General features: G+C 64.3%; 39 protein-coding genes and 8 pseudogenes. 31 read left to right on the top strand and 16 right to left on the bottom strand.

Annotated features, from left to right (window positions below; all coding sequences use genetic code 11):
- Positions 1-720: 720 nt before the first annotated feature.
- From ACWEKR_RS24785 to ACWEKR_RS24765, 5 genes and pseudogenes are all read right to left on the bottom strand, one after another.
- On the bottom strand, positions 721-2,727 hold the full coding sequence (locus ACWEKR_RS24785; protein ID WP_452356493.1) for a hypothetical protein: 2,007 nt from the start codon (positions 2,725-2,727) through the stop codon (positions 721-723).
- Positions 2,728-4,590: 1,863 nt separating this feature from the next.
- Positions 4,591-5,940 carry a cytochrome P450 gene (locus ACWEKR_RS24780; protein ID WP_452356492.1) on the bottom strand — a complete coding sequence of 450 codons (1,350 nt, stop codon included), beginning with the start codon at positions 5,938-5,940 and terminating at the stop codon, positions 4,591-4,593.
- 284 nt (positions 5,941-6,224) lie between these two features.
- Positions 6,225-6,641, bottom strand: a complete 417-nt coding sequence (locus tag ACWEKR_RS24775; RefSeq protein ID WP_452356499.1) for a response regulator transcription factor — start codon at positions 6,639-6,641, stop codon at positions 6,225-6,227.
- A gap of 1,983 nt (positions 6,642-8,624) precedes the next feature.
- Positions 8,625-9,167, bottom strand: a pseudogene (locus ACWEKR_RS24770) (ATP-binding protein); the annotation flags it as partial.
- Positions 9,168-10,429: 1,262 nt separating this feature from the next.
- Positions 10,430-11,155, bottom strand: a complete 726-nt coding sequence (locus ACWEKR_RS24765; protein ID WP_452356491.1) for an SDR family NAD(P)-dependent oxidoreductase — start codon at positions 11,153-11,155, stop codon at positions 10,430-10,432.
- A 702-nt stretch (positions 11,156-11,857) separates the two neighbouring features.
- On the opposite strand from ACWEKR_RS24765, the gene ACWEKR_RS24760 reads away from it, so the two are divergent.
- Positions 11,858-13,159: a PPE domain-containing protein gene (locus ACWEKR_RS24760; RefSeq protein ID WP_452356490.1), complete on the top strand. Its 1,302-nt coding sequence runs from the start codon at positions 11,858-11,860 to the stop codon at positions 13,157-13,159.
- A gap of 235 nt (positions 13,160-13,394) precedes the next feature.
- Here ACWEKR_RS24760 and ACWEKR_RS24755 read toward each other — a convergent pair whose 3' ends face one another.
- Genes ACWEKR_RS24755 through ACWEKR_RS24745 form a run of 3 tightly spaced genes read right to left on the bottom strand, consistent with a single transcriptional unit; the run spans position 13,395 to position 15,493 of the window.
- The gene (locus ACWEKR_RS24755; RefSeq protein WP_452356489.1) at positions 13,395-14,033 is read right to left on the bottom strand and encodes an IS630 family transposase; all 639 of its coding nucleotides are present in this window, start codon (positions 14,031-14,033) and stop codon (positions 13,395-13,397) included.
- Positions 13,946-14,608, bottom strand: coding sequence for a helix-turn-helix domain-containing protein (locus ACWEKR_RS24750; protein ID WP_452356488.1), 663 nt, complete (start codon positions 14,606-14,608; stop codon positions 13,946-13,948). The genes ACWEKR_RS24755 and ACWEKR_RS24750 overlap by 88 nt, the downstream gene beginning before the upstream one ends.
- A 30-nt stretch (positions 14,609-14,638) precedes the next feature.
- A complete protein-coding gene (locus ACWEKR_RS24745) occupies positions 14,639-15,493 on the bottom strand; it encodes a glycosyltransferase family 2 protein (RefSeq protein ID WP_452356487.1) in 855 nt (284 codons plus the stop codon).
- Between the two features lie 1,977 nt (positions 15,494-17,470).
- Here ACWEKR_RS24745 and ACWEKR_RS24740 point away from each other — a divergent pair.
- The 17 genes and pseudogenes from ACWEKR_RS24740 to ACWEKR_RS24660 all read left to right on the top strand — a co-directional run bounded on the left by ACWEKR_RS24740 (position 17,471) and on the right by ACWEKR_RS24660 (position 33,013).
- Positions 17,471-18,175, top strand: coding sequence for a hypothetical protein (locus tag ACWEKR_RS24740; RefSeq protein ID WP_452356486.1), 705 nt, complete (start codon positions 17,471-17,473; stop codon positions 18,173-18,175).
- Positions 18,176-18,388: 213 nt separating this feature from the next.
- Positions 18,389-18,664, top strand: a pseudogene (locus ACWEKR_RS24735) (integrase core domain-containing protein); the annotation flags it as partial.
- Between the two features lie 502 nt (positions 18,665-19,166).
- Positions 19,167-19,541 carry a GFA family protein gene (locus ACWEKR_RS24730; protein WP_452356498.1) on the top strand — a complete coding sequence of 125 codons (375 nt, stop codon included), beginning with the start codon at positions 19,167-19,169 and terminating at the stop codon, positions 19,539-19,541.
- 435 nt (positions 19,542-19,976) lie between these two features.
- The gene (locus ACWEKR_RS24725) at positions 19,977-20,693 is read left to right on the top strand and encodes an MmyB family transcriptional regulator (RefSeq protein ID WP_452356485.1); all 717 of its coding nucleotides are present in this window, start codon (positions 19,977-19,979) and stop codon (positions 20,691-20,693) included.
- Between the two features lie 224 nt (positions 20,694-20,917).
- A complete protein-coding gene (locus ACWEKR_RS24720) occupies positions 20,918-21,733 on the top strand; it encodes an SDR family oxidoreductase (RefSeq protein ID WP_452356484.1) in 816 nt (271 codons plus the stop codon).
- Between the two features lie 93 nt (positions 21,734-21,826).
- Positions 21,827-23,053 carry an acyl-CoA dehydrogenase family protein gene (locus tag ACWEKR_RS24715; RefSeq protein ID WP_452356483.1) on the top strand — a complete coding sequence of 409 codons (1,227 nt, stop codon included), beginning with the start codon at positions 21,827-21,829 and terminating at the stop codon, positions 23,051-23,053.
- Positions 23,054-23,064: 11 nt separating this feature from the next.
- Positions 23,065-23,277 (top strand): annotated as a pseudogene (locus ACWEKR_RS24710) (SDR family NAD(P)-dependent oxidoreductase); the annotation flags it as partial.
- Positions 23,278-23,362: 85 nt separating this feature from the next.
- A complete protein-coding gene (locus tag ACWEKR_RS24705) occupies positions 23,363-24,406 on the top strand; it encodes a phosphotransferase family protein (RefSeq protein ID WP_452356482.1) in 1,044 nt (347 codons plus the stop codon).
- Between the two features lie 20 nt (positions 24,407-24,426).
- A pseudogene (locus tag ACWEKR_RS24700) lies at positions 24,427-24,782 on the top strand (alcohol dehydrogenase catalytic domain-containing protein); the annotation flags it as partial.
- Positions 24,783-24,895: 113 nt separating this feature from the next.
- Positions 24,896-25,585, top strand: a complete 690-nt coding sequence (locus ACWEKR_RS24695) for a TetR/AcrR family transcriptional regulator (RefSeq protein WP_452356481.1) — start codon at positions 24,896-24,898, stop codon at positions 25,583-25,585.
- Between the two features lie 550 nt (positions 25,586-26,135).
- Positions 26,136-27,020 carry an SCO6745 family protein gene (locus ACWEKR_RS24690; protein WP_452356480.1) on the top strand — a complete coding sequence of 295 codons (885 nt, stop codon included), beginning with the start codon at positions 26,136-26,138 and terminating at the stop codon, positions 27,018-27,020.
- 29 nt (positions 27,021-27,049) lie between these two features.
- Complete coding sequence (locus ACWEKR_RS24685; protein WP_452356479.1) at positions 27,050-27,979, top strand: alpha/beta fold hydrolase; 930 nt, start codon at positions 27,050-27,052, stop codon at positions 27,977-27,979.
- Between the two features lie 133 nt (positions 27,980-28,112).
- Positions 28,113-28,832 carry a hypothetical protein gene (locus ACWEKR_RS24680; protein ID WP_452356478.1) on the top strand — a complete coding sequence of 240 codons (720 nt, stop codon included), beginning with the start codon at positions 28,113-28,115 and terminating at the stop codon, positions 28,830-28,832.
- 200 nt (positions 28,833-29,032) lie between these two features.
- A pseudogene (locus ACWEKR_RS24675) lies at positions 29,033-29,258 on the top strand (TetR family transcriptional regulator); the annotation flags it as partial.
- Between the two features lie 345 nt (positions 29,259-29,603).
- Positions 29,604-31,133 (top strand): long-chain-fatty-acid--CoA ligase, encoded by a 1,530-nt coding sequence (locus ACWEKR_RS24670; RefSeq protein WP_452356477.1) that lies wholly within the window; start codon positions 29,604-29,606, stop codon positions 31,131-31,133.
- Positions 31,134-31,442: 309 nt separating this feature from the next.
- Complete coding sequence (locus ACWEKR_RS24665) at positions 31,443-31,610, top strand: hypothetical protein (RefSeq protein ID WP_452356476.1); 168 nt, start codon at positions 31,443-31,445, stop codon at positions 31,608-31,610.
- 47 nt (positions 31,611-31,657) lie between these two features.
- Positions 31,658-33,013, top strand: a complete 1,356-nt coding sequence (locus tag ACWEKR_RS24660) for an MFS transporter (RefSeq protein WP_452356475.1) — start codon at positions 31,658-31,660, stop codon at positions 33,011-33,013.
- A 347-nt stretch (positions 33,014-33,360) separates the two neighbouring features.
- Here ACWEKR_RS24660 and ACWEKR_RS24655 read toward each other — a convergent pair whose 3' ends face one another.
- Positions 33,361-33,888 carry an SRPBCC family protein gene (locus tag ACWEKR_RS24655; RefSeq protein ID WP_452356474.1) on the bottom strand — a complete coding sequence of 176 codons (528 nt, stop codon included), beginning with the start codon at positions 33,886-33,888 and terminating at the stop codon, positions 33,361-33,363.
- A complete protein-coding gene (locus ACWEKR_RS24650) occupies positions 33,885-34,670 on the bottom strand; it encodes an SDR family NAD(P)-dependent oxidoreductase (protein WP_452356473.1) in 786 nt (261 codons plus the stop codon). Before ACWEKR_RS24650 ends, ACWEKR_RS24655 begins: the two co-directional genes overlap by 4 nt.
- A gap of 79 nt (positions 34,671-34,749) precedes the next feature.
- Between ACWEKR_RS24650 and ACWEKR_RS24645 the strand changes: the two genes are divergently transcribed.
- Complete coding sequence (locus ACWEKR_RS24645; protein ID WP_452356472.1) at positions 34,750-35,328, top strand: TetR/AcrR family transcriptional regulator; 579 nt, start codon at positions 34,750-34,752, stop codon at positions 35,326-35,328.
- A 367-nt stretch (positions 35,329-35,695) separates the two neighbouring features.
- On the opposite strand, the gene ACWEKR_RS24640 is transcribed toward ACWEKR_RS24645, so the two are convergent.
- Both ACWEKR_RS24640 and ACWEKR_RS24635 read right to left on the bottom strand, forming a co-directional pair.
- Complete coding sequence (locus ACWEKR_RS24640; RefSeq protein WP_452356471.1) at positions 35,696-36,340, bottom strand: hypothetical protein; 645 nt, start codon at positions 36,338-36,340, stop codon at positions 35,696-35,698.
- Positions 36,341-36,778: 438 nt separating this feature from the next.
- Positions 36,779-36,946, bottom strand: a complete 168-nt coding sequence (locus tag ACWEKR_RS24635; RefSeq protein ID WP_452356470.1) for a hypothetical protein — start codon at positions 36,944-36,946, stop codon at positions 36,779-36,781.
- A gap of 165 nt (positions 36,947-37,111) precedes the next feature.
- Here ACWEKR_RS24635 and ACWEKR_RS24630 point away from each other — a divergent pair, with 165 nt between their 5' ends.
- Positions 37,112-38,380 (top strand): MFS transporter, encoded by a 1,269-nt coding sequence (locus ACWEKR_RS24630; protein WP_452356469.1) that lies wholly within the window; start codon positions 37,112-37,114, stop codon positions 38,378-38,380.
- A 241-nt stretch (positions 38,381-38,621) separates the two neighbouring features.
- A pseudogene (locus ACWEKR_RS24625) lies at positions 38,622-38,843 on the top strand (cytochrome P450); the annotation flags it as partial.
- A 150-nt stretch (positions 38,844-38,993) separates the two neighbouring features.
- Here ACWEKR_RS24625 and ACWEKR_RS24620 read toward each other — a convergent pair.
- On the bottom strand, positions 38,994-39,338 hold the full coding sequence (locus ACWEKR_RS24620; RefSeq protein WP_452356468.1) for an ArsR/SmtB family transcription factor: 345 nt from the start codon (positions 39,336-39,338) through the stop codon (positions 38,994-38,996).
- A 746-nt stretch (positions 39,339-40,084) separates the two neighbouring features.
- Between ACWEKR_RS24620 and ACWEKR_RS24615 the strand changes: the two genes are divergently transcribed.
- Entirely contained in the window at positions 40,085-40,393 is a 309-nt protein-coding gene (locus ACWEKR_RS24615) for a DUF6802 family protein (RefSeq protein ID WP_452356467.1), read from the top strand.
- 358 nt (positions 40,394-40,751) lie between these two features.
- On the opposite strand, the pseudogene ACWEKR_RS24610 reads toward ACWEKR_RS24615, so the two are convergent.
- Together ACWEKR_RS24610 and ACWEKR_RS24605 are read right to left on the bottom strand one after the other, a co-directional pair.
- Positions 40,752-41,521 (bottom strand): annotated as a pseudogene (locus ACWEKR_RS24610) (VOC family protein); the annotation flags it as partial.
- Between the two features lie 84 nt (positions 41,522-41,605).
- Positions 41,606-42,277 carry a TetR/AcrR family transcriptional regulator gene (locus ACWEKR_RS24605; protein ID WP_452356466.1) on the bottom strand — a complete coding sequence of 224 codons (672 nt, stop codon included), beginning with the start codon at positions 42,275-42,277 and terminating at the stop codon, positions 41,606-41,608.
- A 114-nt stretch (positions 42,278-42,391) separates the two neighbouring features.
- Between ACWEKR_RS24605 and ACWEKR_RS24600 the strand changes: the two genes are divergently transcribed.
- From ACWEKR_RS24600 to ACWEKR_RS24570, 7 genes are all read left to right on the top strand, one after another.
- Complete coding sequence (locus ACWEKR_RS24600) at positions 42,392-43,981, top strand: MFS transporter (RefSeq protein WP_452356465.1); 1,590 nt, start codon at positions 42,392-42,394, stop codon at positions 43,979-43,981.
- Positions 43,982-44,387: 406 nt separating this feature from the next.
- Positions 44,388-45,344: a hypothetical protein gene (locus ACWEKR_RS24595; RefSeq protein ID WP_452356464.1), complete on the top strand. Its 957-nt coding sequence runs from the start codon at positions 44,388-44,390 to the stop codon at positions 45,342-45,344.
- 229 nt (positions 45,345-45,573) lie between these two features.
- On the top strand, positions 45,574-46,011 hold the full coding sequence (locus ACWEKR_RS24590; protein WP_452356463.1) for a VOC family protein: 438 nt from the start codon (positions 45,574-45,576) through the stop codon (positions 46,009-46,011).
- A gap of 32 nt (positions 46,012-46,043) precedes the next feature.
- The gene (locus ACWEKR_RS24585; protein ID WP_452356462.1) at positions 46,044-46,364 is read left to right on the top strand and encodes a hypothetical protein; all 321 of its coding nucleotides are present in this window, start codon (positions 46,044-46,046) and stop codon (positions 46,362-46,364) included.
- A 64-nt stretch (positions 46,365-46,428) separates the two neighbouring features.
- Positions 46,429-47,961 (top strand): amino acid permease, encoded by a 1,533-nt coding sequence (locus ACWEKR_RS24580; RefSeq protein ID WP_452356461.1) that lies wholly within the window; start codon positions 46,429-46,431, stop codon positions 47,959-47,961.
- Positions 47,962-47,968: 7 nt separating this feature from the next.
- Entirely contained in the window at positions 47,969-49,375 is a 1,407-nt protein-coding gene (locus tag ACWEKR_RS24575) for an FAD-binding oxidoreductase (RefSeq protein WP_452356460.1), read from the top strand.
- A gap of 1,126 nt (positions 49,376-50,501) precedes the next feature.
- Positions 50,502-51,071, top strand: a complete 570-nt coding sequence (locus ACWEKR_RS24570; protein ID WP_452356459.1) for an HIT domain-containing protein — start codon at positions 50,502-50,504, stop codon at positions 51,069-51,071.
- 165 nt (positions 51,072-51,236) lie between these two features.
- Here ACWEKR_RS24570 and ACWEKR_RS24565 read toward each other — a convergent pair.
- Positions 51,237-51,458, bottom strand: a pseudogene (locus tag ACWEKR_RS24565) (transposase); the annotation flags it as partial.
- 75 nt (positions 51,459-51,533) lie between these two features.
- Between ACWEKR_RS24565 and ACWEKR_RS24560 the strand changes: the two are divergent.
- Both ACWEKR_RS24560 and ACWEKR_RS24555 read left to right on the top strand, forming a co-directional pair.
- The gene (locus ACWEKR_RS24560) at positions 51,534-52,157 is read left to right on the top strand and encodes an ABC transporter ATP-binding protein (RefSeq protein ID WP_452356497.1); all 624 of its coding nucleotides are present in this window, start codon (positions 51,534-51,536) and stop codon (positions 52,155-52,157) included.
- Positions 52,157-52,969: a hypothetical protein gene (locus ACWEKR_RS24555; RefSeq protein WP_452356458.1), complete on the top strand. Its 813-nt coding sequence runs from the start codon at positions 52,157-52,159 to the stop codon at positions 52,967-52,969. Before ACWEKR_RS24560 ends, ACWEKR_RS24555 begins: the two co-directional genes overlap by 1 nt.
- Positions 52,970-53,039 lie beyond the last annotated feature (70 nt).

The following is a 53,039-nucleotide window of genomic DNA, read 5'->3' as shown; positions in this document are numbered from 1 at the left end:
GCCGGCACAACTGAAGACTGAAACCACCAATCCAACCGGCCAGGTGGTCCAGATTGAACTGCCGTCAGATGGTCCGGATTGGCGTTCCGTTGACACGCTCGGGATCAGGCAGTGCACGCTCACCACCCGCCCGGGCTCGCGGACTTCGAGCACCACTGCGTCGGCAACGAACGTGTACGGACCTCGAGTCAGCGGGGGTGCGGAACGCCCGACTTGGGCGTCCAGATCGCTGAGACCCGGCCTGAAGGTCCTGGGTTATCCGAGGATTCAGCTCTTATTTACCCGCCACTCTGCCAGAGATGGCCTGTCGTTGCACTACTGAGGCGCGGATACGCTCGAACGCACTTCGGCTCCATACCGATGGGTCCGGAGCTGCGTTGGCTCCGGGTGGGCCCCATCATCGGTGTGGCGAATTCTGCACAAATAGTGCGCGCCTTGCCGTGACGCTGTGGCGAGGTGAAGTTCCCCCACTGCTGGATTCTTCGAATCGGCTGTCGAGGCGTGTCCGGATACTCCCAGCCAGAGGGTTCCAACTCTCGGGGCCGCTGCCCATTTTGCGCAGACCGGGCGAGGGGCCACGACTTCGGCTGGGTTCGACGACACCGGGCAACACGGCGACGTCGCCCGGATCGGTGGTACCGAGGGTCGAAGGGGCATCGGCTCGTCGCTGCGGGCTCAACGCCGAATGTGCGCACGGTGGCCTATCGCTGCCGAGCGTTTTCAAACCTGCCGTGGTGGTCCAACCGGTGGTGGGCCGGCGGGCGGTGCAGCACTCACCGTCGGAGGAGGTGGTGCCACAGCTTGGGGGCCGACGGTGTCGGGACCTGCATCCAAACCTGTCGGATGAAAGTAGTCGGTGAAATGGCCGTACTTCTCGGTCAGCGGCGGATTGTCGGCATCGAAGGGAACGAGTAGGCCATTGTCGAGGACGTTCAGTCCGTTCTCGTTCTTGACGATCAGCGCGCTGTGTTTTTCCCACTGCACGACATCGCCCGTCCTCAACAGGGCGAAATCCTCATGCTCGACCGTCTCCCACGGATGGCGTTCCGGTATCGACTCGCCCGCTGTTCCGGCGTACGCGCTTGCGGCATTCATGGCGGTGTTCTGCGTCTGCCGCTGCAAAGCCTCCGCGACCGGCTGCGACACCTGCACGGTCGAGTCGCCGATCCGGTAGTCCACCATTGAGCCCGGTGTCGTCACTGGCGGTGGAGTGCTCGCGTTCGCGGGCGACGTCACGCCCGGCGGGGTTGGCGGTGCCGCAGGATTGGCAGTGGTGCCGGGCTCGACGGTAGCAGCAGCGGCTCTGCGCTGCCGTTCCCCTTCCTCACGCCGTTCCCGATCCCTCTCGTAGGCTCTCTCATCGCTGGGTAGTTGATTCCCTTGATTCATCATCCCACTCAAGGCGTTCATCATCGCCATTTGCCCCAGCGCATTCGCGCCACTGTCACCGGCGCCGGCGGGTGGGGAGGAAGCGGCAGGCATGCCGCTTCCCATCAGCGCCGCCGCGGGGAAGGCGGAAGGAGCAGAACCGAGGCTCGACGGGAAACCGCTACCATTCCCGTCCAAGCCAGCGCTCGTCAACAGGTCTGAAGTGCTCGCCGCCCCGCCGAGTAGATCGTCGTACGTCGAGCTGAAGTCCTCGTTCTGGAAGTCGCCTGGCGGGGTGGAAGGGCCGGGCGTCGGGTATGGGTAGCCGCCGTTTCCGGTGCCACTGTCGTTCGCTCTCTGGTACTTGGGTTTTTTGTCGATCTTCGCAGCTAGTTCCTGGAATTCCTTGACCGCTTGCGCGTACGTCTTCTCCCATTTCTCTACCGCCGTTTCGATCCATCTGACGTAGTATCGCCGTTCGGCTTCTGGGGTCAAGAAGTATTTTCCGAATCCGTCGGTGTTCTGTTCTTTGTTTTTCTCGTAGACGGTGATCTGCACTTCAGAATTCGGTGGCCCGCCGGAGCCTTGGGTGAATTTGTCGCCGTCATATGTGAGATCCTCGGGCCCGTCTTGCAAGTATCCGTTGAGCTCGTCGATGATTTTAGTGAGGGTTTTGAAGGTTTGGGAGTTTGTCGCTGCGGAGTCGTAGGTGGTGTCGGCGACATCCTTCTGCGTGCTGTGGTACTCGGCCTGTTGCTTTTCCAGCGACTCCTTCAGTTTCTTGTGTGCGCTTCTCAGTTCTGACCAGCCTTCCGCTGTCGTGACCCGCGCGCTATCGAGCTCATCGATGAAGTCGGGGGCGGCCTTGGGTTTACCGCAACCGAGTGTGTCGATGTTGCACTGCATGGTGAGTTCGACGCTTTCGATCAGCAATCGCAGTGCCTCGTGGGCACCTTTGGGTTCGTACAGGTCCACTTTATATGCATGCTTTTTGCCGTCTGTGGACTTCTCGAAACCGTAATCCTCGAATTTCTTCTCTTCGGCCGCAATCTCTGCCGCCTTCTTGGCCTTGACGTAAGCTGTCGGATCGCCACCCTCAAGTGCTCGGAGGATGTCAGTATATTTCGGATCGTTCTTGAGATCGCCGGCATCCTGAGCGAGCTGTTTCCTTAAGTCGAAATCTCTTAACGATGAATGGCTGTAGAGCCTGTCGAATGCCTCTTTGAACTCGGTCGAATTCAATCCGGCCAGAGCATCCAACGCGTTCTTGGGTTCGTCGTCCCGGAAACCTAGGCCACCCCTCAACGAGAAATCCATGTCGTCCCAGATTCGATCTACGACATCGTCTACTCTGCTCATCGGGTTCTCCTTGGTCGCCCAAATTGTCGGCCGGTACGAGTTCGTTCTTATCGCTGATCAGGGAGTTCTATCAATCGCGATCGAACGGAAATTCGTTACCTCAAGCTGCTACAGGTGCTCGCCGCGGGAAGTGCGAACGCCTTGTTATTTCGGATGGATCGCATCGTGCGGTGCCTGTTGATCGCGCTTACTCAGACCGGGCGCAAGTCCACCCGGCTAGCGGAGTGAGGAGAACGCTGTCAGGCAACCTCCGGTAACCGCGCTCACGTGGTACGGGAGAGTCTTGACGAATGCTCGAATGTGACGGCAACTCACGTTACAAGGGCGAACACCTCGTAGTGATCTGGGAATGCCAAGCGAGCTCGTTGACGGGCACTGATCCATGTCGTGGCGGACCGCTTCGTTGAGGGAACCGACGGCCAGGTTGGCGCCGATTCGAGAACCATCGGATATTTGCGTCTATCCGGTATTCGTAGCCCGTCGCACCAGTGCGGCGGATGTTCGAGCTCCTGGCGCGGGTTCGCTGTACCGCCCATCTCGAATGTGCTTCCACTCGCTGATGCCTCACGACGCTTCCATCTGTGGGTCCGAATGAGCGTCGCCGGAAGCGGCAGCAAGCCGAATGCACCCGCAGTGGCGACTGCAGGTGTCAGCAAGGGGCGTTTCATTATTCGTTCCTCCGGAGGTCTTCCGCATCGCAACTACACAGTGGTCATGGATGCGATGGTCCTACGCCACGGAGACTGACGCTATGGGGGAATTGCCTACGCTCGAGCCCATTCCAGGCGACCTCGGCCTCGCGGAGGTTGCCGGCACGAGCCAGGCGCTCGCATCGGACTCCTGACATCTCCGCGGTCGAGTGGATCCGATTGGGCTGCTCGACCTGCTTGCGGGCCGCTCACGTGCACTGACACTCTGCTGGAATCGGCCAGGATCGGCCTGCGCTACATGATCGTTCGGATTACTGGCGATGGTTGCGCCACAATGTAGGGTATCACCCCATGGTTGAGAATCTACCGGAGTGGGAGAGTCGAATTCCGTCAGTGTAGACCATCCTGGAGGAAGAAGTGTTGAATCCCCGATACATTCTGGGCCGGAGTGGACTGGAGTTACTCTCGTGCGGCTTCCGGGATTGGTCTTCTTCGGCGCACTGCCGTGACCCTGACTGCCGCATGGTACGGGACCACATCGACGCTATCTGCGCTGCCTCGATGTGATCAATGCAGTGATTTCGGAATCCGTTGGCGGTGTGGTGATAATCGACGGATTTCTGTATGAGTGAAAAGAATTTTGATCCCGGGCACGGGTGGGATGCGGAGTTCAAGACGGCTCGTTTCATCGATAAGCGATGATGTTTGTGTCGTGATCGGCTCCGGCCGCCATCGCGCGGGAGTTGGGAAGCTCTGGACCTGTGTCAAAGGGTGCGAAATGCAATGGGCGAAACAAGCGGAACTGTTGAATGACTTCGAGTCCTGGGTAAGACTCATCGACTGGGCCGCGCATGCTGAAAACGAGGTCGAGCGGGAGAATCCGGCACTTCGCGCGGAGGAGCTGGCGCGAAAGTGGCGATCTGTCGCTGCGGAGGACTGGAACGCTCTGTGTGACCAGCATGAGCAATGGTGTGCGTGGGTGGCGGCGAAGGGTACGCGCGACCCGCGCACACCCTGCCGCCGTGTGGGTTGGATCGGGTGGAGTCAACTCAGCGCATGACAAGTCGAGGCCACTGGATTGGCGGCGGTGTGGGCGTGATCAAGTGGTTTCCGCTCGTCGGTGCGTCGCACGCCTGCATCCCCGCTGCTCCGCCGGCCGCGCCGAAATTCGGATCGTGCCCCCGACCCAGAGGGACGCCGATCTCCCCTGGCCCTATCGACGCTCCAGCCGTACGGTAAGCGCTCGGGCAGGCTCTAGAGTTATCAACGCAAGAGGCTCGATCACGGAATTGGACGTCGGGTACAGGCGGTAGCGTTGCATGATCATGGCAATCACGAGTTGAATCTCGACCATGGCGAAGTTGTTGCCGATGCATAGTCGAGGACCGGCGCCGAACGGTAGGTAACCGGGCCTGTCTCGCCTCTTGCAGTCTTCGTCGGCGAAGCGGTCCGGGTCGAAGCGGTCGGGCTCATCCCAGAACCGACGGTGGCGGTGCACGAAGTATGCACTCCAGAAGACCGTGGTACCGGCGGGAATTCGGTAGCCGTCGATCTCGTCGTCTTCCGCAGCTTGGCGGTACTGCTGCCAGCCGGGCGGGTACAGCCGCAGCGTTTCCTCCACGACGCGACGAGTGTAGGTCAGATTCGGCAGGTCGCTGATGGTGGGCGGGCGGTCACCCAGGACGCGGTCGACTTCCTCGCGTAGTCGTCCTTCGACCGAAGGATCGCGGACTATCAGGTACCACGCCCAAGTGAGCGTGCTGGCGGTGGTCTCATGTCCAGCGAACAGCAAGGTGAAGACTTCGTCTCGGAGCTGTTTGTCGTGCATCCCTTCCCCGGTATCGTGGTCCCGGGCAGACATCATGCTCGATAGCAGTGTGCCGCGGTTGTCGGTGCTATCGCGGTTCTTATGGATGATGTCGAAGGTGATTTCGTCGAGCACCCGTAAGGCGTTGTGGAATCGTCGGTGCCCCCGTGTCGGCACGTTGAGTGGGAGCAACGGAAATCGCATGTAGGCGGTCAGCTCGCGGGTCGACGTTGCCATCGCGGCCATGTAGCGATGGATAGTCGTGTTCTGCGGCTCTGTACCGAACAACGCGCGAATGAGAATCTGCAGCGTGAGCTGTTGCATCTCCGCGCGCACGTCGACAGTGGTTTTTGTTTCGTGTTTGTGCTCCCACCGTTCGAGCATTTCCTCGATGGCTTCAGTCATCAGCGTGCTCAGCTCGGTCATGCGGTCGCGGTGGAAGGCGGGTTGAAGGAGTCGGCGCTGTACCAGCCAACCAGGTCTGGCCGCCGTGACGAGACCGTTTCCGAACATGTTGCGGGCCATGGTGAAAACCGGGCCGTGTCGATCGTAATTGTGGTGGTTGTCTTTGAGGATATGCTGGACGTAGTCCGGATGGTTGAGCACAATCACCGGCGCTCGAAGTAGGTTGAGAAAGCTGATATCGCCGTACTTCTCGATGACTTCGGATAATACGCTCAACGGCGAACGCTGAAATGCGAAGGTTGTTTTTATGACGCCCTGCGGACCAGGTGGTTGGTAACGTTGATCGGGCATGCGCTTTCCGACTCCGATCGATTGGAGAGTTGGGTCGATTCGATCGTCGCAAGCGGTATGCGTCGCGGAAATGGGGGAAATACCTACAGTTGGCTCGAGCTAGGCTTGTCGATTGCTGTACCGGGGCTGAGGACTGTGACCGGTGCCGCTGGCCGTTTCGCGTCGTTACCTCCAGCGGGGCGACCGTGCCCATGCCCGCCGCGCGCGGTCAGCGATCCAGAAAGTTGGCGGGAGGGCGCACGGCTGCCCTGCCTGACGACCTTGTCCACACTGCGACCACGGGATCACTTTCTCATTTCGCTCGCCGCCGTGCGATCCATTGCCGACCCTACACCGGCGCGGGAGGATATGCCCAGTTTCGTGAAGACTCGGGCTACATGTTTTTCGACAGTCTTAGGGCTGATGAACAGCTCGGCAGCGATCTTACGGTTGGAATATCCTTGTGCAATTAGTTTGGCGATATCCAGTTCGCGCTCGGTCAACCCCGCAGAGTTGGTTTCGGCACTGCTGGTCGGCAATCGTCGGACCCGTTTTCCAAGATTTCGCAGCTCTTGCGCTGCTTCGTCGGCGAGTCGCGCGGCACCGCTGGCCTGCAGGGTGCTGTGTGCTTGTTGAAGTTCGAGGATCGCCGATGTGGGCTCGTTTGCTTGCGCGAGGGCGCGGCCGGCCGTTATACGCGCGCGGGCGGCCCATACGCGCATTTCGGCGGAGTCGAAATATACTTGTGCTTGCTGAGCGGACGCGGCGGCTCTGCGGAAATCCCCGCGTGCCGCCTGTATGCGCGCCCTGACATGATGTGCCTGCGCCTCACGGGACCGTAGTCCTTGTGCACTGGCCTCGAGTCGGCCGAGTATCGCTTCGGCCGCGTCGAGGCGGCCGGCAGCCAGCTCCGCTGTGACAAGTGCCTGGTACCAGTAGGCACGTGAGGTGGGGAAGATGTCGGTCAACTCGGGTCCGCCGGTTTGGAGGATTTTCTGGCGGCCCTTCTCGAACTCGCCGGATTCGATGAGCAGGTCGCCGTAGCACGCGTGCGCCAGCCATGCATAGTGTGCTTGAGGTGTACGGTCGGCTGCCTGAATTGCGGCGTGCCCGGCGGTGAACGCTTCAGGGAGATTGCCGCTGAGCGTCTCGATCCAACAGCGGAGGCTCTCGGCAACTGTGCGAAGTGCATCGTTGTCCAGCAAGAGCGCTGCCTCTACAGCTGACTCGGCAGCGTCACGAGCCTCACTGAGCCGTCCGACGTGCAGTTTTGTTGCAGCGGAGCCGATCATGAGGCGCACAAAGACGTGGCCGTGTCCGGTCGCGCGACTAGCTTCGAGTCCACGCTCCGCAAGGCGGTCAGCGGCTTGAAAGCGTTCGAGGTTGACGTCGGTATCAACGAGATTAGCGAGCGTGTCGAGTAGCTCAGGGGCCGAAAGGATGTCTCTCTCAGTCAGTTCATCGGCGACAGAAGCAGCGAGTTCCTGCACGCGAACGATATCGCCTGCAGGGCACATGACCCAGGCGAGGCACGCTTCGGATGCGATCAGCAAGGTGGGATCACCGAGCGTCTGCGCGTCGCTGCGTGCGCGTTCGGCGGCTGCGATGGCTTGGTCCCATTGGCGGCGCATCAGATGGTTTTCGGCAAGTGCGAGCTCCAGTCGAATGGCGTCTGCGCTGCCAGGGGCCACTCGATCAAGAGTGGTGACGATGCGACGGTAGGCTGCGTCGGCTAGACCGAGTCCGTGATCGGCGCGAGCGATCATGCCGATGAGCGGAAGCTGGTCACCGACTGAATCCGGTGCGAGCAACTCCAACGCTTGTTCGAGCGTCGCTCGGCTGTCGTTGAGACGGCCGGAGCTGGCGAGCGCCCCAGCCGAGGAGACCAGCAGCGCGACCCTTTGCTGCACCGTGGTGGTTGTCGGCAGCAGTCGCAGCGCCGCTTCGAACCAGCGTGCCGCGGCGGCCGGGGCGCGATAGACCACAGCCTGTCCGGCTTCGCACAAGGTAGCGGCAGCCTCTTCGTCACCGGGGCTCGACGAATGCTCGATGTGGTGTGCGCGGATGCCCACGGTGGCGCCGCGAGCGGTCAGTGCCCGCGCAGCTCGTTTATGCGCGCCGAATCGCCAACCGGGCATTGCTTGGTCGTACACCACTCGACGCACGATCGGATGCCGGAACCGAAACTGGCCAGGTGTAGAAGTCGCGCGGAGTAGATCTGTCACTACGAGTTCGTCCAGGCAACCGAGGACCAGCTCCTCGTCGGCATCGACGATTGCGCTCACCAATTCCGAGTCAAAAGGGTCTCCGGCGACTGCTGCTGCCTCGAGTACGCCGAGGCGTTCAGGCGTCAATACCGACAGCTCCCGAGCGACCGTCGCACGCAATGTGGGCGGGAGGTCGGGCTCCTCTCGGGCTGTCTCCGGGAGGGGAATCGGCAGTGTCTGTCGTTGTCGTGCGGTCCGGGCAAGTTGCTCGAGATAAAACGGGTTCCCACCGCTCTGTGTATATAGCGACTGAAGGGTCGGGGAGTCCGGCTGCTGTCCCAGAGCATCCGCCGCTTCGGTGATTGTGAACGGTGCCAAAGCGAGCTCGGACACCAAGCTTTCCCGCGCGGCTTTCTCGACGGCGTCGAGTAGCAGCTGCGGTGCCTGCCGATGTCGGTAAGCTATCGCGAGCAGCATCCCCGGCACCGGATGTCTCAGCAGATGACGAATAAGCTCCAGAGATGCGGGATCGGCCCAGTGCACGTCATCGAGAACCAGAACCGCAGGCCGACGGCGAGCGAGCCACTCGAGCGTGGCGCGAACCGCACGATGGAACTCGAATCGTTCTGCTTCGAGCCGACTCGAGAGGCGCTTTCCGCGGCCTGATACAGAAGGCAGTACGGCGGCGAGCTCTGCCAGTCGATTCGGCCCGAGTTCGGCGATAGCGTGGGCATCGAGTGCAGCGAACTTTTCATCGAGAGCTTCGATGATGAGCGCGTAGGGAATCTCCCGTTCCAGTTCTGACCCTCGGCCTGCCAGTACCACTAGACCAGCCTTGGCGGCTCGTTCACAGAACTCACCCAGCAAATGAGTCTTACCGATCCCAAGTTCGCCCAGCACGGCCACAGCACCCGCCGATCCGGACTTGACCCGGCCGAGAAGCTTTTGCATGCTCTCGAGCTCGGATCGCCGACCGACCAGGAGGTCGCGCAGAGCCCGATTGGTGCCGATCGATGTCATCACACCTCGTGTCCCATATTCGAGAACGGCCGAAGTTGATCTCGGACGGCCCGAACAAGGGAAATACTAGTCCACGAGCGCACGAGTGGATGCGCCCGGCTTCGGCAACGACTGGTGATGTGGCTTCAGGAGCATGCCTGGATGTGGAAGCTGGCACTACCATCGTCAGTCTGGGGCCCGCCCAGATGCGGAACTCAGGGTTGCGGGGTGCTAGGCCGACCAGCTTGAGCAGGCGGTCCAGCACAGGACGCAGTCGCGCTCATCGCGGCTCAAGCCGGGCTCGCCCGAGTGGATTCCGTCGCGTGCGAGCTGGGACGACGCTGCGGGCCCTACAGCGGCTGTTCGCCGAGCATGGCGGGATCGGGCCGAAGTCGGTGATCCGCCGCTACCGGTTGCACGAGGTGAGTCGCCGACTGGAAGCGGGTCGGGAGCTCGGTTGGCCCCATCCGGCGGCCGACCTCAGCTACGCCGACAGGCGCACTTCGGCCTCGACACCCGCATGATCGGCGAACCACCACCTGCTACGCGGCACGCTACGAACGCCGGACACCAGACCACAGAACAAGAGACCGTCTCCCACCAGCGGGGTGAGGCACAGGACGTCGAGGAGACGTCGTCGTCAGTTGCCACCTCGAGGCTGCCGATTGCTTGCCTGGCTAGCGGCGGCTGCCGAAAAACGAGGCTGGGACGGGACGGGCCAGGGCCGATCAAGCTTCCACCCCGAACCGTGGCGGTCCGGTCATGCCACCCCTCTATCAACCTCAGGTGACTTTCAGGCCGTGGTGGCGGTGTCCGGGTGTGATCCATCAGCGCCGCTCACCCGGCTCCCGCCTCTCCGGTGCCGTGGCCGCTTGTCCGGTTTCGACGCATGGCCGAGTGTTCACCTTGATGTGCCGGCACGATCGGCTCAAGGGCTCTGGCGAGAATTTAAGGTTGGTCTCGCTACCGTTGTTCGCGCGTTTCGCCAACCTGGTGGGTGCCGCCTTCGCGCTGGGGAGGATGGACTCGCGATCGCCCTGTGGACAAACCTGCACGGCATCGCCGCCGTGCAGGCGAACCGCAGCTTTCGCCTGATCGGACCGGGTGTCGACATCGAGGCGCTGGTGGCAGGGCGCAAGCGGCGCATCTGGCATGAAGAGGTTACCCAGAGGCTCTCCCTGCGCACGGTCAGCTATGCCGTGGCCCGACCGCGGCGACGAAGCGGTTCCAGTTCCTCGAAACGGCCGACATCCGAGGCGAGGCGGCAGCCGTCCGTTACGAACGTGGTCCGTAGAGGTCTCGGCTCAGTCGACAAGGGCACCGCAGGTGAGGTTGAGGACCGCGCCGGTCATGGCGCCTGCTCCGTCAGACGCGGCATACACCGCCGCCTCGGCGACCTCCGCGAGGCGGGGGAGTCGCCCGAGGCGGGTGTCGCGGATCAATGAGCGAAGGTGCTGGTCATCCTCGGGCAGACCTGGGGCGGTCTCCGGGGTGAAGTTGGGGCGAATACACACGACCCGCACTCCGTCGCGGCCGAGTTCGCCCGCAAGACTGCGGTTAAGGGCTTCGATACCAGCACAGGCTACGTTGAACCCGCCCATACGGTGACGGGACTCGCCAGCGGCTGAGGTCGACAGCAACAAGATGACGCCCGAGCCCTGTGCAGTCATCCGGCGGGCAGCCGCGGTCGCGGTGATGAATTGCGAACGTGCCGCATCCATGATCGGGGTTAGGAAGTCCTCCAGCTTCATATCTACGAGCGGCACATCTTGCAACGCGTTCATGCCCACCGCGTTGAAGGAGATGTCCAGCCTGCCTGCCCGTTCGACCACCCGATCGGCGTGGGCCTCGACCGCCGCTTGATCGAATATGTCGATCCGAGTGGCCGTAGCGCGGCCGCCTAGGTCGGTGATCTCCGTGGCCACCGCGTCGAGAGTCGTCTGCGTCCGTCCGACCACGTATACACGGGCGCCTTCGCGGGCGAACGCCCGCGCTACCGCGCCGCCCATATTGCCGGCCGCCCCGTACACCACTGCACTCTTACCGTTCAATCGCATATCAGGGCTGACGGCTCGACCTTGCGAAATTCATCGGTGTCACCCCGGCTGCACAGCCCCGCAGCCGCATCGGAATCGACCACCTTGGCAGTAGTGGTGTTCCGATGACGGTCAGGACCACCGGCCGGTCCGTGACCGACATCGCGGCGGAGGCGACAATGGGTGAGCGCGTTGCCGAGGCGGGTGCGGTTCTTGCGAGTGGTGCCGAATATTCTGTTGTCGACAGTACGCGTTGCAGAACATCTGTGGCAGATGTCAATGCGTGCACTGGGCAAACGTGCCGTCACTTGCGGTCTGTTGAGGGTTTCGATCGCTGGATAACCTGTGATGGGTTGGAGCACTCCTATGCTCGGATTGTCATGTAGGTCGACCTCGGAGACGGCGGCGTCTGCAGGTTTCGGCGGCTGAACTGGTTCACATGAACCGTGCGCCAATCGGCGGGCGGTGGTCATGGTCGTAGAGGTAGACGCGTTACCCAGGTTTGCGAGAGACCTCGAGGAAACTGGAACCTCAGCGCGGAGCCCGGGAAGGGAACTCGGTCATAGACCGAGTTGTCGCACTTGTAGGCGTTTCCCCCATACCGGTTGCGCGTCCGAAATGTGACCGTGAGTTCTCCATAAGAGGCGATGGCGCACGGTGAGTAGCCGAAGCCGCTGTTAGTCGGAAGGCTGGTCTGTGGAGTTCGATTACCTCGCGTTGCCGCCGGAAGTGAACACCGCTCGGTTGCTGTCCGGTCCCGGCGCAGCTGCGCTGGCAACTACCACAGCGGCCTATGCCACCTTGGCTACCGGGTTGGCCGTCGCTGCCAGTGGAACCGACGCCTCGACCGCTGCGATGGGTGCGGTATGGCAAGGGCCGACGTCCGATCTGGCCCAAGCGGCATTTCGCCGACATGCGGGCTGGTTGCACAAGCAGTCTGCGGTCGCCCTGGATGCCGCGACGTCCGCGGCTGAGCTGGGGGCGATCTTCGGCGGGGCGCAGGAAGCCATGACAGGTGTGGCGGTGTGGCTGGCCGAATGGCATTTGAAACAAGTTGCTCTCGCTGCCGCCAGCACAACGCAATTGGCCCCGCTCACACTTGCGGCTATGGCGGCGAGTGAACTCGAGTATCTGGCGATCACGGCCGCGGCGGCAGCGGTGATGTTCGGTTACGACTCGGCGGCCTCGGCTGTGCTGGCCGGTCTGCCAGCGCCGGAAGTTCCCCTGCCGATCGTCAGCGGTGGATCGATCCCCGAAGGACGATCATCCGACTTTGGTTCTCCCCAGATCCAGGACCCCCGGATTTCCGACCAGGGCTCGCATGCGGCCCAATCCGACGGAGCCAGTCAGACTGCTGACCCAGGCGCCTCCAATCCCGATCCCAGCTCCCCACAACCGGTGGACACCGCGCAACCCACCGATCCGCTGCCGGACATGGACAACCCCTCGTTACCGTCCGATCCAACGGCTGACTCGTCGGCGAACGGTTCGGGCACCGGTTCGATGGACCAGCAGGGTTTGATCGGTGTATCACAGGATTCGACCACTTTGGCAGGGCTGAGCGGCGGAGTCGGCAGCATGGTCGGCCTCAGCATGACGCGCGGCGGGCTGAGCGCCATGTCTGGTGCCGCGACCGGATTCCGTATGCCGTCCAACTGGTCGATCGGTCGCGGCACCGCGTTCGGCGCTTCGCCGCATCTACCGAGCGGAGGGCCTGCCGTGCGTTCAAACACACTGCGCGGAGCAACCGCGCCAAGAGCGCAGATGCTGCGGCGCAGGGGGGACGAGGACCGCAAGAAGTCGAAGGTGTTCGTGCCCGGAGAACCGCAGGATATCCCGGTTCCCGAGCAGCCACCCGTCATCGGTGTTATTGAGTATGGTGACGCCGACTTCCGGGAGGAGTTCGACAAGGCCGCAGGGGAACAGTCGCTGGGGATCGGTGTGATCGAAAGCGCCGCTGACGATCCGGCGACTACATACGACGAACCCGCGCGGTGAGATCTGCGCTGTAACCGAGACTTAGTCTTAACTGACGTTTCAGAATCAAGTTCGGGTGACTGCCGGAAGCTGTCAGCTGTCGAGCCGCTGAAAGACCTGCGTGAACCCATCGTTTTCGACCAGCCCGATGAGCGCTCGGGTCATGTTGCTGATGCCGGCATCGCGGACAATGAGCCCGTCCGAGACCCATGGTGTCGAGACCCGTGTATGCGGGCCGGGGCTAGTGCTGCGTTCCTCAAAGGTGGTAGATAAAACGGCGGCGTAGGGTCCTTGGTTTCGGGGCTGGTCGGCCCCAGACCCATGGTCGTGCGCGGGCGTTGAGGGCGGCGGTGGCTTGGCGGGTGGCCTGGTCGATCTCGGTGTGGTCGGCGAAGGTCTGACCTGCGAGGGCTTCGCGGCGGAAGATCCGCCACCACGGCTCTTGCAGGTTGAGCCAGCACGCCCCGACCGGGATGAACGCGTGGTTGATTCGTGGATGGTCCTCGAGCCATTCGCGAGTGGATTTGCTGTTGTGACTGGACAGGTTGTCGGTGATCACGTAGATATCGCCGACCGGGTTGGCCTGCTCGATCAGCTCGAGGAATCGCTGATAGTTGACGCTGTTGCGTGAGCCGGCGGTGAGCGTGACCGCCTGGCCGTCGCGGACGCGGATCGATCCGTAGACCCAGACCCTGTCGGGGCCTCGCGAATATTCCAACGGTGCCTTGATCCGGCGCCCGTCGACCGACCACCCAGGTGAAGGTGTGAAGGTGCGGGGCGAGACCGGGCCCAACTCGTCGGCGCAGACTACCGTGGCGCCTTCTGGTGGCTGCGTGTAGAGACCGACGATGTGGGTCCTTTTGGGACGAAGTACGCATCCTTGCTCGTCGTCCACGACTGCGGCCGACGCCAGCGAACCCCCTCTGCCACAAGGATTCTGCGCGCTTGACTACGGCCGACGACTATCCCCTCGTCGCGTAGTGCCGCGGTGAGCGAATCAAGGGTCCAGCTCGACGGCGCTCCGTCCCGCTCGGCTTCCAGAGCACCGTCGGGGTGGCGGGTCAAACGCCCCGGCGGCGTCGTCGCGACCAAGGCCACGATGCGGCTGCGCTCTGTTTCGGTCAACCGAGGTCTACGTCCTGCTCCTCGACGATCACCGAGCCCATCGAGGCCGTGGGTGTTGAACCGGTGCAGCCTTTCTCGCACCGTCTGCGGATGGCAGCCGAGCTCGCCCGCGATCTGCGCGGTGGACTTCCCATCCCAACTCGCCGTGATCATCCGCGCCCGCCGAATCCAATCCCCAGGCGCATGACGAGCACCAGCGATCTTGCGAACCTTTCGTTCCTCCAGCGCATCCCGTGCCGGACGCGCAACCAATACCTTCGGCAGGACCCACCTCAACCACACCCGAACCACCAAGACCAGCAACAAGATACATGATCTTTGAGGAACGCAGCACCAGTAGATCATCCAGTCGCGATTACCACTACCTCGTCTCGTTCAGGAGTGGCCGACTGCGGAGATCCGTTCGGCGCCGGGACGGAAACTGAATGATTGCCGGCCGAAGTCCCAGAATCGGTAGATCGGCCACTGCGCAGTATGGGCCAGCCAGGCACCAACGATGGTGGCCCGATGCACCGGCCGCACGACGAACCCGTGATCTTGGATGGTACGCAAGCCCATCAGCTGGAACTGCCACCAGCGGCGTGGGCTGGTACGACGGCGACGCGAGGAAGTCTGCGCACGCATATTCGTCAGCTGGTCGATCCGAAGCCCGCGCTTGGATAGACACAACGCCAGGTCCAGATCCTCGGCGACGTCGGCGCGTACCTGCGTGTCCTCCCGGACCTGCAACCACGCCTCGCGGCGCAGCGCCATGTTCGGTCCGAACATGTTGCCGACCTGGCCGCCGAGCTTGCCGTAACGAAGAAGCACCGATTGGCCGAACTTCAGAAAGAAGCCGATCGGCGAATCATGATAAGTGCACAGCCCCGTCACTGCGGCGCTACTGGGATGCTCGGAGAAGAATTCGCGGATTATAGAACCCCAGTCGGCGGCAACGAGTGTGTCTGCATCGGTGCGGGCGATGAATTCGCCTCGAGCTTTGTCGAATCCGGCGTTTCGCGCGGCTGCGATGCCTCGGACAGGCTCGTGTATCAGTTCGACTTCCGGATGAGCAGCGGCGAAGTCTCGGACGATGACAGGGGTGCCATCATCGCTGCCGTTGTCGACGACGATCACCTCATCGACAGCCTCTTGCATGACCAGCTGCATCAGGGTGCGTTCGATGACCGCGGCTTCGTTGAGCACGGGGACGACGACCGATAAAATCGTCGAGCAATCTATATCTTTCATCAATTTACTTTCACGGATTTGTTCTTGGTGATTGTGAGTGAGCTGCACGCGGACTTACGCCCGGTGATTCGAAACCTGTTCTCGCGGCTTCGACTCCGTCAGCACGACACGATTGCAGCACGCTGCCTCAATTGAGCCCGGCGACGTCCGAAATCGACGGATTCCAGTCACGGACTAGCTTAGAATTCCATCGCGCTACCCGAATTTGCATGGGGGAAATCCCTACGATGCGAAGTCGGACCGTCGGAGTCTTCGTTAGAACGGTCCCGCGCCTCCTCTACCTGCGTTCAGTACTACGAACCGGTGCGGGAGCACTCGTATGGGTTCCGCAGCAGTGCCTGCTGGCTCTCGGAACTCTTTTAGTGGATATTGAAAGGTGGTCGAAGGCATGGGCGACCGGCATCTTGTCCAGTCCACTCACCGGCATCTGCAAAATCATTCGCTCGGCAATGGTGTCATGTCGCAGGGCGCTATCCGCGCCCGATCGAATCTGCCGTAAACCGCTCAGCGCAACTAGGTTCATTCACCACACCCGAATCACCGCCGCTTCGTCGATGTCGGCCCACCATAGATTTTGGTTCAGTCCTCCATGGTCGCTGTCCGGGAAGCGACGATTGTTCTTCGGAGCTAACATCCTGTCCGTACCAATCGGCACCAGGCAGATGATAGGCGATCGACCCCGGACCGTCTGGACAGTCAGCGGTAGCCCCGACGCAGCATCCAGCACCATATTGGCTGTGAAGCATCGACATAACAATTAGTCGATTCCCTCCTCAGAGCACGAGATTGGATGCCCCCCTTCGGTGGAATGCTGCCCGCGAACACTATAAATAGGCCAGCGTCCGGTGATGGAGGCTGCCGCGGAGGCGGCCTGCCAGCAGGCCGCCGTGCAACGCCCACAATCCCGTTGGCACCCATCGGCGCATGAAGAAGAAGGCCGGATTGCAGATGCCCCGGTTCCCTTCTGCTCGGTCGCGATTAGGAAGCGATTGGGTCGGTCCCGCGCTGGGCGCGGGCTGGTCGGCGCAGTCGTTCTCCTAGCACGTGACCACTGTGTTTGCATCTTTTCGCGGGCGGGGGCTTGTGCCGGGGCTGCTGCCGTGGTCATCGGCCCACCCTCGGTGGTCGGCGGTTTCCCGGCTGGCATCCATGGAGTTTGCGATGCAGGGGTGGTAGTGGGTCTGGCTTGGAGGAGCGAGTTATCGGGATGCGCTTGACCTCGAACGGGCTGAGATCAGCGGTCGGGCTGGCTGATCGGGCAAATAGGGAGTCAGGAGCGGATCCGAATCCCGCTCTGCTTCCGGCGCCCTGATCGCTGGCTCGCCGCGCCGGCATGGGGGAACTCCCACGATTTGCGCCGAGGAGGCAACAACGCCCGACGATCCAGTTGGAGGTGTCGCGCTGAAGTGACGCGTCGGCGGACACTTTCGGCACCCTCACAGCCGTGGGAGAGACCGTCCGGCTCCTTGGGGCGTGCCAGTTGACCGTGTTGGCGGAAGGGCAGGAACATGGGTGACTTGGCAGTTGCGGATGCTGGCGGCATCCAGGCTGCAGTCTCAACGAACCCTTTGGTTCGCGACGTTCGCCTGGCGCGGGCGGTGTCGGGTTGCTGGCCGATTAGTGGTTGGCTGCGGTGTTGGGTCTCCTTCAAATGGCGACGCCGTGGGAAGCGAGGCCTCGTCGGCTGATGCCGTGCAGTGGGGCCCTTTGGGGTAATCCCAATTTTGCTCAACACAGCCCGTGACGTAGCAGCTGCCGGCTGTGGTCAACTGTAGGCGTTTCCCCCATATCGGACCTAGTTGCAGGCATGGAATCCTGACTCTCGCTTGACAATGGTCACGGTGCGCCACCTGGAATTACGACCCAATCTATTGTTCGCGGGACGAATGATGGGGTGCGGTCGAGCAGGGCTCGGTGGATCTGTTCACTGTAGGAACTGGGCATGGCGATAGAGATACCGAGTAAGGTGGATGTTTCTTGACGATCATCGGTGTTTCACATCTGGACTTCAATGAGGATGACGTGCGTGCATTGGCCCAGGATGTGCGTACCTTCGCGGACGGTGTCACGAGTACGCACGCGTCGGCGACAGTTGCAGTAGCGAATATGGGTTTGATTCTTTCAGGCAGCTCGTACGAGGTGTGGGCCGAGGTGGCGTCACGAGTGGAGCAGCTTGACCGGGCCTGCAAGGGGATGGCGAGGTCGCTAGATGATGCGGCAGATCTCGCTGCAGCGGTTAAGGTCGTGGTGCTGGCCGAACTCAACAAAATGGCTGTGGATCACGCAGGGGTTATGGCCTCGCCGATGACCGAACCCTGCGGGCTCGCGGTCAGCGAGATTGCGCGCAAATTGTGCGAGGGCACAGAGGAGTTGCTGGTCAGCTATCTCGTTGAAGAGGTGATCGGCAAGGTGATAGGGCCTCTCGATGACTCAGTTCTGCGGTTGGTCATGGACATTCCTGTTTACGTCGGTCACGCACTGGGTGCGCTACCCGACCGTTCAACGTCGCCACGGATCCAGGCCGAACCAGGGCTTCACGCCGAACTGGCTGAGCTGTTGCACTGCGAAAAAATGTTGGACGACCTCGCTGGGGACATCCTCGAACATTCGGCGACATTTGCCAACGGCGTGGCGAGACTGCACTTCACCACTCGACCGCCTCGAGGGCCCGGGAACCCGTAGAGAGTGTTGCTTTGGTGCGAACCCGTGTGTCGCCACAAGAGTGGCAGTGTTTCCTGCGGGTAAAAGGCCCTCGCACGCCTGCGATGACGACCAAGGAGGCGGCGCGGCCTTATCATTCATAAACCTCCACATTCGCCGACGCGCCGTGCTGCCCTGTTCGCGCCCGCGGCCAACGCCACCCACCAGGGGCTCAGCCGAGTCCAAACAATGTGTGACGGGGCCGAATTCCAGTCGGCGTTCCACTGGCACGTGATCGACCAAGGCATCGGCCACGCCTACATCAAACCTGCCACGCCCCGGCTCAACGGCAAGGTCGAGCGCTCCCACCGCATCGACGTCGAGGAGTTCTACCGCCTCCTCGACGGCGTCGTCATCGACGACGCCGGGTTGTTCAACGACAAACTGAAGGAGTGGGAGGACTACTACAACTATCACCGTCCCCACGGCGGCCTCGCAGGGCAGACGCCCCATGAGAGGCTGCTACAGAAACCCAAGCCCACACTGTTACCGGTCATCGTCAACGTATCTCGGCGACCTTGGTTGCCCGCGGCGTCGTTCCAGTCGTGGCCGACCATGTCGACGGTCCGCCCCGTGCGGGTCGAGGAAGGGATCAGCCGAGCGTCGTCGACGTCCACGCCCGGCTTCCGCGTGACGGTGGTCACAACTGTCCCTCGCATTGGTGAACCGCACGCCGCGTCTCCGGACTGGCCTGGTCGGCCAAGGCTTCGCTGTGCACAGGTTGGACGAAAGGGTGGCGTGCTATCGGCCGGATGGGACCGACGTGTGGGATAAAGCGCACCCATGACGTCCGTCGGGTTGGTCTCGGTCTGGTGTTCGGCGATGCACGAGAGCGCTGCGACGCGCCGGAAACTCTCGCTGTCTCCGCACGTACCCTACGCTCAGCGAGTCGACGCCCCGTGCATGCCGGCTGTGGCGTAGAGCATCTCAGTGGCAGGGTAATTCGTTTTTCGGTCAAGGGAGATGTCTGGTGATGTACGAGGGTGGTTGTCTGTGCGGGAAGATCCGCTTTCGCGTCGACGCGGAAGCGGACTGGCCGCATATGTGCTCGTGCCCGCATTGCCAGCGGCTGGGAGGTACCCCGGTCATGGCCTGGGTCGGCTTCCCTGCCGAGAAGTTCGCATGGATCGGTGAGAGAGGCGAACCGCAGTGGTACAACACGTTCCCGACCACGAAGCGCGGTTTCTGCCCCGAATGTGGCTCCACCGTGGCTGCCGTCGACGAGGGCAGCAACGACATCGGCGTCACGATGATGGCCCTGGACGACCACAGCGCATTGGTGCCGGTGCACCAGTCCTTCAAAGACAATGCCGTCGGGTGGCTGCCGGTGATCGCCACCATCTCCTGAACGGCCCATTGCAATCGATCCGCCACCGCGGGCAGAGCGCCACATCAAGGGCAGCTGCTGAACGTCGCTGACCACCGCCCGGGCCGTGCCGACTCTCGCCCACAAAACGACGGTCGACCCGCACACCAACACCTGAGATGCGCGCTGCGTTCGGCATGCAGGCGCGCCATGGGTGTGGCGAGATGGGCGCGCCTCGCCACGACCATGTGAAGTGTGCGGACCGCAATGATTTGCATCGGCCGGCAAACCGGGAGTCGCACTGATCGAGTGAGGATGCCGAGCGAGTCTCCAACGGCCGGAACGGCGTCCAGATGTCAAGGCATCTAGACATCCGGTGGCGTCGCGGGGAGTATGTCAAAATCGCGTTTGACCTGCCTGTTCGGGCGGACTGGGTGCAGCTGGATCGCGCCGTCCCATTGATATCTCTTTCCGTGGTTGTCCTGGCTGGAACAGGGGCGCAGCATCAATGTGAGTGTGCAGGTGTTGAATGCGGTGGCGCGGGTGTTGTCGTTGGATGCGGCGGAGAAGGCGCATTTGTATCGGTTGGCGGATGTGCCGACGGTGCCTTCGGTGGATGCGGGGTCGGTGTTGCCCGGGGAGTTGCAGGTGATTTTGGATCATTTGGAGCCGTTGCCGGGGGTGGTGTTGAGTGCCAGGTATGACGTGTTGGCGCACAACTCTTCGTATGAGGCGTTGTGCCCGGGGTTTCTGGCGGGGGAGCGGAATGTGGCGCGTCGGGTGTTTTTGACTCCGGAGTGCTGTAACGCGTATCGGCATAATTGGGATGATTTGCGGCGGATGGTGGGGTATTTGCGTGGGGCGTATGCGAAGAATCTTGGTGACCCGGGGTGGGAGGAGTTCATCGCGGAGTTGTGTGCGGAGAGTGAAAGTTTCGCGTCGTTGTGGGCGTTGAATGATGTGGCGGTGCCGGTGAGTCGGACGAAGGCGGTGCGGAATTTGGCGGTGGGGGAGTTGGAGATGTTTTTGACGAGTATGTCGTTGCCGTCGGTGCCGAATGCGTGGATGCAGGTGTATACGCCGACCGATGAGGTGGCGTGGGGGAAGTTGCGGGCGTTGTTGGCGATGAGTGCGGAGGAGCGGTCGCGTCCATGGGCGGAGCATCGGGAGATGTATCACGCGGCGGCAGGGTGAGTTCCGCGGCTCGCGGAACCACGTGCGAGGAGCTGGAGCCCTCCACCCGTGGATGTGCTGGCCAGTCCGAAGGGTGCCGTGGCGATTCTCGACGCGTGGCAAATCTTGAAACTGACGTCGACTTCAACTATACAGATGTTAAGCGCCCCGTTGGGTCCAGCAGGTAGTAGAGGCCGTCCGTTCGGATGTGGCGGCGCCCCATAGCCACGAAAGCAGGTTCGGTAGTGCAGGTTGCAGGCAAGGTCGCCATTGTCACCGGTGGCGGTGGAGGCATCGGCGGAGCTATCGCGCGGGCTCTGGTCGGTGCGGGTACCCGCGTAGTCGTCGCAGACCTGCACGCATCTACCGCTCAGGCCGTCGCCGACCGGATCAACGCCGATCATCCCGGTACCGCGGTTTCCGCCGGCGCGGACGTATCGGACACCGAGGCGATTCGCCAGCTCATCGCATTGGCTGACAAGCACTTCGGTCCCGTCGACATGTATTTCGCCAACGCCGGAATCGTCGGTGCGCCTGGGCTCGAGGCCGACGAAGCCGCGTGGAGCCTGGCGATCGACGTGAACCTGCGCGCCCACATCCGGGCCGCGCAGTTGCTGGTCCCGGCCTGGGTGGAGCGGGGTGCGGGCTACTTCGTCAGCACCGCCTCCGCGGCGGGGCTGCTCACCCAGATCGGGTCGGCCACCTACGCGGTCACCAAGCACGCCGCGGTCGGTTTCGCCGAGTGGCTCAGCGTCACCTACGGAGACCAAGGGGTGCGGGTCAGTTGCCTGTGCCCACAGGGCGTCAATACGAAGCTGCTGTTCGGTGCGGACTCCGGGGAAGTCCTCGGCGCCGCGGCAACCCGCGCCGTCACCAGCGCCGGTGAGGTGCTCGAACCGGCCCAGGTTGCGGCCGACGTGATCGCCGCGATCGACGACGAGCGTTTCCTGATCCTGCCGCACCCGCAGGTACTGGACATGTACCGGCACAAGTCCGCCGACTACGACCGATGGCTGCGCGGCATGCGGCGCTACCAGACGAAGGTGCTGGCGCAGGACTGAGGTCCTGCCGCGGCATCGACCTCGTCGAGGCTGTCGTCGGCCACAACGAGCGCCGCACCCCCGATTCCCCCCCCGGACCCGTCAGGAGTTCTCATGTCCCTGTTCGACATCTCCGAACGCGCCCAGCAGTTGCAGAACGAACTGCTGGATTTCATGTCTGCACACGTATACCCGGCCGAGACCGTGTACGAGGAGCAGATGCGCGCGGCCGGCGATCCACATTTCCATCCGCCGATACTCGAGGAACTCAAGGCCGAGGCGAGAAGGCGGGGCCTGTGGAACCTCTTCCATCCACACCCTGCCACCGGCGCCGGACTGACCAACCTCGAGTACGCGCCGCTGGCGGAGATCATGGGCCGCAGCCACATCGCGCCCGAGGCGTGCAACTGCAACGCCCCCGACACCGGCAACATGGAGGTCCTCGAGCTCTTCGGCACCGAGAAGCACAAAGAAAAGTATCTGAAACCCCTGCTCGACGGCACTATGGCGTCCGCGTTCGCGATGACGGAGCCAGGTGTGGCCAGCTCCGATGCCACCAATGTCGAACTGTCTATGGTCAAGGACGGTGACGAATACGTCCTCAACGGCCGGAAGTGGTTCGCCTCCAACGCCCTCCATAAGAACTGCAAGGTCATGATCGTCATGGGCAAGACCGATCCGGCCGCCCCGACGCACCGGCAGCAGTCGATGATGGTGGTACCGATCGACGCACCCGGTGTGACCGTGATGCGCAATCTGTCGGTCTTCGGTTACGCCGACCGAGAAGGTCACGCCGAGATCGACTTCAAGGACGTTCGGGTTCCGGTCGAGGACCTCCTCAAAGGCGAGGGAGAGGGCTTCGCGATCAGCCAGGCCAGGCTGGGCCCCGGTCGCATCCACCACTGCATGCGTGCCATCGGTGCGGCCGAGCGCGCGCTGGAACTGATGTGCAAGCGCGCCCAGTCGCGCGTCACGTTCGGCAAGCCGATCGCCGACAACGCCAACATCCAGGACTGGGTCGCCGAAGCGCGCATCGACATCGAGATGATCCGGCTACTCACCCTCAAGGCCGCATATCTGATGGACACCGTCGGCAACAAGGAAGCACAGACCGAGATCGCCGCGATCAAGGTCGCCGCCCCGGCCATAGCGCTGAAGATCGTGGACCGCGCCATCCAAGTGCACGGTGGCGCGGGCATCACCGACGACTTCCCGCTAGCCATGTCGTACGCGCACCTGCGGACCCTTCGCCTGGCCGACGGGCCGGACGAAGTGCACAAGCGCGCTATCGCCCGCCGCGAACTGCGCCAGTATCGCGACCTGCGACCGGAAGGTGTCTGAGCATGACTCCCATGCTGTCGCGTGCCGGAGCGTCTTTTCTGGATCTGAGCGGCAGAACCGCGATCGTCACCGGCGCTTCGCGCGGCATCGGTCTGACCGCCGCGCAAGCCCTCGCCGCCGCAGGCGCGAATGTGGTGCTCACCTCCCGCAAGCAGGAGACCGCCGACAAGGCCGCCGCGCGGATCGTGGGTTCGGCGATCGCGTTCCTCGCCTCCGACGCGGCGTCCTGGGGCACCGGCGAGACACTGGTCATCGACGGCGGCCAGCGGCTCGGCGACGCGGTGCCCTACCGGAACGGAGCGCCGCTCGGTGCCTGAGACCTCGGCGCGAGATGTGATCGGCATCGATCCGACGGCGGTCGCCCGCTGGTTCGGCGACCTCGGGATCGAGTTCGCCGGCCGGCTGGGCTTCCACCGAATCGGTCTCGGTCAGTCCAATCTCACTTACCTCGTGCAGGACGACGCCGGTCGGCGCTGGGTGCTGCGCCGGCCCCCATTGGGGCACCTGTTGGTCTCGGCACACGACGTCGCGCGGGAGGCGCGGATCATGTCCGCGCTCGCGGGCACTTCCGTCCCTGCACCGCGGATCCTCGGTGTCGCAGAGAATTGCGCGATCTCCGACGTGCCGTTGGTGCTGATGAACTTCATCGACGGCCAAGTCGTCGACACGATGGAGATCGCGGAGTCACTACCCCAGCGACGGCGTCGCGAGATCGCGGAGTCCCTGCCGCGCGCCCTCGCGCAAATCCACGCCGTCGACCTGGAGCAGACCGGACTGTCCGATTTGGCCAGCCACAAGCCGTACGCGCGACGCCAACTCGCGCGGTGGTCCGGCCAGTGGGAGAAGTCCAAGACCCGGGAATTGCCCGAACTCGACGAGCTGACCCGCAGGCTGATGGCCGCGGTGCCCCAGCAGACCGAACTCGCGCTCGTGCACGGCGACTTCCACCTGCGCAATGTGATCGTCTCCCACACGAGCGGCGAGGTTGTCGGCGTGCTGGACTGGGAACTGTCCACGCTCGGAGATCCGTTGGCCGACATGGGTTCTATGCTCGCCTACTGGCCCGAGCCGGGGGAGGGCACTGGGGGTGACTTCCCGGTCTCCACACTCGCGGGATTCCCGAACCGGGACGAACTCACCCGGATATACCTCGACGAGACCGGCCGGGACCCGCAGGCGCTGAAGTTCTGGCACGCGCTCGGTCTGTGGAAGGTGGCGATCATCGCCGAAGGTGTCATGCGCCGGGCGATGGACGTCCCCGCGAACAAGGCCGCAGCCGGCACCCCGACCGTCGAGCGCATCGATGCTCTGGTCCACAAGGCCATCGCCGTCGCCGATGCCGCAGGCATCTGAATCCCCGACCATCGAAACTTATATCGGCCGCTCCGGCCAACTTCCCGGACGTGCTGCTCTGTCGCGGCCGATACCAGATCAAGCCGCCACGGCCGTTCACTCCAGGGGTCGAGCTCTGCGGCGAGGTCGTCGCGGTCGGAGCCGGTGTCGGACGCGCCGTGGTGGGTGATCGGGTCGTCGGCACCACCGCACTGCCAAGCGGCGCGTTCGCGGAGTACGCGCTGATGAACCAGGCGAATGTGCTGCCTGCGCCGAAGGCCCTCGATGACGCGGAGGCCGCCGCGTTGAGTATCGGGTACCAGACGGCGTGGTTCGCGCTGCACCGGCGCGCTCGGTTGCGGAGGGCGACTACCTGCTCGTGCACGCCGCCGCCGGTCGGCTCGTCTTCCAGTCCTGAACCGCGGCTCCGCCGCAATGGTCGACGTCGCCGGCGGTTCGCCGAGGCATGATCTGGCGAGCCCCGATGGTTCCGTTGCTATAACTGTTCCCATGTCACGATCGACCGCCGGGGAAGAACACGAGGGTCCGCCGCCGTCCATGGCGAACTCCGCGCTGCTGCGCGAGCTGCCGACCACCGGTCGGGGACTGCGGACGCGCTCGGCCTTGATCGCAGCTGCCCGTACGGTGTTCGAGCGTTCGGGCTACCTCGACACCCGGCTGGTCGACATCACCACAGAGGCCAAATGCTCGTCCGGCACCTTCTATACCTACTTCTCCAGCAAGGAGGAGATCTTCGCCGCTGTCCTCGAGTTGGCGCAGGAAGACATGATGCATCCAGGCATGCCGCATGTGGACTCCGACGCCGACCCGGCTGCGATCATCGAGGCGAGCAACCGGGCGTACTTCGAGGCGTACAAGCGCAATGCCAAGCTGATGGCGTTGCTCGAACAGGTAGCCAGCATCGACCCGGAGTTCCGCAAACTGCGTCAGCGGCGCGCGGAGGCGTTCGTGCGGCGAAACGCCCGCAGCATCGAGTCCCTGCAGGCGCGGGGACTCGCGGACACGGAAGTCGATCCGCTGTTGGCCTCGCGCGCACTGTCCGGGATGATCAGTCGGCTCGCGTTCGACTACTTCGTGACCGGTGAAGGCACACCGGAGGATCTGAGGGTCGACCTGGACGAACTGACGCGCACCGGAACCCGGTTGTGGGTCAACGCGCTGCGCATCTCCACGCTGTGAGCCGGGCCCGTCCGAGCCACGAACCCGCCACGCCGTGATCAGTCAGCCCGCTTTTGCGGCAGCGATGCGGCAGGTAGGACCTCATATCCCCTAGCCAACGCTGTTGGTGAACTCGATCGGGACAGGATCGTGTCTACGTGTGACCACCGGCCGGGGTCGCCCCCGACAAGGTCGTCGAAGCCCCCTGTGAGCCCTGCGGGTAGAGCGACACCCGACACCGCCGCCGGGAGTTCCGCCGTCCGGCAGGACCGAAAATGACGTTGATTTCGGATCGAGACTTGACGTAGGTCACAACTTGAGGTTGAGTTCAGATTCAACATTCGGCCCACCGAAGGGAGGGTCGAAGCCCGGATCCGAAACACGACGATCGAGGGAACTGCATGGCCCCACTCCTGACTGTGAACGATCTGTCTCGCAGGCTTCTGGTCGCGGGCAGGCCGCTGCGCGAGGTCGGTGTCGCATCCGCCGCGAGCGAGGGTGCCGGCCCGGTCGGCGAGAGGCGATGAGTTCCGTGACCTGCTCTCTGCCAGTCGAATTCGAAAGAATGACGATGCCAACTGTTTCGCCGGAGACCGCCCGGTTCACCTTCCGTGCTCTCGAACTGATTCACGGGATGATCTACTTCAGCCCGCACGGGCAGGAGTGTTACGCCGAAATCGGCTTGCAGGGGCGGGCCCCGACATATTTCGCGCCCCGCTCGGCAGCGATGGGCCCGGTACCCGCGGAAGTCGCCGTCGCGACATTCTTCAATTTCAATCCGGTGGCGGTGCGCTCCGCGCTGCCCGCGGCCTGGCACACCGCCACGCCTGGGCACGTCCTGGAGGCACGGTACGAGGCCGTCGACCGCTCGCTGCGCCAAGCATGGGGCGAGGACGTCGACGGTACAACGGTTCGGGAGGCGGCCGATCTCGCACGCCGTGCCGCGGAACGCGCATGCGATCGGCCTCAGGGACGTCCGCTGTTCGCCGGACACGCGCAGCTGCCGTGGCCGGACGCTCCGCACCTGGTGCTGTGGCACGCGCAGACTCTGCTGCGCGAATTCCGCGGCGACGGACACGTCGCGCTGCTGTTCACCGAAGGCCTCGATGGTATGGAGGCGCTGATCACGCATGCCGCGACAGGGGCCATCAGCGCCGAAGCCCTCCGCGTCAGCCGGTACTGGAGCGAAGAGGAGTGGGCCGCAGGCATCGAGCGGTTGCGTGCTCGCGGGTGGCTTCTGGATGGGCCCGCACTCGCCCTCAGCGAGGAAGGGCGGCGGCGCCGGCAATCGATCGAGGACCGGACCGACCAACTCGCCGTGTACGCGTATGAAGCAATCGGACCGGAGGGGTGTTCGCGTCTGGGCGAGCTGGGCATGCCGCTGACAAAGGCGGTTGCGCAGGCCGATCTGGGTTTCCCAGCCGAGCTGATCGCCCGGTACAGGGACGGCCGGTGACCGGGGCGCCGAGGCTCGAGCACGAGAAGATGCGGATGACGGTCGACGTTGCGGCGTGGCAGGCGCTCGGATCCCGGCGGATCGCCACGAACGGGATCGAACTGCGAGTCGTCGATCATGGCGAGGGACCGGTGGTTGTCCTCTGCCACGGATTTCCCGAACTCGCTTTCTCTTGGCGTCATCAGGTTTTCGCGCTCGCCGAGGCCGGGTATCGGGTGATCGCCCCGGATATGCGCGGTTACGGAGGTAGCTCGCGGCCGTCCGAGATCGAGGACTACGACATCTTGACGATCTGCGCCGACCTGGTGGGACTGTTGAACGCCCTCGGCGCGGAGGATGCCGTGTTCATCGGACACGACTGGGGTGCCGCGGTGGTCTGGCAGATGGCACTGGCCTATCCCGGCCGGGTGCGGGCGGTGGCTGGACTGAGCGTTCCACCGGCGCCGCGCGCGCCGGTTCCACCGCTGGGGATTCTGCGTTGCCGCCTGGGAGATTCCTTCTACATGTGCTGGTTCCAGGAGCCGGGAGTCGCAGATGCCATGCTCGCGCAAGACGTTCGATGGGCACTCCTCAATAACGACACTCCCTCGCCGCAGGCTCTGGCACGGCGGCCGGGCGGAGAACTACCGCGTCCCCCGTGGTTGTCGGAGGACGAGTTACAGGTATTCGTGGACGCGTTCGAGCACACGGGTTTCAGCGGAGGACTGAACTACTACCGGAACATGGACCGGAATTGGGAGCTCACGGCCCCGCTCGACGGTCACGTCATCAGCCAGCCCTCGTTTTTCCTGACCGGTTCCAAAGATGCGGTTCGCATGTTCATGCCGGCCGAAACGATGACATCGGTTCTCGCGGATCTACGCGAAAACATTGTGATCGCAGGCGCCGGCCATTGGGTTCAGCAGGAGCGACCAGCGGAAGTCAACGAGGCGCTGGTTAAGTTCCTCGATTCCATCTGATGTGGATGGAATCGGGCGCGATGCGCGGGAGCAGTCGGAGACGGTTTCGTGGGCGGAACCGAATCGAATCGCACCCGTGCGTGTTCGCAATCTCTCGAACGTCTGGTTCGAGGCACAAAGAAGAAGGAAAAGGATGAGGAAAACGATTGCAGCAGCGTCGCTGCTCGTCTCGACGCTCGGCATAACCGCCGGAACGGCCGGAACGGTATCGGCGGCGCCGGCCGATGCCGCGGCGGTCGGTTACAAGGTATCGGTCGGAGAGCGGTCATCGGTGATCGATCTCGCGGCCGGCTCGATTGCCGTCGAAGAGGGGGTGCTGAAGATCAAGGCCCCCGGCGGTGCTGTGGTCGCGGGTTCGGAATTGTCTTTCCGGGTCGATGATTTCGTCTTCCCGATCGCCGCCGAAATCCGCGACCGCACTGCTACCTTGACGCCGCAGTTCGACCTCGAGCACGCCGCCTACAAGCCGGTGGCGCTGCCCTACGAAGACCAGGCTCCCTGGAAGACCCAGTACGACCGGGAACAAGCCGCTTGGGCGCGACTGTCCTCCACGATCCTCATGGGCGCGACGATCGGTACCACCGTCGGCGGCATCGGCGGCGCGGCGGTCGGTTGCGTGCTGGGCGGGATCGCCGGGGCGACCGTCGCTTCCGCGGCGATTATCGGCTTGTTCGGAGCCTTTCTTCCGGCAGCCGCCATCGGATGTGTGGGCGGAATGATGGCTCTCGGCGCGCTGGGGACGTTGGCCGGCCAAATTCTCGTCACCGCTCCGGTCGCGATCATGGCGGCAGTCCAGTACTTCACGACGATCAACCAGCCGATGCCGGCCCCGGCCCCGGCCCCGGCGAAGTGACGCCAACCCTGCCCAGCCGGTTTCCCCGGCTGGGCAGGGTCTGGGCTTCATGACAGACTTCGCCGTCACGAAGCTGCCGAACCTCGGCTGGAGTGCGGACCGAGCCCATCGCCCCTCCCGGGGAGATCGGAGGCGAGCGCGGACCGACAACGGGTGTGCGACGATTTCGAGAGTCCAGCGCACAGCAGGGAGGGTGAACGATGGCGAGGACGGCCGACGACGAAGCGGCAGCGGCGGCGATCTCCTCGCTTGCCGATACTTCTGCCCTACGGGAGCCTCCTCCTACGGCCCGCGGCTTTGCGCACGCGGGCAGCGCTGGTGGCGGCGGCCCGAGTGGTAGTCGAGCGGGACGGCTACCTCGACGCGCGATTGTCGGATATCACGGCCGAGGCCAAATGCTCCACGGGTAGCTTCTATACATATTTCAGCCGCACGGGCGCTGTCCGGCATGGTCGGCCGGATGGCGTACTACGCGTTCGCCCTCGAAGAGGAAACCTCGCTGGACGACCTCGTTCGAACGGCTACCCGCCTGTGGGCCAACGCGTTGAAAATCGACGAGGCAGCGAGCTGAGTGAACTGGCCGGGGACCGCGTCGTCACCGGAAATACCGGCGCAGTCCCGGTGTCACCGTTAGCGGCTGTTCTGGTCGCACCACGCGGTTTCCTTGCCGATGAGGTGATCGCGGATTTCCCTTTTGGCAGTTATTGAACTTGATGCCAAGTTCAATTACGGTGCGAGGGAATTACCAGCTAGGCCAGAAGGAGGATTCGGATGGTCAACGTCGCCGGTCCGATGTGGAAGAACGCGCTCGATCGGCCCGAGGCGATCGCGATCAGGGCGCAGGGCGAGGAATGGAGCTATGGCCGGCTGAAGGACTCGGTGGCGACCTTCGCCGGTGCACTGCGTGCCGCCGGGATCGACAGTCGCGACCGCGTACTGCTGGTGGCCCCGAGCGTCCCCGAATTCGTTGTCGCCTACATGGGCGCGCACCTCGTCGGCGCCATCGTCATCACCATGAACACGATGGCGACCGGAGCCGAAATCGGTTATGTTCTCGACGATTCCACGGCACGCCTGGTGATCGCGTGGCACGAGGCGACACCATCGGCCGAGACGGCCACCCAGGAGCGCGGACTCCCGCTCTGGGTGCTCGAGCCGGGCGCACAGCGTGCTCGGACGGAGCCGCTGTCCGAACCCGTCGATCTCGCCCCGGATGATGTCGCGGTTCTGCTGTATACCTCCGGTACCACCGGGAAGCCCAAGGGCGTAGAGCTCACGATCGCCAACCTGCACGCCGCTTCGACGATCTTGATCGACTACCTCGGGGTGACGAGCGAGGAGCGGATGGGCACCGCACTGCCGCTGTTCCACGTATTCGGACAGTCGGTCGTCATGAATACCGCTCTGCACCTGGGTGCGTCGCTGTCGCTGCTGTCGCGGTTCGATCCCGGCCGCATGCTCGAGATGGTGCGCGCGGACGAGATCACCCTGATGTCGGGTGTCCCGACGATGTGGAACGCGATGCTGCACGCCGGAGGGGACTTCGGGCCCGAGCAGTTCGGGAGTCTGCGGATGGCTTCGTCGGGCGGTGCCTCACTCCCAGGAGAGGTCATCCGAGCTTTTCGCGCCCGGTTCGGCTGCGAGATCATGGAAGGCTATGGGCTTACCGAATCGTCGGGAATAGCGACGTTCAACCCCGTCGGGAAGGACCCGAGGGTGGGTTCTGTGGGTCTTCCGCTGCCCGGCATGCGAATCGAAGTCCGGGACGCCTCGGGCTCGGTACTCGCTCCCGGTGAGGTGGGCGAGTTGTACCTGTCCGGTCCGACGATCATGCGGGGATACTGGAACCGGCCGGAGGCCACCGCGGCCGACCTGCGCGACGGCTGGCTCGCCACCGGGGATCTCGGCAAGGTCGATGACGACGGCTATGTCTACATCATCGACCGGGCCAAGGACATGATCATCCGGGGCGGCTACAACGTCTATCCCCGTGAAGTCGAGGAAGTGTTGTACGGGCACCCCGATATCGTCGAAGCGGCGGTGATCGGTGTGCCCGACGAGCACTACGGCGAGGAGGTCGCCGCGGTGATCACCCTGGCGCCCGGAGCGAAGCCGACACCGGATGAACTGCGGAGTTGGGCCAAGGAGCAGCTGTCGGCATACAAGGTTCCACACCTGTTCGCGTTCGTGGACCAGTTGCCGAAGGGCGCCACCGGAAAGATCCTGAAGCGGGCGATCGACTGGAAGTCGCTGTCAGGCCTGAACGATCCGGCGGACAGGGGAGCGGTTGCCCATCGGTGAGCTGGGCGGCGGCGGACGCCGTCGAGGTATCCCCGCGCCTTGATGGGTGTGACGCAGGTGTCGACAGGACGGGCCACCGGTTACGCCTGCCGACTAGGGCACGATGACGGTGCCCGCCTGGGCGTCGACCCGATCGGTCAGCTGGCGCGGGAGGGTATCGAGGTAGGCCGGCGCCACCGCTGACTGTCGCCCGATCGAAAGTCACCACACCCCGGCCTCGCACATCGACCGCCGCCGCGCCCGGCGAATTCCCCGGGGCGATGCCACTTTCCGGGATTGATCACGTGGTTGTCGGAGATCGTGGAGTCGGTGAAGGTGCAGGTGTTGTCGCACCGCACACCGCCGGCCTCGCCGGAGGTATTGCCGGTGATGATCCTGTTCTTGGTGTGCAAGTCCGATCCCGGCACGGTGAAGATGCCGCCGCCGCGAAATCTATTGAATTCGACGTCAACTTCAAGTAGCGTTCCCGACCACTGACGGTGACCCGCGTCACATCAGTTTCGTTTCTCACCCTGGAGATAGGTATGACTCCGAATTCGGATTCCGGCAGCCCCGATCAGAAGAAATTACGGCGCCTCATGGCTGCTGCCCTGGTGGGCAGCTCGATCGAATGGTACGACTTCTTCATCTATGGAACAGCCGCTGCCTTGGTATTCGGCAAACTGTTCTTTCCCCATGCGTCGCCGCTGATGGGCACCTTGCTGTCCTTCAGCACCTTTTGGGCGGGCTTCATCGCCCGGCCACTGGGCGGACTGATCTTCGGGCACATCGGCGACACCTTCGGCCGCAAGCCGGCACTGGTCTCGTGCCTGATCCTGGTCGCCGCATCCACCTGCGCGATCGGCCTGCTGCCCACCTCCGAGTCGATCGGCGTGGCCGCGCCGATTCTGCTGGTGGCATTGCGGTTCCTCCAGGGCATCGCCGTGGGAGGCCAGTGGGGCGGGGTCACCCTGCTGCTCACCGAAACCACCAAGCCGAACCGCAAGGGCCAAGCGGGCACCTTCGGCCAGATGGGCGTGCCCTTGGGCCTGCTACTGGGCACCGGCGCGTTCCTTCTGGTCAGCGCATACGTCAAGGGCGCCGACTTTCTGAGCTGGGGTTGGCGTATCCCGTTCCTGGCCAGCGCCGCGCTGTTCCCGGTAGTGCTGTTCATCCAGCTCCGCATCGAGGACTCCCCTGAGTTCCGCCGGCTGCGGACCAAAGCCGCCGCGGTCTCGACCGCGGTCGCGCAGGCCCCGATTCTCGAAGTACTGCGCACGCGCTCGAAGCGGGTTCTGCTCGGCGCGGGCCTGCTGTTCGGAACAAACGCCATTTTCTACATCAGCGTCGCCGGTGTGCTCGATTACGGTGTGCGCGAACTCGGCCTGGCTCGCAACAGCCTGCTGGCCGTCTCTCTGCTCTCCTCGGCCATCGGAGTGCCCGTCATCTATCTCGCCGGCTCGCTGTCCGACCGTGTGGGTCGCCGCCCATTGATACTGATCGGGGCAGCGCTCATGGCGCTGTGGGCATTCCCCTTCTTCTGGCTGGTGGGTAGCGGCTCACTCACGGCGATCATGATCGCAACCACTATCGGCAGCGGCATCGGCTCCGGGCTGGTGTACGGCCCGGTGGCGGCGTATCTCGCGGAACTGTTCGAGCCCCGAATCCGCTACTCCGGCATAACGCTGGCCTACCAGCTGGCCGCCATCCTGGTCAGTGGTGGCACGCCCTTCCTCATGACCGCGCTGCTGGCGGCAACCGGTTCGACAGCGTCGGTCTCCGCCTTCCTCATGGTCATGGCGCTGTGCACGCTCGGCTGCGCATGGGCACTACCGGAAACCGTGTCGGCCGAGCGGCCCGCGACGGCCGGCGGGAACGCCTCCGTCTCCGTTCCGTCCTGATCCGCGCCGTCTGATCAATCGGGTTAACTGTCAACAGGATTCACGTGAACGCCGCCACTGGGCGTTGGCCTGCTGCATAGTTGTAAACGCTCGCGTGCCTGACTTATGCGCGAGCGTTTACAACTTCAGGTTCATGATTGGATCAGCGACCCTCATGCGGATGAGAACATCTGCTGCGGCGGCCGGCGCTGCTGCGAGCTGTCCCACCAACTCCCGGAAACGTCGATCCGCCGACCAGTACCGGTACTCGTCCCGCGCCGCATCCGCGGTGTATCGATCCGCCACTCCACAACGCTGCGTCCGTCTTCCTCAACTCCGCGTCGGCCAACCGGCCGACACAGCTGTCTTCATGGGCCTGCGGGTGGCAGGTCCGATGGTCGATCAGGGTGCGCGCTGGCGAATCGGGCGAGTCCAACGGCAAAGGAGTCGAACATCGGCTCGAAAACGCGTCGCATCACAAGGGACTCGATCGGGCGCAGAACCGATGCCGGCTCCAGGTGTACCTGCCAGACCAGGCGGCAGCGGTCGGGTCCGGCCGGATCCAAGGTGATGTCCTCGATCATGCTGCGGGCCAACGGTATCGACATTGCGTCGGCGGAGAACATGAATCGGGCGCCGGGCTCCCAGGCCAGGAAACGTTCGCGCACAGTGATCCAGCGCAAGTGGATGTCGCGGATCGTTCCCACGTCATGCGGGGCACTCCCGTACCAGGTAGTGGCCCGGTATCCGGCGGCCCACTCCGGTTGCCCTTCGCCGGTGGCGAGGATATCGAAGGTGCGCTGCGCCGATGCCGTCACGATACGTTCGTTGCGCAGGTGGAAGCGCATCGCAGAGATGTCATCGAGGCCGCTCGGCCGCAGTGCGTACATCGTCATCTCGCGGCGACCAGTCTACGGGTCAGGCGAATCGTGGCGCGGCGCGGCAGGTATCGCGGCAGACGCGCGGACACCGCGTTCGCCAGTCCGGATACCACGCTCGGCCGGGGCGCGTGGCGGTCCAGTTCGCGGAGTGCCGTGGCCACCACCTGCTCCGATGTCTGCCGTCGGCCGACGCTGGCGGCCTCGCCCGCGACATCGAAGAACTCGGTGTCGGTCGCACCCGGGCACACGGCGAGGGCGGTGACGCCACTGCCTTCGAGTTCGCCCCACAGAGCCTCGGTGAACGACAGCACGAACGCCTTCGTCGCCCCATAGACGGCCATGAACGGGATCGGTTGGAACGCCGCGGTGGAGGCGATGTTGACCACCGCTCCGTCGCCGCGCCGAATCATCTCCGGCAGTACCGCCCGGGTCAGTTCCGCGACGGCGGTGATGTTGACCGCGATCTCCTCGCGCATTCGTGCCGAGTCGTGGTCGACGAGCGGGCCGTGGGTTGCGAAACCGGCATTGTTGACCAGCAGGTCGATCGGGTTGGCGCCCGCGCTCAGCACGCCGGCGAGCCGCTCGACGTCCGCTGGGATCGAAAGGTCGGCGGTGACGACCCGAGCCCGAATACCGAAGGTGCGTTCGAGGTCGGTCGCCAGCTTGCGCAGCCGATCCTCGCGCCTGGCCACCAGGATCAGGCCGGAACGTCTTTCGGCCAAGGCTGTGGCGAACGCCGCGCCGATACCGCTGCTGGCGCCGGTCACGACCGCGGTCGCGCCTTCCCAGTTCCTCATGTTTGCCTCCCGAAGGTGAACAGGTGTTAAGCTGGCATCACTTAACAGCTGTTCAGTGATACTTGTCAAGGGAGACTCGATGACCGATGCACGCCGGCGGCGGCGAGTACGTGGAGAGGGCGAGCGGCTGCGCGCGGAGTTGGTTGCCGCCGCGATCGAACTGCTGCTGCAACCGCAGGCGTTGCCGACGCCGTCACTGCGGGCCATCGCCCGGGCCTGCGGCGTCGCGCCCAGCGCGGTCTACCTGCACTTCCCGTCTCAGGACGCGCTGAACTACGCCGTGACCGAGGAACTGTTCGGTCGGCTGCGGCACGCGCTGGATGCGGCAGTCCCTGCGGACAGCAGTCGTGCCGACCGACTGCGCTCGTTGGTCGATGCCTATCTCACCTGGGCCGAGAACCATCCGGGCGCCTACCAATTGCTGTTCGAGCGCCCCGATCCCTCGATCGAGTCCGGCCCCGGGCCAGGGCTGGATCTGCTGGACCGTCTCGCCGATCTGTTACCCACCGCCGAGAAATCCCCGGACCTCGCGCTGCGCGTGTGGTGCGCCCTGCACGGCGTGGTTTCGCTGCGTATCCACAAACCTACGGCCCCCTGGACATCGGAACCGCATTCCGACGCATGGGCTGTCGTCGCAGCCCTCGCCGACCTACCGTGAGCTCTAGGCCGTCGCGGCTATGTTCACACTCGCCGCATGCGTAAGTACTCGCACCACCCGCTCTCGCGACCTACCGCTTGCGCTGACATCACCCGATTCCTGAGGCACGAGCCTGCTCGTCCCAACGGCGCAGGAGTGCCGCCCGGACAGTGCGCCCCCGGCACCGTGTTGCTGCTTGCGGTGAACCGTCGCTACTGCGGTGTGCGGTGGACTTTCGATCGTGCGATCAGTGCGGTGGTCACCGCGACCGCGGTCGCTTGGGCCGGCGCGCGCACGACCCAACCATATTGGGTGCCAACGGTGCTGCGTCGCCACGTGGCGGAGGGAACGCCGCGGCCACCTTTCTCGACAAACGTTGGAGGTGAGGTCAGCTGCGATACAGCCCGGGTTTGTCCGGTCGCAGTCCCGGTGTGGCATCGGCTCGGGAAGCGGGTTCCGCAGGGCCCGGCGCGTCGGCTACACGACGCCGACTGTCGACCTCGGCGGCGGCTCTGGTATCGACCTCGCGTCGCGCGAAGGCGATATCGCGTGCGCTGCGCACGGACAGTCGGCCGAGTGAGGTCGCGGCGAAGAAGAGGATCAGCGCTCCGAGACCATAGAAGTAGGCCAGTTGTAGCAGGGCCCGTTTCAAGTCGGAGGTGGCGACGGGTTCGCCGACATCCCCGATTTTGAGGGTGTCCGCCAGTGTCGGCCCGATCACGAACCACAAGCCCGCCGCCGCTGCCAGCCACGCGCCGAAGCTCGCCACGAGCCGGTTGCGGCTGCCCAGCATCAGCAATCCGCCGATGATCGCGGCGACGCCGGGCAACACCTGGAGCCACCCGCGCGCCGACGTCCACACCCACGGGTCGTCCGGAGTGAACGCGAAGTCGAAGTAGGGTCCGATGAACGGGATCAGCGCACCCCAAATGCCCAGCAGTAGCACCGCGAGCCCGCCGAGGGCTCCCCGGCTACGGGGAATTCGAAGGGAACGGCCGTGGCCTGCGGGAACGGTGTCGTCGACGTCTCTCATGACGCCTCCATTCGTCAAAGTAGGTTGCATATGCGGCCTACCCTTTGCACACCGCCATACGCACGGAAACGCGTGCGGGTCCGCTGCCTGCGGGATCGGCGATTCGAAGGTCATCGGCGGCCGCACGCACTACTTCACCGGGGGCCGATCCCCTTTCATCGGAGGATCGCCGCGGTCAGCCGCGTTCCGGACCGCGATGTCCGGCGGCGTACTGCTCGCGCCAGCGCTCGACGAGCGGAACTAGTTCGAAGGCCGGTTGGTCGTTCGCCCCGGGCGGACGCGGTTGCGGCGGTGTCCGCTTTGATCCGCCGGGACCGGGATCGTGGCAGTGATCTCACGCTCGCGCAGGTGGGTGGGATCGGCGGCCGAGTCGGCTGCGGACTGGACCGGAGATGGAACTCGGCCCCATCCCTCGACGCTACAGGCGCGACCACAGATTCACATGTTCCTACTTAGATATGCGCATCTGACAGTGATTCGCGGGCCACCGGGCCGGATGAGCTGGAGCGCCAGTTCGGCGGCGACCAGCATGCCGACCGGGCCGCCGCCGACCACCAGCACATCGGTGTCGAGGAAATCTGGTCCGGGGCGGTGCGCCGTGCTCATCACATGCTCCTGGGGCGAGGTCGGGGATCTGGTCCGCGGCAGCAATTGTACGAAGCTAATCGTAGCTACTAATATGATAGTAGTTATTACCACGGTGGTGCCTCGCGCGTTCCGAAGTCCTTCCGCCGTGCCGAGCCCACCCGACCACCGCCCCAGGGGGTATCCATGTCGACCGTCACCACCGAAACCGAAACCCGCGGCGCGCCACCCAGCGGCGCGACACTGCCCGTGGTGCTCGCCGCGCAGTTCGTGACACCGATGGCCATCGCGGGCACCGCCATCGCGCTTCCGCTCATCTCGCACGACCTCGGATCGAATCCCGCCGCGCTGCAATGGGTCGTCAACGGATTCAACGTCGCCTTCGCCCTCACTACGCTGCTGTGGGGTGCGGTCAGCGACCGCATCGGACATCGGCGCACCTTCGGGATCGGCACCGCGCTCGTGGTCGCGGGCAGTTTCGGCAGCGTCGCCGCGCCGAACCTGTACGTCCTCGACCTGGCGCGCGTCGTCGCGGGCGTCGGCGCCGCGGCCATCCTGACCGGCGCCACCGCGCTGCTGTCGGCGGCCTACGAGGGGGCGCGCCGGACGAAGGCGTTCGCCGTCTTCGGCACCGTGAACGGGCTCGGCCTCGCGCTCGGCCCCACCATCTCCGGTGTCCTGATCTCACTGCTGGACTGGCGGGGCGTCTTCCTGGTGCACGCGGTGATCCTTGCGGGCGCAGGCCTCGGCACACGGGTGCTGCCCGCCGTGAAACCCGCTGTCGCCGAACACGGCCCGGTTCTCGACCTCGGACTGCTGCGCAATCGGGAATTCCTCGCCATGTGCCTGGTCCCGGTCGCCGGATCGATCGGCTTCGTCACCCTGCTGACCTACCTGCCCTCGGCGTTGAGCGGCATCGCCGACCTCTCGGCGGGCGCTTCCGGATTGCTCATGCTCGCGATGACCATTCCCGTCTTCGTCGCGCCGGTGGCCGTCGGCCAGCTCGTCACCCACTTCCCGGCGCTGACCGTCGGCCGGGTGGTCTACCTCGCGCTGGGCGCAGCGATCCTCGGCAACGCCGGTGTGCTCGCGCTGTCCGAAGACCGTTCGGTGGCCTGTATCATCGTGCCGATGGTGTTGCTCGGCCTCGGTTTCGGCCTGCCCATCGGTCTCGTCGACGGTCATGCGCTCTCCGTGGTGCCCGCCGAACGCGGCGGCACCGCCGCGGGCCTGCTGAATCGCCCTGCTCGTGGTGCTCACCATCCTCATCGTCGCGGTGCGCGGCAACACACGAGCCACCGAGGACCGGGACATCGGTTCCAGCCCAGAAGGAGTCACCTCGTGACCCACGCACTCGACGCGGTCCGCGTCGATCTCGACGGCATCGCCAATATCGCGCCGCCCCTGATGACGAACCGCTACCGCACCGTTCCACCGGCGGACTACCGCAGGTGAAACTGCCCAGCGGTCACACTGCCGTGCACGTGACCGCTTACCGCGACGTGCACGCGGTCCTGACCGACCTCAGTTTCGCGCGCGCCGAGACGAATGTCGAGGACGGGCCGAGCTTCCTGCCGACCATCATGCCGACGGAAATGCTGTTCAACCCCGACCACCCCGATCATGGGCGGCTCGAGGGCTTCGTGGCCTCCGCCTACAGCGCCGGTGGACAATCCGGTCGCCGTTCCCCGCCGCGGTGGAGGAGTTCCTGCGGTTGCTTCCGCTGGGACGGATCTCGACCTTCCCGCGCGTCACCACCCGTGAACTCACGCTGTCACAGGGGACGCTGTATCCCGGCGACATCGTCTACGCCGACGCGCATTCGGCCAACCGTGATCCCGAGGTGTACCCGGACCCGGCGGTGATCGACCCAGCCCGCAACGGCAAGCGACACCGGCAATTCGGCTACGGCATGCACCACTGCATGGGTGCGGCCATGGCCCGCATGGAGATCACCGAGGTGCTGCGCAGGCTCGTCACCGAGCTGCCGACGCTCCGGCTCGCGTGCCCGAGGACCGAATCCCATGGGAGACCGGCATCCTCGTCCACCGGCCGACATCGCTTCCGGTCACGTGGTAGCCGGCACGGCCGGATGGCGACCCCTGTCGGCGTCGAGAATCGCCGCCAGCAGGCCGGGAAACACCTTTTCCATATCCTCGCGTCGCAGCCTCGTCATCCGGCCGTTGCCGACATCACGCTGCCATATCAATCCCGCCTTGCGCAGCACCCGGAAATGATGCGTGCGCGTCGAGGGCGCCCACGGCATCCCGAACACACTGCAAAACTGCTCCGTCCCCTCCGGCTCCGCATACAGCTGCGCGATCACACTGCGCCGATTGTCATCGGCGAGCGCGGCCAGCACTGCGGAGAGATCGAACTCCCCGATATCGGGATGCCCGTCCGCATCGGCCATGACTCACTCCTCTCCACCGCATCAGCGGCGAGCGACTGCCGAAGATATGAAATCCATAGTACCTATCGGTCAGGTGCCGAAACCCGGTGGGCCGAGCCTCCGGGCCACCCCACGGTTGTCTTTATCCCGCGTTTGCCGGCCGACGCGACTACTTCGTCAACCATGCCATCCCACCGGCGAGGTGGTTCGTGGAAACCGCGCGGCTGCAAAGGCGCAGCGATTTGTGCCGCGCGGTCGGCAGTAGGCCCGGTGCCACAGCGGGCGGTGTGATTGGGGCGTCGCCGTAGAAGGCTGCTTCGTTGCTCGGATCTCCCGGGAAACGGTCAGCTCGACGTCGCGGTCGCCGGTCGGCGGTTGGCCGGTCTGCCTGCCGCCGTGGTCGTCACTAGTCGCAACGGGCGCGAGGGTCGGGTCCGGGGCGGGGTGGTGCTGCTGATGATGTGGTGGATGGTGGAACGGCCGACGCCGTATTCTGCGGCGAGGTCGGCCAGGCTCGCGTCGTCGTCGGGGTTGTGGTAGCGCGCGATGGTTGATTTGCTTGCTGTGAGTGGGAGTTTCGGTTTTGCCTTTGAGGCGGCCCTTGGCGCGGGCCTTGGCCATGCCTTCGCGGAGGGGTGCTGGTGGCCCGAGCCGGCTGCGCATTCGGCGACCAGTGGTGCAAGGTATTGAATGGCGGCCGAGACATCGATAGTCTGGGCCGATGCTGGCCGAGTTCTTCGAAGGCATGGTGCCCGAAAGCAGGGGCCGTGGTCACGTCGGGTGATCTGCCGGGGCTGGATCTCCCGCATGTCGACGCGCACTCCGAATTAGGCGGTCTCGGCGCCGTCGAGTTGCATCATCCCACCCAGGACATCGACCAAGACGGTCTGCTCGACAGCACGACCATCACCGGCGACGATGCCATACAGGTGTGGACGGACGTCGATCACGATGGATTCGCCGATCACGTGAAGGTGGTGGAGAAGGATGGCGACTATACCGCCTGGGAGTTCCATCGTCACCCGGACGGAACCTCGGAGTGGATTCGGACGGATCAGGGGCGGCTGGGCAGGTGAGCGGTGCCGCTCTCGGACAGTTGACGTTTCGAGATCGCCACTGTGGAACCACCACCCCATGAGATAGCGCAGCTAGCTGTGGTCTGATGCAAGAGCTGTAACCGAAGTGGTTCTGGTAGTGGCCGTGCGGAAAAGAAAGACAATGGCTTGACCAGCGAAGATGTCTTGCGGCGGCTCGGGCTGCGGATGGGCTTGGTTGGTGCCTCGCTTGGCTGCGGATGAGGTCGGTCGCGGCTTCGATCGCGGGCCGGTCGGCCAGCAGGTCGCCCGTGGTGACCGCGGTGGTATCGATTCGATTCGAGCGGCGCCGGACTCGGTGCGGACCCCCAGGCGTCGGTGGTGCGCAGAACGGAAATGGTCATGACTTGGCTACCTTCAGCAGGCCGATGAGACGGGTGATGTCGAACTCGTTGCGGCCGCGCAGCGCAGTGAGCATGGCGCGGACCTCGCCCGGGACGTGGCGGGGACGGGTGCCCAATAAGTCGCCGGTGGCCGGAGGGCCCCATTGGGCCAGCCCGGACGCGGTGAACGGCGCCCATCCGGGTTCGAGGGTGTTGCCGAAACATGTCGCCGTCGGCGCAGTGTTCGACGAGGAAGCCGTCAGGGTCGCGCCAGTAGTCGAACAGCTGGCTGCCCCGGATATGGCGCCCGATGCCCCAAGACCGGAAGTAGCCCTGCTCGCGCAGATACTCGCCACGGCGGCGAGAGCGTCGAGATCCCTTACTCGAGGCGGAATGCGCATAACGGTTCGACGGACCGAGTGCCATCGCAAGCGTGTGGGGGTCGGCAGCTTGCGAGCCACGATCGCAGCGGATGAAGCTCATCGTCGGCCCGCGCCGACGCTGGCCGGATAGAGGAAATCGCTGACGATCATCCCGAGGGTGTCGAGATACCAGTCCAGGGCCGAGCGGTAGGTGGTGCTCTGCAGCACCACGTGGCCGAGACGTTGCACCGTGGTGGGTGTGCGGGGCGTTCGCTGCGTGGTGTTGACCCGGAGGAGGTCGTGGCCGAAATCGAACACGTGCGGGACCGGCGCGGGCAGCGGGTCGAGCTGCCTGCCACGACGCGCACCGGGACCCCGCTGGGATCCACGAGATCGACCGACAGTCCGCCGATGGACTCCGGCAGTGATCCGGAGGAATTCGTCGGCGTCGAGTTCAACCGGCGACGGCGATGCTCTGCCGCGGCTGTGGAGGTGTCGGCGTCGCTGCTCTACGGTGCGGCACCGGCGTGCTGCGCCGATGAGTGCGCATTCTCCAGTCGGGCAGCGAGCGCGACGATTTCGCCGGCCGTGTCCGGCGGCACGCCGAGTGCGACCAGGCAGGCGCGCGCGGCCGCCACGTCGGGGTCGGCCTCGGTCCAGGTTCCGTCGGTGCGCGCCTCCAGCAGTGCCAGCACCAGTCCGGCGAGCGCGCGGGACAGCGCCTCGGCGGGGAGGTGATCGGAGTACACGCCGAGTTGCTGCCCGTGGCGCAACATGGCCGCGCCGTGCTCGTGCACGGGCGCCAGTCGTTCCTCGATCCGAGCACTCAGGTTCGTCTCCGTCAGCTTGAACAGCAGGCGGTATTTGTCCCCGACCCGCCACAGGGCGATCGTGCACCGGGCCGAGGTCACCGTTACCGGCTCGTCCGGGTCGAGCGGGCGCAGCGTGTGGGCGATGTCGTCGGATGCCAGGTCGAGGAGACCGTCGATCAGCGCCTCGCGGGTGGGGAAGTGGCCATAGAGCGTTCTGCGCACGACCCCTGCGGCCGAGGCGATCTCCTCCATGCTCGCCGCGGGATTGCGGGCCAGTTCGGCTGCCGCGACGTCGAGGATCCGCTTCCGATTGGCCTGCGCTCGCGCGCCCGGGGTCGCAGAAGAAGTCATGGTTCTGGTCGCTGTCATGTGAGTCCCTTCACGTGGAAGCCTCGCATACTTGCGCATCGTTGTGCAAATTCCTTAGATTGCACATTAATGTGCAAATGCACAACGGTGTGCAATTCTTCGAGAGGAATGGACATGTCTCTGCTATCCACCACGCCGGTGGAACCGGGCACCGTATACAGCCGCCGTTGGGCGGCGCTCGCCGTGCTGTGCCTGAGCGTGCTGATCGGCGTCATGACGAATACGTCGCTGATCGTCGCCGCGCCCGATATGACCCTCGACCTGGGCCTGTCCAGCCAGGACCTGCAGTGGATCATCGACGCCTACACCATCCCGTACGCCGCCCTGATGTTGCTCATGGGTGCGATCGGTGACAAGTACAGCCGCCGCGGCATGCTGATCCTCGGCCTGGCCGTCTTCGCGGTCGGCGCGGTGCTGGGATCGGCCGTCGACAGCGCCGACTGGGTCATCGCCGCGCGGGCGATCATGGGGACCGGGGCGGCGATGATCATGCCCGCGACGTTGTCTTTGCTCGTGGCCACCTTCCCGAAACGGGAACGCGCCGTGGCTATCACCATCTGGACCGCTACCACCGGCCTCGCGATCGCGGTCGGTCCGCTGGTGGCGGGCTGGCTGCTCACCGACCACGGCTGGGCGTCGACCTTCCTGATCAACGTTCCCATCGCGGTCGTATCGATCGTCGCGGCGCTGGTAGTGGTTCCACCGTCCCGGGCGCACACGACACAACGTTTGGACTTGATGGGCGGCGCGCTGTCCGTCGTGGCCATCGCGGCGCTGGTCTACATGATCATCGAGGGTCCGCGCAACGGCTGGCACACCTCCGCGGTGCTCGCCGGGGTGCTCGCGGTGGTCGCCATGGCCGGGTTCATCGCCTGGGAACTGCGGCATCCCAACCCGCTGCTCGATCTCCGCAAATTCCGCGATCGCGCGTTCGCGGGTGCGAATCTCGCTGTGCTGCTGTTCTTCCTGGCTGCTTTCGGCGCGATCTACTACATCACGCAGCATCTGCAGTTCGTGCTCGGATACGACGCACTCGCCACCGGTGTGCGGCTGCTGCCGCTGGCGGGCGCGGTCTTCGTGGGCTCGGCGATCACCGGTGTACTGACGCCACGTCTCGGGCTTCGGACGATGGTGGTGGCGGGCATGCTGCTCGGCGTTCTGGCGTTGGCGGCGTTGACCCAAGTAGACGCTGAATCCGGGTATGCGGCGTTCGCTGGGCCGCTGGTGCTGATGGGCTCGGCCATCGGCCTGAGTGTCTCCCCGGCCACCGACACGATCATGGATGCCTTCCCGGAGCGGCTGCTCGGTGTGGGTGGCGCGGTCAACGACACCTCGGTCGAGTTGGGCGGCACACTCGGCATCGCGATCCTCGGCTCACTGCTCGGCACCGCCTACGGCGACGAGATCGCCCCGCTCGTCACCGGCCGCATGCCCGCCGAAGCCGCCGACGCGGTGCAGGATTCCATCGGCGGCGCGCTCGTGGTGGCCCAGCGGATCGATGAGGCCGGAATGCACCAACAGGCAGCACAGCTGGTGTCCGCCGCCGATGCGGCCTTCGCCCACGCGGTGTCGCACACCAGCCTCATCGCGGCGATCGGACTGGCGATCGGCACCCTCGCCGTCGCCGCGCTGCTTCCTGGCAATCGCAAGAATGAGCCCGCCGCCGATTCGAGTGCGGTGGAGGAAGAAATCGCGGTCGGCTGATGCGGTTTGTTCTCCCGGCGTGGGCACGCAGATGCGTGCCCACGCTTGTGCCATTGGTGGTGAATCGTCAACGCATCGTTCAACGACCTGGCGAACTGCCTCGCGAACGGGGCCGTCAGAATCCGGGGTGATACCGCAGGTACGGGTGTGGAGAAGCGATCTCGGGGTCAAGGGATCACTGCAGCACCGTACGGATGATCATGGCGCGGAGACGGCACCGCGCGAGAAGATTCACCCAGATCGGGGGAACCGCGTTTCACTCAGCTGCTCATACGCTGCAGTGTGCGAACAGAAGAGCGCTGTGAGCCGTACGCCGGTCACCGCTCTTGGTGACTTGGCATGTGCGGCCGCGCGAGCCCTCGAATAGGTCTGACCGGCAACCTGACGGCTGGGAAGGGGAGATGACATGGGTCAAGATTTCAGTGTCGACATCACCGCTGCTCCGACGGTGAGCGGGAGTTTGGCTCAGGCGTTCGGCAGTACGTCGCACACCATCACTGATCAGGAAGTGAGCGCGTTCGGGCTGACCAGTTCGAACATGAGGCAGAGCTTCGCGAAGGTCATGGGCAGTGGGTCGTACCTGCCCGACTATGTGTGGCTGCGTGCCCCTACCCCGCCGGAGGGGAACAAGTACAACGACTTCCATTGGGACGAGGTCAGCACCACCCTCGAGGCGGTCGATGCGCAGGTCATCGGTGTCAACAGCAAGCCTGTGATCGCGCACCACGTCACCTGGACCAACAACCTCGACCACTCTGTGCACTACCACGCGGATATGTCGATCAGCAAGACGGTCTCCACCAGTCAGAGCTGGTCGCAGAGCCAATCCGTCTCGGTCAACCAGAAGATCACCTATGGGATCAAATTCGCCGACATCGGGGGCAGCATCGGCGGAGAAACAGGGTTCACGTACACGAACAACTGGGGTGAGACTCAAGGACAAGAACAGAGTGTCACCGTCGGAGTCAGCGAAGGCGCCGACGACGACGTACCCGCGCACTCGGCCGAGACCGCGTATCTCTTCGCCAACCTCGGATCGCTGACAGCCCGCGTGACCTACCGGGCCACCCTGACCGGGACGGTCTGCGGCTGCTACGAGCACCAGTACAACGGTCACTGGTTCTGGGGTATCGACCCGAACGCCCTGCTGGACAACGCTGGCCTCGCCACGTCCGTGCTGATCACGCAAGACGTCAATGTCGATTTCTACAGCGACGCGAACGTCGAAGTCGACCCCGGACCTTTCGACCCGAACAAACAACCCAGCCAGAAGACAACAATGCACTTCTCGCGGGTGCGCCCAGGAGCAGGCGAACCGAAATCAGCCGTGGCTGCCGCTGGAGCCGGTTCCACCGCTCGGTGACCGAAATCAAGGGTTGAGGCGGACGAAGGGCAGCTACGCACCGAGGGCCCGCTCGGCATCTTCCTCGCCGAGCGGGTCCACGGGTGTGTCCGCTGGTTGCGAGTTTCCCGTGATCCACGAAACCACCCATCCGACCGCATGATCGGCAGCCGTTGTCGCGGACCGCGGAAGCCTGTAACCATCGCGACAGCACACCGCACCGTACCGACCGCGGAAGGCGGCAGCGTTCATGAACAGTACTGACTTTCCCGCCCCCGACCAGGGGATACTGGTGACCCACTTCCTGACTGTGTCCGACGTGGCCCGCTCTCGGACCTTCTACGCCGATATCTTCAGCGGACGTGTGGTGCTGGAGGAGAACCCCTGCGTCGTCAAAGTCGCCAATAGCTGGATCATCATGAACCCCGGCGGCGGACCAACTCCAGACAAACCAGACATCGTGTTGCGCCCGCCCGAGCCGACCGATCCCGTGTCGGCATTCTTGAACGTGCGTGTAGCAGACATCGCCACTTTCTATGCCGACGCACGAGGCAAGGGTGCAGAATTTCTTACCGAGCCGCTCGACCGCAAAGCCGAAATCCGTTGCTACCTGCGTGATCCAGATGGCTACCTGATCGAGATCGGCCAAGCCACCGGCATGCTCGTAGGGATTTTCGCCGACCGCTGACTCGAGTTCGTCGCTGCTGAACCGAAAACGACGTGCCGCGTATTCAAGCCTTGGGTGCGGCCGGCCAGTTCCAGCCCACGCGATTCGCGGGCGCGCTCGTGTTCGATGAGCAGGCGCTCCCGGGCGTCGAGGTCTCGTTCGAGTTCGAGTTGGCGGCGTTGCTCGTCTGTCAGGTTGTTTTCGCGTGCGTCGACGCGTTCGAGCTCGATGCGCTCGCGTTCGGCGGTATCGAGTGCACGCATGACCGTCGGAAGATGACCCGGTATCTGCGCAGGCGAGGCGCATTTACACCTGACAGTTCTTCCGGCGTCATCACGTTGGGGGCGATTCGGGGCGGGCCGTGCCGCATTTAGTGTACCGTTGACTGACGGTACATTGACCAGCGGAATCGCCGACTGGCACTGGGGAGGGCTCTCTATGGTGACGACTCGGCGTGGCGAAGCGGCGCCTGCGGATGCGCTGCAAGCGGAGGATGTCGGCTACCACAAGACGCTGCGTCCGCGTCAGCTGCAGATGATCGCCATCGGTGGCGCCATCGGTACCGGGCTGTTCCTCGGGTCGGCCGGTCGGCTTCACACAGCGGGGCCTGGGTTGTTCCTGGTGTACGCGGTCTGCGGGGTATTCGTGTTCTTCATCCTGCGGGCACTCGGCGAACTCGTGCTCCATCGTCCTTCCTCAGGGTCGTTCGTCTCCTACGCCCGCGAGTTCTATGGCGAGAAACTTGCCTTCGGCGTCGGCTGGATGTACTTCTTCCACTGGTGCATGAGCGGGATCGTCGACATCACTGCCATCGCGACCTACGTGCACTACTGGGGTGTCTTCGAGGTCATCCCGCAATGGTCGATCGCGCTGGTGGCGCTGGCGCTCGTGGTGAGCATCAATCTGGTGTCGGTGCGCTGGTTCGGTGAGCTGGAGTTCTGGGCGGCGCTGATCAAGGTCGCGGCGCTGGTGATGTTCCTGATCGTCGGCACGATTTTCCTCGCGAGCCGCTCGTCCCTGCAGGGTGAGCCGACGGGCGTCGGAGTCATCGCTGATCACGGTGGGTTGTTCCCCACCGGGCTGTTGCCGCTGGTGACTGTCACCACGGGCGTCGTATTCGCCTACTCCGCAGTCGAATTGGTCGGCACGGCGGCAGGGGAGGCGGAGAACCCCGCTAAGATCATGCCGCGCGCGATCAACTCGGTCATCGCGCGGATCGCCCTGTTCTATGTCGGCTCCCTCGTGCTGCTGGGGCTCTTGCTGCCGTACACCGCGTTTGTGCCCGGGACCAGTCCGTTCGTCACGTTCTTCTCGAAACTCGGTGTCCGAGGCGCGGATTCGATCATGAATCTGGTGGTGCTCACCGCGGCGTTCTCCAGTCTGAACGCCGGTCTTTACTCCACAGGGCGCATTCTGCGGTCGATGTCGGTGAATGGCAGTGCGCCGTCGGCGGCCTCACGTATGTCCCGCGGCGGCGTGCCCTACGTCGGCATTCTCGCGACCGGAGCGATCGCGCTGATCGGTGTCGGACTGAACGCGGCGGTGCCGGAGAAGGCCTATGAGATCGTGCTGAACATGTCGGCCCTCGGTACGCTGTCGTCCTGGGCGGCCATCGTGCTCTGCCAGTTGCGACTGTGGTATTGGTGGCGGCAGGGGCGGGTCGAGCGCCCGTCGTTCCGGTTGGTGGGTGCACCTTACACGAGCATAGCGACGCTGCTATTCCTCGCCACAGTAGTCGCGTTGATGGCCTTCAGCGAAGACCAGGTGCAGCGCGGAGCGGTGATCGCCGCCGGGTTGATCATGATCCCGGCGCTGGTCGGCGGGTGGTTTCTGACCCGAGGGCGGGTGCTGCGCATCGCTCGGGAACGCGAGGGCATCACCGGGCAGTTCCCGGTCCGCGTCGAGCTGTCGGCATACACCTCCGCGGCTGGCGACACCAACCCCGTTCGCGACGGATCCGAGAAGGAGTAGTCCGGCATTGACCATAGACATCGTCGCCGAACTCGCCGAAATCGTCGGCTCGGCACATGTTCTCACCGACCGCGACACGACGGCCCGCTATGTTGCCGACTGGACGGGTCGCTGGCACGGCACGACCACGGCTGTGGTTCGGCCTGCTGACACTGAGGAAGTTGCCCGCGTGATCCGGGTCTGCCGACGCGCAGGCATCGGAGTCGTCCCGCAGGGCGGCAACACCGGGCTCGTGGGTGGTTCCATCCCGCTGCACGGCGAGATTGTCCTGAGCCTCGCTCGCCTGGACTCCATCACCGCCGTGGATCCCATCGGTCACACCATCGCCGCCGGTGCCGGGGTCACCGTCGCCCGGGCGCAGGCGGCCGCGCGCGAAGCGGGCCTCATCTTCGGCGTCGACCTCGCCTCGCGCGACTCGGCGACCCTGGGCGGGATCGTCGCGACGAACGCGGGCGGTGTGCGCGTAATCAAGTACGGCGATACCCGAGCCCAGCTGCTCGGAATCGAAGCGGTGATCTCCGATGGCAGCGTGCTCACCCGGTGGAAGACCTTCACCAAGGACAACGTGGGTTATCACTTGCCGAGCCTGCTGGCGGGCTCGGAGGGAACGCTCGCGATCGTCACCCGCGTGCTGATGAAACTGCAAGTGCCGCCGCCACATACCCAACTCGCATTGGCCGGAGTGCCGACCATCGGATCGGCGCTCGCGCTGCTGGACGCCCTGCGCCGAACCGGCCTGACCATCGAAGCCGCGGAGCTGATGACCGATGCCGGTCTACGTCTGGTCCGCCATCACCGCAACCTCCGCCCACCACTGGGCACCGAAACGCCGTTTTTCTTGCTGGCCGAGGTGTCCGGACCGGCGGACGCCGAAGCAATGGTGCTCGAGACCCTCGAAGGCGCAGGTGATCTCATCATCGATGCCACCATCGAGCACAGCTCGCGCCTGTGGGACTATCGGGAAGGCCACACCGAATCGATCAACGCTTCCTCGACGACACCGCCGGTCAAACTGGACATCACCACACCGCTTGCCGAGCTGGAATCCTTCGTCGCCGAGCTCACCCGAGCCATCGCCGTGGGGTTCCCCGACGTGCGGTTGATTTTCTTCGGCCACGTCGCCGATGGGAATGTGCACGTCAATCTCCTGGATGTCGATCCCGAGCAGACCCGGGAGATCACCGACGTCGTCTTCGCGCTGGTCGCCGCCCACGACGGGAGCATCAGCGCCGAGCACGGCATCGGCAGATCCAAGGCGGCGTGGATGCACCTGGCCCGCTCCGCAGTTGACGTCGAGGTGATGAAGGCCATCCGGCACAGTATCGACCCACCACTGATACTCAATCCGCACATCCTGCCAGCAGCGCGACCGGACAGAACCACTTGTGCGACGGGGAATGGCACGCTCCACTGACAACAGGGGCCCAGCAGTGGCATGCCAAAACAACAGCGTACTCGGGTCCTGAATTTTGCGCGCGATGGCTCAACCGGCCCCGCATTTGCTGAGCGGGCCCATCGGGATAGAGACCGGGAATGTGTCCGTTCAACGGCGGATCCGGCCCCCGATTCTTCGGGCTAGCGAGCGACCCGCGACAGAAGTAATCTGCGTGTTCATCGCCACATATTGGGTTCGGTTCGAGGCCTGGCGTCGACATCCGGCAGCTTGCGCCGGATGTCGTGCGGCTCTGGGAGGAGCAATTCAGCACCGTCGAGCGCACCACCAGCACCGCCGGTGAGCGGATGAAGCCGCCAGTGCCGCATTTGAACTCGAAGGACGAGCTGGGGCTTGTCCGGGGCACGCTACCTCGATTTCGCGCACTGGGCCGTCGAGGATCCTGCGCGCTGGCCCCGGGGGTCGCGGTCTGCCAGATCACCGACGCTGAGGTTCAAAAGGACAGGGATCGCGAGCACCGCAGAGGGTTTCAGTAGTATCGGCGCAAAAAACAACGAATCCCTTTCGGTGGCGATATCATCGAAACTGGTTCCGGCGGTTACCAACTCGCGTGTACGGCCTACGGTCCGACTACGGGATCGGCGGCTGCGCCGCCGACCGAGCAGCCGACCCAACGAACGCAGAATACGTCCACTTGGGGCAGTGGTAGCGACAACGTTGATCACTGCGCAGGAGGTAGCGCAGAGCGTGAAAGGCACATGGCGGGATGCTTTCAACAGGGATCGCGAGAGCGCTCCTGTACGCAACCGAGAAGCTGGACATCCAGGCGTACCGTGTGGCCCGACACCTCGCCGACGCCACCCGTGGCGATGAGATAGGCGCGCAAGCTCTCAAGACCGTCAGTCGGACATGGACTCACGCCGACCCTTGGGGTGCCGCACAAATAGCGCACTCCTTCGACCGAAGCGGGACGAGTCGGGGGACGGGCCCGGTCGGGCACAGCATCTCCGTTGATGGATCCGGCTCCGGGCAGTACCAACCCGGATTTTCGATACCCGACTGGAAATGGGATCAGGGAAAAGTTTACCGGCGTTGGAACGGCGCACTGGCAGTGCGCCCGAATACGCCCCTCGTCGACGGGCATCTCATGGTTGTCGCCGACGGCCCCTCCGGGGCCTCCGTCGACAGGAGAATGGCCTACGCCGCCGAACTCGCCGCCGAGGTTTCCTCGGCCAACGTCATCACATCCCGCCGTGGATTGGACTCCGATTTCGGGCCCATTCATGTCGTGCCCCGCAAATTCGGCGACGGCCTGAAGCTACCGTGGACCAAACAGCAAGAGGGACGACCCCACAAGGAACTGACCGAGCACCCCTGCGGATTCTGTAAGGTCATTTCCGGAGAATTTTCCGCCGAAGTCGTGCGAGACTGGGTCGACGCGATGGGGATCGTGCCCCTCGACCCGGTCATCCCCGGCAAACACCAGTTGGTCATCCCAAAAGAACATGTACGCGACGTCTCTGTCGACCCCGAAGTCTCCGGGGCGGCGATGGCTCGCATGGTCGAGATGACCCGTGACCACCCCAACGTCGATATAAATACTTCTCGCGGCGAACCTGCCACCCAAACCGCTGGGCACCTACACATCCACGCCCTGATACGCGAAGAAGGCGACGGCCTGGAGCTGATGACCAACCCTGAACAACCACCTGGGTAACCAACAGTCGATGAGTTGTCGATCTCTTTGAGTGTCTTCCTCTGACCTGGTCAATCTGCATCGTTGGCTCTGGAATCCCGAAGTCGGCCCGAGCCGCAAAGTAGCGGCGCAGCGGACGGACTATTGCGACAGTACGACCGCCCGACGCATGACCTCGGCTTCCTATTCGAGTTGCCGGATCCGTTTGCGGGCCTCGCGCAGCTCGGTGGACTCGTCCGGGATGGCGCCGGACCGGGCCCTGTCTTCGACGCCGGCGCGCTTCGGCCAGTTCGTCAGGCAGCTCTGCGAGATGCCGAAATCCTTGGCGATCTGAGTCAACGGCGCTTCGCCCTTGCGGGCGACCGCGACTACGTCGCGACGGAACTCCTCGGGGAACGGCTTGGGCATGATGACGATCTTCATCGCGTGAATCTGCTTTTCTCGCATATTGTTTCGTGAGTTGTGGGTAGTATTCGAGCGTTGGTGACGCGACTACATCGGCAGGCGGTGTTGATGGAAGTAGAGGGCGTCCACCACTCGTACGGCAGGCGGCCGGTGCTGCGTGGCGTCGATTTCGCCCTACCGCCGAAGACGGTGGCAGGCGTCGTCGGTGAGAACGGGACGGGCAAGTCGACACTGTTGAAGGTTCTCTCGGGGGAGCTGCGACCGGACCATGGAGTAGTCCGCCATCGTGGGCGGTTCGGGTACTGCCCACAGCAGGTCATCTTGAACGAGGCGTTCACAGTTCGTCAGCACTTGAATCTCTTCGCCGCGGCTTATTCGGTGCCCGACCTGCGTCGAGCCGAGCAGACCATGGAGATTCTGCGTTTCTCCGAGTACGCCGATGAGCGAGTCGCGACGTTGAGCGGTGGCACCCGGCAGAAGCTCAACCTGACGTTGGCGGTGATGCACGACCCGCAGGTTCTGCTCCTCGACGAGCCGTATCAGGGCTTCGACTGGGAAACGTATCTGCGTTTCTGGGATCTGGTCGCGCAGTTCCGTGACTCCGGCGGCTCGGTTCTGGTCGTGTCGCATCTGGCCTACGACACCGATCGACTGGATCAGGTGTGGCGATTGCAGGACGGCGTCCTACAGGGCAGGGAGTAATGGATCGGAGGAACGAGAATGTGCGGCTGTTCGTGATAGCCACGCGCTACGGTCTGGTGGAGCATGCGCGTAACCGCTTCGCCATGCTGCTGGTCGCTGTCTTCATCCCCGTATTCGTCACGCTGGCGGGCGTGATCATCACCGATACGCAGGTACCGTTCCGGCTCCGAGACACCGGTGTGGTCCTGCAGGCCAAAGGCAATGAACTGGCTCAGATTTCGGGTGCCATGACCGCCGTCTGCCTGATCATCGGGTTCATGATGTTCGCGGCGACCTTCAGCAGCGGGGCTTTCGACCGTCGTCTGTGTATGGCCGGGTATCCCCGCGTCGCTCTGGGTCTGGCGAAGGTCGCTTGCCTGGTGCTGGCTGCGATGGTGGTCAGCGTATACGCCACCGTGGCGATCTGCTTCTCTTGGTCGCCGCACCAGCCGATCGTGCTGGCCGCGGCGCTGTTCTGTGACGCGATGACCTACGGGGCGCTGGGTGTCGTGTTCGGCACGCTGCTGCGTCGAGAGGTGGAGGGCATGTTCGCGATCGCGATGCTCAGCTGCTTCGACATGGTCGTGCAAAACCCCGTGGCGAGTATCGGCGCGGATAGTGATGTCGTGCGGTGGCTGCCTTCCTACGGCGCCATGCAGGCTTCGACCGCGGCCGGTTTCTCCGACGCCACACTGTTCACGGGTTTGGCTGTTCAGCTGGGCTGGTTCACCGCGAGCGTCTTGGTCGGGCTGGTCGCTTTTCATCTGCGCACCCGCTCGGCTCTCGGAGCCACGGCGCCGATCGGCGCGCCCGGGCAGCCGGCGAAGCGATGACCGGTGTCCCGCACGGCACAACGAATTGATGAACCGCACGGGAGCACCCGTTTCGCCAGGCGGTGCGGGG

Source organism: Nocardia sp. NPDC004573 (assembly GCF_053602135.1).
Note: the sequence above shows the minus strand (reverse complement) of the source record. Positions and strands in the feature narration are given on the sequence as shown.

Coding starts and splice junctions, on each gene's coding strand:
- ACWEKR_RS24555 (WP_452356458.1), top strand. CDS start 52,157: ATGGATCGGAGGAACGAGAATGTGCGGCTGTTCGTGATAGCCACGCGC.
- ACWEKR_RS24715 (WP_452356483.1), top strand. CDS start 21,827: ATGTCCCTGTTCGACATCTCCGAACGCGCCCAGCAGTTGCAGAACGAA.
- ACWEKR_RS24570 (WP_452356459.1), top strand. CDS start 50,502: ATGGTTGTCGCCGACGGCCCCTCCGGGGCCTCCGTCGACAGGAGAATG.
- ACWEKR_RS24620 (WP_452356468.1), bottom strand. CDS start 39,338: ATGGCCGATGCGGACGGGCATCCCGATATCGGGGAGTTCGATCTCTCC.
- ACWEKR_RS24660 (WP_452356475.1), top strand. CDS start 31,658: ATGACTCCGAATTCGGATTCCGGCAGCCCCGATCAGAAGAAATTACGG.
- ACWEKR_RS24750 (WP_452356488.1), bottom strand. CDS start 14,608: ATGATCTACTGGTGCTGCGTTCCTCAAAGATCATGTATCTTGTTGCTG.
- ACWEKR_RS24635 (WP_452356470.1), bottom strand. CDS start 36,946: ATGAGCACGGCGCACCGCCCCGGACCAGATTTCCTCGACACCGATGTG.
- ACWEKR_RS24680 (WP_452356478.1), top strand. CDS start 28,113: ATGAGGAAAACGATTGCAGCAGCGTCGCTGCTCGTCTCGACGCTCGGC.
- ACWEKR_RS24775 (WP_452356499.1), bottom strand. CDS start 6,641: ATGCGCGTATGGGCCGCCCGCGCGCGTATAACGGCCGGCCGCGCCCTC.
- ACWEKR_RS24670 (WP_452356477.1), top strand. CDS start 29,604: ATGGTCAACGTCGCCGGTCCGATGTGGAAGAACGCGCTCGATCGGCCC.
- ACWEKR_RS24600 (WP_452356465.1), top strand. CDS start 42,392: ATGTCTCTGCTATCCACCACGCCGGTGGAACCGGGCACCGTATACAGC.
- ACWEKR_RS24640 (WP_452356471.1), bottom strand. CDS start 36,340: ATGAGAGACGTCGACGACACCGTTCCCGCAGGCCACGGCCGTTCCCTT.
- ACWEKR_RS24590 (WP_452356463.1), top strand. CDS start 45,574: ATGAACAGTACTGACTTTCCCGCCCCCGACCAGGGGATACTGGTGACC.
- ACWEKR_RS24655 (WP_452356474.1), bottom strand. CDS start 33,888: ATGACGATGTACGCACTGCGGCCGAGCGGCCTCGATGACATCTCTGCG.
- ACWEKR_RS24580 (WP_452356461.1), top strand. CDS start 46,429: ATGGTGACGACTCGGCGTGGCGAAGCGGCGCCTGCGGATGCGCTGCAA.
- ACWEKR_RS24745 (WP_452356487.1), bottom strand. CDS start 15,493: ATGAAAGATATAGATTGCTCGACGATTTTATCGGTCGTCGTCCCCGTG.
- ACWEKR_RS24730 (WP_452356498.1), top strand. CDS start 19,167: ATGTACGAGGGTGGTTGTCTGTGCGGGAAGATCCGCTTTCGCGTCGAC.
- ACWEKR_RS24690 (WP_452356480.1), top strand. CDS start 26,136: ATGCCAACTGTTTCGCCGGAGACCGCCCGGTTCACCTTCCGTGCTCTC.
- ACWEKR_RS24650 (WP_452356473.1), bottom strand. CDS start 34,670: ATGAGGAACTGGGAAGGCGCGACCGCGGTCGTGACCGGCGCCAGCAGC.
- ACWEKR_RS24630 (WP_452356469.1), top strand. CDS start 37,112: ATGTCGACCGTCACCACCGAAACCGAAACCCGCGGCGCGCCACCCAGC.
- ACWEKR_RS24605 (WP_452356466.1), bottom strand. CDS start 42,277: ATGACAGCGACCAGAACCATGACTTCTTCTGCGACCCCGGGCGCGCGA.
- ACWEKR_RS24645 (WP_452356472.1), top strand. CDS start 34,750: ATGACCGATGCACGCCGGCGGCGGCGAGTACGTGGAGAGGGCGAGCGG.
- ACWEKR_RS24685 (WP_452356479.1), top strand. CDS start 27,050: ATGCGGATGACGGTCGACGTTGCGGCGTGGCAGGCGCTCGGATCCCGG.
- ACWEKR_RS24785 (WP_452356493.1), bottom strand. CDS start 2,727: ATGAGCAGAGTAGACGATGTCGTAGATCGAATCTGGGACGACATGGAT.
- ACWEKR_RS24595 (WP_452356464.1), top strand. CDS start 44,388: ATGGGTCAAGATTTCAGTGTCGACATCACCGCTGCTCCGACGGTGAGC.
- ACWEKR_RS24780 (WP_452356492.1), bottom strand. CDS start 5,940: ATGCCCGATCAACGTTACCAACCACCTGGTCCGCAGGGCGTCATAAAA.
- ACWEKR_RS24695 (WP_452356481.1), top strand. CDS start 24,896: ATGTCACGATCGACCGCCGGGGAAGAACACGAGGGTCCGCCGCCGTCC.